At 57.7% G+C, this 57,671-nt stretch carries 48 protein-coding genes, 5 tRNA genes and 3 rRNA genes (2 of these 56 only partly in view); 22 read left to right on the top strand and 34 right to left on the bottom strand.

What is annotated here, in order from left to right; translation table 11 throughout:
• The 13 genes from tuf to tyrS all read right to left on the bottom strand — a co-directional run.
• Window positions 1-787 carry the 5' portion of an elongation factor Tu gene (gene tuf / locus ACI514_RS28485; RefSeq protein ID WP_053124324.1) on the bottom strand. Its footprint begins 407 nt before the window's first position, so only the first 787 of its 1,194 coding nucleotides appear in the window; its start codon is at window positions 785-787; the stop codon falls past the left edge of the window.
• Between the two features lie 85 nt (window positions 788-872).
• Window positions 873-948: transfer RNA gene (locus ACI514_RS28480), tRNA-Thr, on the bottom strand.
• Window positions 949-974: 26 nt separating this feature from the next.
• Window positions 975-1,048 (bottom strand) — tRNA-Gly (locus ACI514_RS28475).
• 25 nt (window positions 1,049-1,073) lie between these two features.
• Window positions 1,074-1,158 (bottom strand) — tRNA-Tyr (locus tag ACI514_RS28470).
• A gap of 143 nt (window positions 1,159-1,301) precedes the next feature.
• Window positions 1,302-1,733, bottom strand: coding sequence for a hypothetical protein (locus tag ACI514_RS28465; RefSeq protein WP_160059621.1), 432 nt, complete (start codon window positions 1,731-1,733; stop codon window positions 1,302-1,304).
• 7 nt (window positions 1,734-1,740) lie between these two features.
• Window positions 1,741-2,493, bottom strand: coding sequence for a pantothenate kinase (locus ACI514_RS28460; RefSeq protein WP_160059622.1), 753 nt, complete (start codon window positions 2,491-2,493; stop codon window positions 1,741-1,743).
• A complete protein-coding gene (gene birA / locus ACI514_RS28455; RefSeq protein ID WP_160059623.1) occupies window positions 2,483-3,436 on the bottom strand; it encodes a bifunctional biotin--[acetyl-CoA-carboxylase] ligase/biotin operon repressor BirA in 954 nt (317 codons plus the stop codon). The genes ACI514_RS28460 and birA overlap by 11 nt, the downstream gene beginning before the upstream one ends.
• Window positions 3,437-3,568: 132 nt before the next feature.
• Window positions 3,569-3,684: ribosomal RNA gene (rrf, locus tag ACI514_RS28450) — 5S ribosomal RNA — on the bottom strand.
• A 156-nt stretch (window positions 3,685-3,840) separates the two neighbouring features.
• Window positions 3,841-6,734 (bottom strand): 23S ribosomal RNA (locus ACI514_RS28445).
• 247 nt (window positions 6,735-6,981) lie between these two features.
• A tRNA-Ala gene (locus ACI514_RS28440) sits at window positions 6,982-7,057 on the bottom strand.
• A 30-nt stretch (window positions 7,058-7,087) separates the two neighbouring features.
• Window positions 7,088-7,164 (bottom strand) — tRNA-Ile (locus ACI514_RS28435).
• Window positions 7,165-7,245: 81 nt separating this feature from the next.
• Window positions 7,246-8,782 (bottom strand): 16S ribosomal RNA (locus ACI514_RS28430).
• Together the 16S, 23S and 5S rRNA genes with 2 tRNA genes alongside form the textbook arrangement of a ribosomal RNA operon.
• 496 nt (window positions 8,783-9,278) lie before the next feature.
• On the bottom strand, window positions 9,279-10,478 hold the full coding sequence (tyrS, locus tag ACI514_RS28425; RefSeq protein ID WP_129395737.1) for a tyrosine--tRNA ligase: 1,200 nt from the start codon (window positions 10,476-10,478) through the stop codon (window positions 9,279-9,281).
• Between the two features lie 212 nt (window positions 10,479-10,690).
• On the opposite strand from tyrS, the gene ACI514_RS28420 reads away from it, so the two are divergent.
• Window positions 10,691-12,115, top strand: coding sequence for a peptidoglycan DD-metalloendopeptidase family protein (locus tag ACI514_RS28420; RefSeq protein ID WP_160059624.1), 1,425 nt, complete (start codon window positions 10,691-10,693; stop codon window positions 12,113-12,115).
• A 3-nt stretch (window positions 12,116-12,118) separates the two neighbouring features.
• A complete protein-coding gene (locus tag ACI514_RS28415; protein ID WP_160059625.1) occupies window positions 12,119-13,210 on the top strand; it encodes an anhydro-N-acetylmuramic acid kinase in 1,092 nt (363 codons plus the stop codon).
• Window positions 13,211-13,283: 73 nt separating this feature from the next.
• On the opposite strand, the gene erpA is transcribed toward ACI514_RS28415, so the two are convergent.
• Window positions 13,284-13,634: an iron-sulfur cluster insertion protein ErpA gene (gene erpA, locus ACI514_RS28410; protein WP_008077999.1), complete on the bottom strand. Its 351-nt coding sequence runs from the start codon at window positions 13,632-13,634 to the stop codon at window positions 13,284-13,286.
• A gap of 168 nt (window positions 13,635-13,802) precedes the next feature.
• On the bottom strand, window positions 13,803-14,837 hold the full coding sequence (gene argC / locus ACI514_RS28405) for an N-acetyl-gamma-glutamyl-phosphate reductase (RefSeq protein WP_405122780.1): 1,035 nt from the start codon (window positions 14,835-14,837) through the stop codon (window positions 13,803-13,805).
• A 133-nt stretch (window positions 14,838-14,970) separates the two neighbouring features.
• Here argC and hemJ point away from each other — a divergent pair, with 133 nt between their 5' ends.
• The 6 genes from hemJ (at window position 14,971) to coq7 (ending at window position 19,546) form a co-directional block, all read left to right on the top strand.
• Window positions 14,971-15,399 (top strand): protoporphyrinogen oxidase HemJ, encoded by a 429-nt coding sequence (gene hemJ, locus ACI514_RS28400; protein WP_160059627.1) that lies wholly within the window; start codon window positions 14,971-14,973, stop codon window positions 15,397-15,399.
• Between the two features lie 33 nt (window positions 15,400-15,432).
• Entirely contained in the window at window positions 15,433-16,401 is a 969-nt protein-coding gene (locus tag ACI514_RS28395) for an NAD(P)H-dependent flavin oxidoreductase (protein ID WP_405122779.1), read from the top strand.
• A 78-nt stretch (window positions 16,402-16,479) separates the two neighbouring features.
• Window positions 16,480-17,430 carry a DUF805 domain-containing protein gene (locus ACI514_RS28390; RefSeq protein WP_405122778.1) on the top strand — a complete coding sequence of 317 codons (951 nt, stop codon included), beginning with the start codon at window positions 16,480-16,482 and terminating at the stop codon, window positions 17,428-17,430.
• 61 nt (window positions 17,431-17,491) lie between these two features.
• Entirely contained in the window at window positions 17,492-18,280 is a 789-nt protein-coding gene (locus ACI514_RS28385) for an SDR family oxidoreductase (RefSeq protein ID WP_160059630.1), read from the top strand.
• An 81-nt stretch (window positions 18,281-18,361) separates the two neighbouring features.
• Window positions 18,362-18,700: a histidine triad nucleotide-binding protein gene (locus tag ACI514_RS28380; protein WP_160059631.1), complete on the top strand. Its 339-nt coding sequence runs from the start codon at window positions 18,362-18,364 to the stop codon at window positions 18,698-18,700.
• A gap of 198 nt (window positions 18,701-18,898) precedes the next feature.
• On the top strand, window positions 18,899-19,546 hold the full coding sequence (gene coq7 / locus ACI514_RS28375; protein WP_008077993.1) for a 2-polyprenyl-3-methyl-6-methoxy-1,4-benzoquinone monooxygenase: 648 nt from the start codon (window positions 18,899-18,901) through the stop codon (window positions 19,544-19,546).
• Between the two features lie 111 nt (window positions 19,547-19,657).
• Here the strand turns inward: coq7 and speD are convergent, their stop codons facing one another.
• Both speD and ACI514_RS28365 read right to left on the bottom strand, forming a co-directional pair.
• The gene (gene speD / locus ACI514_RS28370; RefSeq protein WP_016983471.1) at window positions 19,658-20,452 is read right to left on the bottom strand and encodes an adenosylmethionine decarboxylase; all 795 of its coding nucleotides are present in this window, start codon (window positions 20,450-20,452) and stop codon (window positions 19,658-19,660) included.
• Window positions 20,453-20,688: 236 nt separating this feature from the next.
• Complete coding sequence (locus ACI514_RS28365) at window positions 20,689-21,111, bottom strand: OsmC family protein (RefSeq protein WP_003228794.1); 423 nt, start codon at window positions 21,109-21,111, stop codon at window positions 20,689-20,691.
• Window positions 21,112-21,348: 237 nt separating this feature from the next.
• Between ACI514_RS28365 and crp the strand changes: the two genes are divergently transcribed.
• Window positions 21,349-21,993, top strand: coding sequence for a cAMP-activated global transcriptional regulator CRP (gene crp / locus ACI514_RS28360; RefSeq protein WP_008088598.1), 645 nt, complete (start codon window positions 21,349-21,351; stop codon window positions 21,991-21,993).
• Between the two features lie 9 nt (window positions 21,994-22,002).
• Here the strand turns inward: crp and ACI514_RS28355 are convergent, their stop codons facing one another.
• From ACI514_RS28355 to ACI514_RS28340, 4 genes are all read right to left on the bottom strand, one after another.
• Window positions 22,003-22,704: a biotin/lipoate A/B protein ligase family protein gene (locus ACI514_RS28355; protein ID WP_405122777.1), complete on the bottom strand. Its 702-nt coding sequence runs from the start codon at window positions 22,702-22,704 to the stop codon at window positions 22,003-22,005.
• Between the two features lie 135 nt (window positions 22,705-22,839).
• Window positions 22,840-23,676 (bottom strand): indole-3-glycerol phosphate synthase TrpC, encoded by an 837-nt coding sequence (trpC, locus tag ACI514_RS28350; protein ID WP_160059633.1) that lies wholly within the window; start codon window positions 23,674-23,676, stop codon window positions 22,840-22,842.
• Window positions 23,673-24,722: an anthranilate phosphoribosyltransferase gene (gene trpD / locus ACI514_RS28345; protein WP_405122776.1), complete on the bottom strand. Its 1,050-nt coding sequence runs from the start codon at window positions 24,720-24,722 to the stop codon at window positions 23,673-23,675. The genes trpC and trpD overlap by 4 nt, the downstream gene beginning before the upstream one ends.
• A gap of 9 nt (window positions 24,723-24,731) precedes the next feature.
• Window positions 24,732-25,325: an aminodeoxychorismate/anthranilate synthase component II gene (locus ACI514_RS28340; RefSeq protein ID WP_405122775.1), complete on the bottom strand. Its 594-nt coding sequence runs from the start codon at window positions 25,323-25,325 to the stop codon at window positions 24,732-24,734.
• 408 nt (window positions 25,326-25,733) lie between these two features.
• Here ACI514_RS28340 and estP point away from each other — a divergent pair, with 408 nt between their 5' ends.
• Window positions 25,734-27,641 (top strand): esterase EstP, encoded by a 1,908-nt coding sequence (gene estP, locus ACI514_RS28335; protein ID WP_405122774.1) that lies wholly within the window; start codon window positions 25,734-25,736, stop codon window positions 27,639-27,641.
• A 174-nt stretch (window positions 27,642-27,815) separates the two neighbouring features.
• On the opposite strand, the gene trpE is transcribed toward estP, so the two are convergent.
• The 10 genes from trpE to ACI514_RS28285 all read right to left on the bottom strand — a co-directional run bounded on the left by trpE (window position 27,816) and on the right by ACI514_RS28285 (window position 40,323).
• Complete coding sequence (trpE, locus tag ACI514_RS28330; RefSeq protein ID WP_405122773.1) at window positions 27,816-29,297, bottom strand: anthranilate synthase component I; 1,482 nt, start codon at window positions 29,295-29,297, stop codon at window positions 27,816-27,818.
• A 71-nt stretch (window positions 29,298-29,368) separates the two neighbouring features.
• On the bottom strand, window positions 29,369-30,187 hold the full coding sequence (locus tag ACI514_RS28325) for a phosphoglycolate phosphatase (RefSeq protein ID WP_160059638.1): 819 nt from the start codon (window positions 30,185-30,187) through the stop codon (window positions 29,369-29,371).
• Window positions 30,184-30,858, bottom strand: coding sequence for a ribulose-phosphate 3-epimerase (gene rpe, locus ACI514_RS28320; RefSeq protein WP_007918813.1), 675 nt, complete (start codon window positions 30,856-30,858; stop codon window positions 30,184-30,186). The genes ACI514_RS28325 and rpe overlap by 4 nt, the downstream gene beginning before the upstream one ends.
• 114 nt (window positions 30,859-30,972) lie before the next feature.
• The gene (locus ACI514_RS28315; RefSeq protein WP_405122772.1) at window positions 30,973-32,121 is read right to left on the bottom strand and encodes an iron-containing alcohol dehydrogenase; all 1,149 of its coding nucleotides are present in this window, start codon (window positions 32,119-32,121) and stop codon (window positions 30,973-30,975) included.
• 274 nt (window positions 32,122-32,395) lie between these two features.
• On the bottom strand, window positions 32,396-33,220 hold the full coding sequence (locus ACI514_RS28310) for an ABC transporter permease (RefSeq protein WP_160059640.1): 825 nt from the start codon (window positions 33,218-33,220) through the stop codon (window positions 32,396-32,398).
• Window positions 33,221-33,232: 12 nt separating this feature from the next.
• Window positions 33,233-34,480 (bottom strand): ABC transporter permease, encoded by a 1,248-nt coding sequence (locus ACI514_RS28305; RefSeq protein WP_160059641.1) that lies wholly within the window; start codon window positions 34,478-34,480, stop codon window positions 33,233-33,235.
• Between the two features lie 181 nt (window positions 34,481-34,661).
• Window positions 34,662-35,705, bottom strand: a complete 1,044-nt coding sequence (locus ACI514_RS28300; protein WP_008085222.1) for an ABC transporter substrate-binding protein — start codon at window positions 35,703-35,705, stop codon at window positions 34,662-34,664.
• Between the two features lie 48 nt (window positions 35,706-35,753).
• Window positions 35,754-36,878 (bottom strand): ABC transporter ATP-binding protein, encoded by a 1,125-nt coding sequence (locus ACI514_RS28295; RefSeq protein ID WP_405122771.1) that lies wholly within the window; start codon window positions 36,876-36,878, stop codon window positions 35,754-35,756.
• 318 nt (window positions 36,879-37,196) lie between these two features.
• Window positions 37,197-37,826, bottom strand: a complete 630-nt coding sequence (locus ACI514_RS28290) for a response regulator transcription factor (RefSeq protein WP_116028308.1) — start codon at window positions 37,824-37,826, stop codon at window positions 37,197-37,199.
• A gap of 103 nt (window positions 37,827-37,929) precedes the next feature.
• Window positions 37,930-40,323: a PAS domain S-box protein gene (locus ACI514_RS28285; RefSeq protein ID WP_405122770.1), complete on the bottom strand. Its 2,394-nt coding sequence runs from the start codon at window positions 40,321-40,323 to the stop codon at window positions 37,930-37,932.
• A gap of 73 nt (window positions 40,324-40,396) precedes the next feature.
• On the opposite strand from ACI514_RS28285, the gene ACI514_RS28280 reads away from it, so the two are divergent.
• Window positions 40,397-41,380: an alpha/beta hydrolase family protein gene (locus tag ACI514_RS28280; protein ID WP_405122769.1), complete on the top strand. Its 984-nt coding sequence runs from the start codon at window positions 40,397-40,399 to the stop codon at window positions 41,378-41,380.
• A gap of 100 nt (window positions 41,381-41,480) precedes the next feature.
• Here ACI514_RS28280 and ACI514_RS28275 read toward each other — a convergent pair whose 3' ends face one another.
• The 3 genes from ACI514_RS28275 to ACI514_RS28265 are packed head-to-tail and all read right to left on the bottom strand — an operon-like array spanning window position 41,481 to window position 43,937.
• Window positions 41,481-42,248: a TerB family tellurite resistance protein gene (locus ACI514_RS28275; RefSeq protein WP_160059644.1), complete on the bottom strand. Its 768-nt coding sequence runs from the start codon at window positions 42,246-42,248 to the stop codon at window positions 41,481-41,483.
• Between the two features lies 1 nt (window position 42,249).
• Entirely contained in the window at window positions 42,250-42,921 is a 672-nt protein-coding gene (gene murU / locus ACI514_RS28270) for an N-acetylmuramate alpha-1-phosphate uridylyltransferase MurU (RefSeq protein WP_405122768.1), read from the bottom strand.
• The gene (locus tag ACI514_RS28265; protein WP_160059646.1) at window positions 42,918-43,937 is read right to left on the bottom strand and encodes an aminoglycoside phosphotransferase family protein; all 1,020 of its coding nucleotides are present in this window, start codon (window positions 43,935-43,937) and stop codon (window positions 42,918-42,920) included. Before ACI514_RS28265 ends, murU begins: the two co-directional genes overlap by 4 nt.
• A gap of 130 nt (window positions 43,938-44,067) precedes the next feature.
• Here ACI514_RS28265 and ACI514_RS28260 point away from each other — a divergent pair, with 130 nt between their 5' ends.
• From ACI514_RS28260 to ACI514_RS28210, 11 genes are all read left to right on the top strand, one after another.
• Window positions 44,068-46,881: an LPS-assembly protein LptD gene (locus ACI514_RS28260; protein ID WP_405122767.1), complete on the top strand. Its 2,814-nt coding sequence runs from the start codon at window positions 44,068-44,070 to the stop codon at window positions 46,879-46,881.
• Window positions 46,862-48,178 (top strand): peptidylprolyl isomerase SurA, encoded by a 1,317-nt coding sequence (gene surA, locus ACI514_RS28255; protein WP_405122766.1) that lies wholly within the window; start codon window positions 46,862-46,864, stop codon window positions 48,176-48,178. Before ACI514_RS28260 ends, surA begins: the two co-directional genes overlap by 20 nt.
• Window positions 48,175-49,164 (top strand): 4-hydroxythreonine-4-phosphate dehydrogenase PdxA, encoded by a 990-nt coding sequence (gene pdxA / locus ACI514_RS28250; protein ID WP_405122765.1) that lies wholly within the window; start codon window positions 48,175-48,177, stop codon window positions 49,162-49,164. The genes surA and pdxA overlap by 4 nt, the downstream gene beginning before the upstream one ends.
• Window positions 49,161-49,979 (top strand): 16S rRNA (adenine(1518)-N(6)/adenine(1519)-N(6))-dimethyltransferase RsmA, encoded by an 819-nt coding sequence (gene rsmA, locus ACI514_RS28245; RefSeq protein ID WP_102900136.1) that lies wholly within the window; start codon window positions 49,161-49,163, stop codon window positions 49,977-49,979. Before pdxA ends, rsmA begins: the two co-directional genes overlap by 4 nt.
• 113 nt (window positions 49,980-50,092) lie before the next feature.
• A complete protein-coding gene (gene apaG / locus ACI514_RS28240; protein WP_160059650.1) occupies window positions 50,093-50,473 on the top strand; it encodes a Co2+/Mg2+ efflux protein ApaG in 381 nt (126 codons plus the stop codon).
• Window positions 50,473-51,354: a symmetrical bis(5'-nucleosyl)-tetraphosphatase gene (locus tag ACI514_RS28235; protein ID WP_405122764.1), complete on the top strand. Its 882-nt coding sequence runs from the start codon at window positions 50,473-50,475 to the stop codon at window positions 51,352-51,354. Before apaG ends, ACI514_RS28235 begins: the two co-directional genes overlap by 1 nt.
• Window positions 51,355-51,387: 33 nt before the next feature.
• Entirely contained in the window at window positions 51,388-51,717 is a 330-nt protein-coding gene (glpE, locus tag ACI514_RS28230; protein WP_016983139.1) for a thiosulfate sulfurtransferase GlpE, read from the top strand.
• 297 nt (window positions 51,718-52,014) lie between these two features.
• Window positions 52,015-53,937, top strand: a complete 1,923-nt coding sequence (locus ACI514_RS28225) for a PrkA family serine protein kinase (RefSeq protein WP_007910115.1) — start codon at window positions 52,015-52,017, stop codon at window positions 53,935-53,937.
• A 120-nt stretch (window positions 53,938-54,057) separates the two neighbouring features.
• Window positions 54,058-55,329 carry a YeaH/YhbH family protein gene (locus ACI514_RS28220; protein ID WP_160059652.1) on the top strand — a complete coding sequence of 424 codons (1,272 nt, stop codon included), beginning with the start codon at window positions 54,058-54,060 and terminating at the stop codon, window positions 55,327-55,329.
• Window positions 55,326-56,888 (top strand): SpoVR family protein, encoded by a 1,563-nt coding sequence (locus ACI514_RS28215; RefSeq protein ID WP_160059653.1) that lies wholly within the window; start codon window positions 55,326-55,328, stop codon window positions 56,886-56,888. Before ACI514_RS28220 ends, ACI514_RS28215 begins: the two co-directional genes overlap by 4 nt.
• A 63-nt stretch (window positions 56,889-56,951) precedes the next feature.
• On the top strand, window positions 56,952-57,671 hold the 5' portion of the coding sequence (locus ACI514_RS28210; protein ID WP_160059654.1) for a multifunctional CCA addition/repair protein. Its footprint extends 510 nt past the window's final position; 720 of the gene's 1,230 nt are visible here — the first part of the coding sequence; the start codon lies at window positions 56,952-56,954; its stop codon lies beyond the right edge, outside the window.

The raw sequence follows: 57,671 nt of genomic DNA, 5'->3' as shown, positions 1-57,671 counted from the left end.
CAACACCGGTGCAAGTAGTAACGGTGGTGTCACGCAGACCAACGATTTCCAGCGGATCTTGAACGCGAACGATACCGCGCTCGATACGACCAGTCACAACAGTACCGCGACCAGAGATCGAGAATACGTCTTCGATTGGCATCAGGAACGGCTTGTCAGTCACGCGAACTGGTTCTGGGATGTAGCTGTCCAGAGTTTCAACCAGCTTCTTGACGGCAGTGGTGCCCATCTCGTTGTCGTCTTTGCCTTCCAGAGCCATACGAGCCGAACCGATGATGATTGGAGTGTCATCGCCCGGGAAGTCGTAGGTGGACAGCAGGTCGCGAACTTCCATCTCAACCAGTTCCAGCAGCTCAGCGTCGTCTACCAGATCAGCCTTGTTCAGGAAAACCACGATATACGGAACGCCAACCTGACGGGACAGCAGGATGTGCTCACGGGTTTGCGGCATCGGACCATCAGCGGCCGAGCAAACCAGAATAGCGCCGTCCATTTGAGCAGCACCGGTGATCATGTTCTTCACATAGTCAGCGTGACCTGGGCAGTCGACGTGAGCGTAGTGACGGATCTTCGAGTTGTACTCAACGTGTGCGGTGTTGATGGTGATACCGCGAGCTTTTTCTTCTGGCGCGCTGTCGATCTTGTCGAAGTCAACGATTGCGGAACCGAAGACCTCGGAGCAAACGCGAGTCAGAGCAGCAGTCAGAGTGGTTTTACCGTGGTCAACGTGACCAATGGTCCCAACGTTGACGTGGGGCAGGGAACGATCAAATTTTTCCTTAGCCATCGATATCACCCTCAACAGAAGAAATTAGACAAACAATATCAACCATTAAAACAAAGGCAGATATTTTCATATCTGCCTTGTTATATGGAGCTCTTGAGCGGATTTGAACCGCTGACCTCACCCTTACCAAGGGTGTGCTCTACCAACTGAGCTACAAGAGCGAAACACTTTGCACAACCTGCAAACTTGGAGCGGGTAGCGGGAATCGAACCCGCATCATCAGCTTGGAAGGCTGAGGTTCTACCACTAAACTATACCCGCGGAGCCTGCAGCTCACGCTCAAATCTGGTGGAGGGAGAAGGATTCGAACCTTCGAAGTCGTAGACGTCAGATTTACAGTCTGATCCCTTTGGCCGCTCGGGAACCCCTCCTAATCAGGCCGGCATTCTATACTATGCCAAACCCCTGTCAAGCATTTTCTCATTTAAAAACCTGAGCTTAGCTGCGTTGACACCGCCTCACATTGAAATCCTGTTTGGGTCTTCGCTGTGGAGCGGGCGCCATTCTATGCAAACTATTCAGCAGGTGCAACCCCCTCACACAGCATTATTTTATGTTTTAACTCATTGAATTCCTTGGAAAGGTTCAGCAGTTGCGCATCCCCCAACAAATGCTGGCTCTCAGGCGCAACAGACAGCCAATAACCAGTCCCAGGAGCATCCTTCGACGAAGGCTGCACATTAACGCCCATATCAGCCAAACGCTGCTGCAGCGCTGAAATCGACTCCTGTCGAGAGAAGCCACCCAGAAAGTGACACTCTTGGCGCCGCATGCCTTGCTTCTCTCGAATGTCACCAGTTGTCTCGCTCAGCAAACGAATATCCTGCTGCGCCCCCCGATACAAGCTAAGAGGCGTCACGTCCTTTGCCCGCAACGGCGCCTCCTGCTGATGCCAGACATAATAGAAAACATTGAGAACCAGAAGCAGGAGGAACAACCAACGCATACAAACCTCAGGACAAAGGACACGCCATAGCCAACCCCACAAACACCAGGTCGGGAACGATTCTGGCCTCGGGAGCAACACCTGCAACCAAATCGGCATCACCACCGGTTATAAAAACAGCGAAGTCAGCCCCCCAATAGGAGCGCGCCATTTCCAGCTGCGCCAATACGAACCCTCGCAACATCAATGAACACCCACGCTCTACCGCCTCAACGGTAGTCCGACCCGGCGCGTTACTGGACAGCGCCTGCTCGGCAGCCAAATCCCCATAACGAATCTTCCGGGTATGAGTACGCAACTGGTTACGCATCAGCGGCATTCCAGGACAAATAAAGCCGCCCAGATGCTCGCCATCAGCCGCGATAAAATCTGCGGTTACCGCTGTGCCAAAATCCAGCACCAGGCAAGCACCTCCTGAAGCGAGGTGAAACCCGCCCAGCATCGCCAGCCATCGATCCAGTCCAAGGCGCTCGTAGTCTACGTAACCATTTCTAACACCAGACATCTCGCGAGCAGACTCCGCGCGCATCACCGAAATACCGAACTCCCGCTCGATAATGTCGATCAGCGCGCCGGTTTCTTCGCCAGTCCTTACACTGACCAGTCGGCATTTACGCAGGGAAAGCCGATCAATCGCTCGCAAACTCTCAAGCAGCGCCAAATCAGAGTCGACCACCCCCTCGGAGATCAGGCCGCCGACCGTGGCATTCAGCACGCGCCATTTTATAAAGCTGTTTCCGCAGTCGAGCTCAAGAATCATCACGCAACCTCAGGCTGAGCTCACCACCACTGAATACTTTTTCCACGCCATTCACCCTCAAGCGCAGAGCACCTTGATTGTCGATTCCGAGCACCACGCCATCTATATGGTTGGAGCCTGCAATCAATGAAACCGATCGCTCCTGCCACAAGTGATTTGCCTCCCATTCCGCCCGGAGAACCGAAAAACCACCCATCTGATGACTCTGGATGTAGGCGTCCAGCTGATTACTCAGCTCAACCACCAAGGCATTACGATCGCAGCTATTGCCGGATTCAAGTCGAATCGAGGTCCATTGCTGATCGACTTCATCAGCAACCTGCATATTCACATTGATACCAATTCCCAGCACCACATGACAGACATCCGCCGGATCGCCAATCAGCTCTAGCAGTATGCCGGCGATTTTTTTGTTACTCACCAGCACATCATTGGGCCACTTCAAACCGGCATTAACCACGCCAAAGCTTCGCAAAGCCTGCATCACAGCCAAACCAACAACAAGGCTCAGGCCTTCGAGCTGGCGCATTCCACCATCGATTCGAAGAACAAGGCTGTAATACAGATTTTCAGCGAACGGGCTGACCCATTTACGACCTCTGCGGCCGCGGCCGGAAACCTGCCGCTCAGCAAGAACCAAAAACGGCGCTGAATTGCCCCGGCCAATAGAGCGCAATGCTTCGGCATTAGTCGAGTCGACCGAATCCAGAACGGTCACCGGCCAATTTGGTGCCACTGTCGATATCTTTAGAGAGTCGAGTAGCGTCAATGGCGATGCCAGCTGATATCCCCTCCCCCTGACTTTATGGATAGACAAGCCGAGCTCAGCCTCAAGATGCTGAAGCTGCTTCCATACTGCACTTCGACTTATTCCCAGGGCCTCGCCCAGATCCTGACCAGAATGGAAACGCCCATCCTTCAGAAGGTTCAACAACGTCAGCATGCAGGTCTCGCCTCACAATGAGGCCCGAATAATAGCCATGCCCCGGGCCGTTGCATAGAAATCAAGCAGATACATTTCCTGCGGGCAAAACAAAACCCCAACTGCTTTCGCAATTGGGGTTTTGGAATTTAATCTTGACGATGACCTACTCTCACATGGGGAAACCCCACACTACCATCGGCGATGCATCGTTTCACTGCTGAGTTCGGGATGGGATCAGGTGGTTCCAACGCTCTATGGTCGTCAAGAAATTCGGGTACTGAGTCGTGGCCTTGTGGCCTCGCTTCAGCAAATTGGGTATGTGACAGCTTTCGGTGTTTTGTGAACATCGAACTTTCGGTTCGTTTCGTCTTCACACACCGCAATCTGGTCTCTCTCGAGTTCGCAAATTGCTTGGGTGTTATATGGTCAAGCCTCACGGGCAATTAGTATTGGTTAGCTCAACGCCTCACAGCGCTTACACACCCAACCTATCAACGTCGTAGTCTTCGACGGCCCTTCAGGGAACTCAAGGTTCCAGTGAGATCTCATCTTGAGGCAAGTTTCCCGCTTAGATGCTTTCAGCGGTTATCTTTCCCGAACATAGCTACCCGGCAATGCCACTGGCGTGACAACCGGAACACCAGAGGTTCGTCCACTCCGGTCCTCTCGTACTAGGAGCAGCCCCTCTCAAATCTCAAACGTCCACGGCAGATAGGGACCGAACTGTCTCACGACGTTCTAAACCCAGCTCGCGTACCACTTTAAATGGCGAACAGCCATACCCTTGGGACCGGCTTCAGCCCCAGGATGTGATGAGCCGACATCGAGGTGCCAAACACCGCCGTCGATATGAACTCTTGGGCGGTATCAGCCTGTTATCCCCGGAGTACCTTTTATCCGTTGAGCGATGGCCCTTCCATACAGAACCACCGGATCACTAAGACCTACTTTCGTACCTGCTCGACGTGTCTGTCTCGCAGTCAAGCGCGCTTTTGCCTTTATACTCTACGACCGATTTCCGACCGGTCTGAGCGCACCTTCGTACTCCTCCGTTACTCTTTAGGAGGAGACCGCCCCAGTCAAACTACCCACCATACACTGTCCTCGATCCGGATAACGGACCTGAGTTAGAACCTCAAAGTTGCCAGGGTGGTATTTCAAGGATGGCTCCACGCGAACTGGCGTCCACGCTTCAAAGCCTCCCACCTATCCTACACAAGCAAATTCAAAGTCCAGTGCAAAGCTATAGTAAAGGTTCACGGGGTCTTTCCGTCTAGCCGCGGATACACTGCATCTTCACAGCGATTTCAATTTCACTGAGTCTCGGGTGGAGACAGCGCCGCCATCGTTACGCCATTCGTGCAGGTCGGAACTTACCCGACAAGGAATTTCGCTACCTTAGGACCGTTATAGTTACGGCCGCCGTTTACCGGGGCTTCGATCAAGAGCTTCGCGTTAGCTAACCCCATCAATTAACCTTCCGGCACCGGGCAGGCGTCACACCCTATACGTCCACTTTCGTGTTTGCAGAGTGCTGTGTTTTTAATAAACAGTCGCAGCGGCCTGGTATCTTCGACCGGCATGAGCTTACGGAGCAAGTCCTTCACCCTCACCGGCGCACCTTCTCCCGAAGTTACGGTGCCATTTTGCCTAGTTCCTTCACCCGAGTTCTCTCAAGCGCCTTGGTATTCTCTACCCAACCACCTGTGTCGGTTTGGGGTACGGTTCCTGGTTACCTGAAGCTTAGAAGCTTTTCTTGGAAGCATGGCATCAACCACTTCGTGTTCTAAAAGAACACTCGTCATCAGCTCTCGGCCTTAAGATCCCGGATTTACCTAAGATCTCAGCCTACCACCTTAAACTTGGACAACCAACGCCAAGCTGGCCTAGCCTTCTCCGTCCCTCCATCGCAATAACCAGAAGTACAGGAATATTAACCTGTTTTCCATCGACTACGCTTTTCAGCCTCGCCTTAGGGACCGACTAACCCTGCGTCGATTAACGTTGCGCAGGAAACCTTGGTCTTTCGGCGTGGGTGTTTTTCACACCCATTGTCGTTACTCATGTCAGCATTCGCACTTCTGATACCTCCAGCAAGCTTCTCAACTCACCTTCACAGGCTTACAGAACGCTCCTCTACCGCATCATCCGAAGATGATACCCGTAGCTTCGGTGTATGGTTTGAGCCCCGTTACATCTTCCGCGCAGGCCGACTCGACTAGTGAGCTATTACGCTTTCTTTAAAGGGTGGCTGCTTCTAAGCCAACCTCCTAGCTGTCTAAGCCTTCCCACATCGTTTCCCACTTAACCATAACTTTGGGACCTTAGCTGACGGTCTGGGTTGTTTCCCTTTTCACGACGGACGTTAGCACCCGCCGTGTGTCTCCCATGCTCGGCACTTGTAGGTATTCGGAGTTTGCATCGGTTTGGTAAGTCGGGATGACCCCCTAGCCGAAACAGTGCTCTACCCCCTACAGTGATACATGAGGCGCTACCTAAATAGCTTTCGAGGAGAACCAGCTATCTCCGAGCTTGATTAGCCTTTCACTCCGATCCACAGGTCATCCGCTAACTTTTCAACGGTAGTCGGTTCGGTCCTCCAGTTAGTGTTACCCAACCTTCAACCTGCCCATGGATAGATCGCCCGGTTTCGGGTCTATTCCCAGCGACTAGACGCCCTATTAAGACTCGCTTTCGCTACGCCTCCCCTATTCGGTTAAGCTCGCCACTGAAAATAAGTCGCTGACCCATTATACAAAAGGTACGCAGTCACCCAACAAAGTGGGCTCCCACTGCTTGTACGCATACGGTTTCAGGATCTATTTCACTCCCCTCTCCGGGGTTCTTTTCGCCTTTCCCTCACGGTACTAGTTCACTATCGGTCAGTCAGTAGTATTTAGCCTTGGAGGATGGTCCCCCCATATTCAGACAAAGTTTCTCGTGCTCCGTCCTACTCGATTTCATGACCAAGAGATTTTCGCGTACAGGGCTATCACCCACTATGGCCGCACTTTCCAGAGCGTTCCGCTAATCTCAAAGCCACTTAAGGGCTAGTCCCCGTTCGCTCGCCACTACTAAGGGAATCTCGGTTGATTTCTTTTCCTCAGGGTACTTAGATGTTTCAGTTCCCCTGGTTCGCCTCTTGCACCTATGTATTCAGTACAAGATAACCATCTTATGATGGCTGGGTTCCCCCATTCAGACATCTCCGGATCAAAGTCTGTTTGCCGACTCCCCGAAGCTTTTCGCAGGCTACCACGTCTTTCATCGCCTCTGACTGCCAAGGCATCCACCGTATGCGCTTCTTCACTTGACCATATAACCCCAAGCAATCTGGTTATACTGTGAAGACGACATTCGCCGAAAATTCGAATTTCTCAACTAAGAGAACTCACAAATTTTACCTTAGCCTGATCCGTTACCAGTGAAAGTAACGTTCAGTCTATCTTTCTATCACATACCCAAATTTTTAAAGAACGAACTAGTCAAAGACTAGAAATCAACATTCATCATCACAACGATGGAATGCTCATTTCTAAGCTTTCAAACTTTAGAAGCAGTAGTGGTGGAGCCAAACGGGATCGAACCGTTGACCTCCTGCGTGCAAGGCAGGCGCTCTCCCAGCTGAGCTATGGCCCCGTATTTCTACAGGCGTTTCCCACACAAAATTGGTGGGTCTGGGCAGATTCGAACTGCCGACCTCACCCTTATCAGGGGTGCGCTCTAACCAACTGAGCTACAGACCCAATTTCGGGCTGCTTCTTTCGTCTTCTTCAATGAATCAAGCAATTCGTGTGGGAACTTATGGAGCAGCTGATGTCGTCGATTAAGGAGGTGATCCAGCCGCAGGTTCCCCTACGGCTACCTTGTTACGACTTCACCCCAGTCATGAATCACACCGTGGTAACCGTCCTCCCGAAGGTTAGACTAGCTACTTCTGGTGCAACCCACTCCCATGGTGTGACGGGCGGTGTGTACAAGGCCCGGGAACGTATTCACCGTGACATTCTGATTCACGATTACTAGCGATTCCGACTTCACGCAGTCGAGTTGCAGACTGCGATCCGGACTACGATCGGTTTTATGGGATTAGCTCCACCTCGCGGCTTGGCAACCCTTTGTACCGACCATTGTAGCACGTGTGTAGCCCAGGCCGTAAGGGCCATGATGACTTGACGTCATCCCCACCTTCCTCCGGTTTGTCACCGGCAGTCTCCTTAGAGTGCCCACCATAACGTGCTGGTAACTAAGGACAAGGGTTGCGCTCGTTACGGGACTTAACCCAACATCTCACGACACGAGCTGACGACAGCCATGCAGCACCTGTCTCAATGTTCCCGAAGGCACCAATCCATCTCTGGAAAGTTCATTGGATGTCAAGGCCTGGTAAGGTTCTTCGCGTTGCTTCGAATTAAACCACATGCTCCACCGCTTGTGCGGGCCCCCGTCAATTCATTTGAGTTTTAACCTTGCGGCCGTACTCCCCAGGCGGTCAACTTAATGCGTTAGCTGCGCCACTAAGAGCTCAAGGCTCCCAACGGCTAGTTGACATCGTTTACGGCGTGGACTACCAGGGTATCTAATCCTGTTTGCTCCCCACGCTTTCGCACCTCAGTGTCAGTATCAGTCCAGGTGGTCGCCTTCGCCACTGGTGTTCCTTCCTATATCTACGCATTTCACCGCTACACAGGAAATTCCACCACCCTCTACCATACTCTAGCTCGACAGTTTTGAATGCAGTTCCCAGGTTGAGCCCGGGGATTTCACATCCAACTTAACGAACCACCTACGCGCGCTTTACGCCCAGTAATTCCGATTAACGCTTGCACCCTCTGTATTACCGCGGCTGCTGGCACAGAGTTAGCCGGTGCTTATTCTGTCGGTAACGTCAAAATTGCAGAGTATTAATCTACAACCCTTCCTCCCAACTTAAAGTGCTTTACAATCCGAAGACCTTCTTCACACACGCGGCATGGCTGGATCAGGCTTTCGCCCATTGTCCAATATTCCCCACTGCTGCCTCCCGTAGGAGTCTGGACCGTGTCTCAGTTCCAGTGTGACTGATCATCCTCTCAGACCAGTTACGGATCGTCGCCTTGGTGAGCCATTACCTCACCAACTAGCTAATCCGACCTAGGCTCATCTGATAGCGCAAGGCCCGAAGGTCCCCTGCTTTCTCCCGTAGGACGTATGCGGTATTAGCGTCCCTTTCGAAACGTTGTCCCCCACTACCAGGCAGATTCCTAGGCATTACTCACCCGTCCGCCGCTGAATCCAGGAGCAAGCTCCTCTCATCCGCTCGACTTGCATGTGTTAGGCCTGCCGCCAGCGTTCAATCTGAGCCATGATCAAACTCTTCAGTTCAAACATCTTTGGGTTTTTAAGAAACCCTAAACTTGGCTCAGCAATCGTTGGTTACATCTTTGATTTCTCGCGGAGTAACTTGTGATGCTGATAATCTTGTTGACTATCAGTCTGACTCCACAAGCACCCACACGAATTGCTTGATTCAGTTGTTAAAGAGCGGTTGGTTAAGATCTTTCGTCTCAACCGAGGCGCGCATTCTACAGCAGCCTCATTTGCTGTCAAGTGATTATTTTCAGAAGTTTTCGAAGATTTCTTCAACAACTTCAACCACTTGCGCTTCCGATCTCTCGTCAGCGGGAGGCGAATTCTACAGCGTTACACGCTGCTGTCAACACCTCTTTTTCAACTTCCTTTTGGCTTCGATGAACTGAAGCAACCTGCTGCCGAAACCTGCATAACTCATTGAATCTCAAGGAGTTTTCCGTTTCGACTGCGCCGGAAGTGGGGCGAATTATAGACTTCTAAAATTCGCCGTCAAGACCTATTTTCAACTTTACTCGGATTTCAGCGTGATACGTGCAAACGCCTTCTTGCCTGCCTGGCAAACGTGGGTTGCGCCCAGTACATATATAAAGGAGCGATCAACCACCTCACCATCAACGCGCACACCGCCGGACGCCAACAGGTCGCGCGCCGCTGCCGAGTTCTTCACCAGACCTGCTTTATTAAGGACAGCCGCGATCGGCATATCTTCAGCAGAAGCCAGCTCGATCTCCGGCAGATCATCCGGCAGCTCGCCATCCTTCATGCGGTTACCCGCCGCGCGATGAGCATTGGCCGCAGCTTCTTCACCATGGAAACGCGCAACGATCTCTTCCGCCAGTTTGATTTTGACATCACGCGGATTGGCGCCCGCTTCTACATCGGCACGCAGCGCATTGATCTCATCCATCGAACGGAAGCTCAGCAGCTCAAAGTAACGCCACATCAGCGCGTCCGGAATAGAAACCAGCTTGCTGTACATAACGCCCGGCGCTTCCTGAATACCGACATAGTTGCCCAACGACTTGGACATCTTCTTCACGCCATCCAGACCTTCAAGCAGCGGCATGGTCAGAATGCACTGAGCCTCTTGACCATAACCACGCTGCAGCTCACGCCCCATCAGCAAGTTGAACTTCTGATCGGTACCGCCCAATTCAACGTCTGCACGCAAAGCCACCGAGTCGTAACCCTGAACCAGCGGATAGAGGAACTCGTGAATAGCGATCGGCTGATTGGTGGTGTAACGCTTGTCGAAGTCATCACGCTCAAGCATGCGCGCGACGGTGTATTGCGAAGTCAGGCGAATGAAGTCCGCCGGCCCCATCTGATCCATCCAGGTGGAATTGAACGCGACTTCGGTTTTCGCCGGATCGAGAATCTTGAACACCTGAGTCTTGTAGGTCTCGGCGTTTTCCAGAACCTGCTCGCGAGTCAGCGGCGGACGCGTGGCGCTCTTGCCGCTCGGATCACCGATCATCCCGGTGAAATCACCTATAAGGAAGATCACTTGATGCCCCAGTTCCTGGAACTGACGCAGCTTATTAATAAGCACCGTGTGACCCAAGTGCAGATCCGGAGCGGTTGGATCAAAACCAGCCTTGATACGCAGCGGCTGGCCGCGCTTGAGCTTCTCGATCAGCTCGGACTCGACCAATAGTTCTTCCGCACCACGTTTAATCAGCGCTAGCTGCTCTTCAACCGACTTCATAACAGACCCGCAAGGCTCAGATTCAAAGGGAACCAACCATACAAGATCGCGCACCAATTACAAGTTTTGCCCGGCGCACGGACACCAATCCACAGACACGCTGTCTGTAGACTTGCTTCAGAGATGATTTGGTTATATTTTATACAGTTATTTCATCTTCATCATGTCATTCATCTTTTCCAATTCATCATTTTTCAAAGTCAAAATTACCTATGACCACAGAACCGTCTAAAGCGCCGCCGCTTTACCCGAAGACCCACCTGCTCGCCGCAAGTGGAATCGCCGCCCTTCTTAGCCTGGCTCTCCTGGTATTCCCTTCCAGTGATGTTGAAGCCAAAAAGACGACCCTGAGCCTTGAACTGGAAAGTCCTGCTGAACAACTGACACAAGATCAAGACGCTGCTGACGCGACTCAAGCCACAAACGAGCCAGTAGCTTCGCCATTTGCTCAAATCGAAAACAGCGACGAAAACTCCCCACAAACCGCAGAAGCAGCACCAGCACCAGCACCAGCCGCTGAAAAACCAAAAGCACCTGGTCATCGTGAAGTCATCGTTGCCAAGGGCGATACACTGTCGACTTTGTTCGAAAAGGTCGGCCTGCCTGCCGCTTCCGTTCATGAAGTTCTGGCCAGCGACAAACAGGCCAAACAGTTCAGCCAGTTAAAGCACGGCCAGAAACTCGAATTCGAATTGGATCCTGAAGGCCAACTGACCAGCCTGCACAGCAAGGTCAGCGATGTCGAAACCATTACCCTGACCAAGAATGACAAGGGTTATGCCTTCAACCGGGTTACCGCAAAACCCACCGTTCGCACCGCTTACGTACACGGTGTGATCAACAGCTCGCTTTCACAATCCGCGGCCCGTGCCGGCCTTTCGCACAGCCTGACCATGGATATGGCCAGCGTCTTTGGCTACGACGTCGACTTTGCTCAGGACATCCGCCAGGGCGACGAATTCGATGTGATCTACGAGCAGAAAGTGGTCAACGGCAAGTCCGTGGGCAATGGCCCGATCCTGTCAGCACGCTTCACCAACCGCGGCAAAACCTACACCGCCGTGCGATACACCAACAAGCAAGGCAACAGCAGCTACTACACGGCTGATGGCAATAGCATGCGCAAGGCGTTCATCCGTACACCGGTGGACTTCGCCCGCATCAGCTCCAAGTTCTCCATGGGCCGCAAGCACCCTATCCTCAACAAGATCCGCGCCCACAAAGGCGTCGATTACGCTGCGCCACGCGGTACGCCGATCAAGGCTGCCGGCGATGGCAAAGTACTGCTGGCCGGGCGCCGCGGTGGCTACGGCAACACGGTGATCATCCAGCACGGCAACACTTACCGCACGCTGTACGGCCACATGCAAGGCTTCGCCAAAGGCGTGAAGACTGGCGGCTCCGTGAAGCAGGGCCAAGTTATCGGCTACATCGGCACCACTGGCCTCTCGACCGGCCCGCACTTGCACTATGAGTTCCAGGTCAACGGTGTTCACGTCGATCCGCTGGGACAGAAGCTGCCAATGGCTGATCCGATTGCCAAAGCAGAACGTGCTCGCTTCCTCGCACAGAGCCAACCGCTGATGGCGCGCATGGATCAAGAAAAGGCCACCATGCTGGCCTCGAGCAAGCGCTAAGTCATGGCCCTGTATATCGGCGTAATGTCCGGAACCAGCCTCGACGGTCTGGACATTGCCCTGATCGAACAGACCTCGGCGATCAAACTGATCGCCACGCACTACATTCCCATGCCTGAAACCCTGCGCACCGAGCTGCTTGGCTTGTGCGCCAGCGGTCCTGACGAAATCGCCCGCTCGGCGATTGCCCAGCAGAACTGGGTGAAGGTCGCTGCGCAGGGCATTCATACCCTCCTCGGTGAGCAGCAACTCAAACCCCAAGAGATTCGTGCGATCGGCAGCCACGGCCAGACTATCCGCCATGAACCGGCGCGCGGTTTCACCGTGCAGATCGGCAATCCTGCCCTGCTGACCGAACTCACAGGTATTACCGTAGTCAGCGACTTCCGCAGCCGCGATGTCGCAGCCGGAGGCCAAGGTGCTCCGCTGGTTCCCGCATTCCATGAAGCTTTGTTCGAAGAGCGTACCGGCAACCAGGCTGTCTTGAATGTCGGCGGTTTCAGCAATCTCAGTCTGATTGAGCCGACCAAGCCTGTAGCCGGTTTCGACTGTGGCCCTGGGAATGTGCTGATGGACGCCTGGATTCAGCAGCAGCGCGGCGAAAACTATGATCGCAATGGCGACTGGGCAAAATCGGGCTCTGTTGAGCCGACCCTGTTGAAAGCACTGCTCAGCGATCCATTCTTCATCACCAAAGGCCCGAAAAGTACCGGCCGTGAAGTGTTCAACCTGCCTTGGCTGGAGCAACATCTCTCGCACCTGCCAGCCTTTGCTGCCGAGAACGTGCAAGCCACACTGCTTGAACTGACCGCACTGACCATTATTGATTCGCTGCAAAGCGCTCAGCCCGACACTGAAGAGCTGCTGGTCTGCGGCGGCGGCGCGCACAACGCCACACTGATGGAGCGTCTGGCAGACCTGCTGCCAAACGCAACGGTCGCCAGCACCGCGACACATGGCGTTGATCCGGACTGGGTTGAAGCCATGGCCTTCGCCTGGCTGGCCCATTGCTGTCTTGAAGGTATCGCCGCCAACCGCCCAAGCGTCACCGGCGCACGCGGCCTTCGGGTACTCGGCGCCATCTACCCGGCCTGATTACATCGCACACAGCAAAACGCCGCAGAACCGTAAGGCTCTGCGGCGTTTTGTTATCTGAAGCGCGGCGCGATCAGATCGAGAACGAAGACCCGCAACCACACGTCGTGGTGGCGTTCGGGTTCTTGATCACGAAGCGCGAGCCTTCCAGACCTTCCTGGTAATCCACTTCAGCACCGGCCAGGTACTGGAAGCTCATCGGATCCACTACCAGACTCACGCCTTCGCGCTCGACGATAGTGTCGTCCTCGGCCACATCTTCATCGAAGGTGAAACCGTACTGAAACCCTGAACAACCGCCGCCCGTAACGAATACGCGCAGCTTCAAGCGATCATTCCCCTCTTCATCGACCAGGCTCTTCACCTTGTGCGCGGCACCGTGGGTGAATTGCAAAGCCGTGGGGGTGAAGGATTCGACGCTCATGCTGACTATCTCCCGGCGTTACGCCGCCATAATGCGTGATGACGCGCATTATCCGCTTGTCCGAGAAAATCGGTCAACTATTGTTACGGTATATCAATAAACCCGATCAACTGTTCAGAATGCAAAAAGGCCCGTTTGACGGGCCTTTTTGCTGTGCGGCTTAAAGTGTTACGGCAGCATACCGGCGTGGGACAATCCGAAGCGCTCGTCCAGACCGAACAGGATGTTCATGTTCTGCACCGCTTGGCCCGACGCGCCTTTGACCAGATTGTCGATCACCGACAACACCACCACCAGATCGCCATCCTGAGGACGGTGAACGGCAATGCGGCAAACGTTGGCGCCGCGCACGCTACGGGTTTCCGGGTGGCTACCGGCAGGCATCACGTCGACGAACGGTTCATTGGCATAACGCTTTTCAAACAGCGCCTGCAGATCCACCGAACGATCAACCACGGTCGCGTAGAGCGTGGAGTGAATACCACGGATCATCGGGGTCAGGTGCGGAACGAAGGTCAGACCGACATCCTTACCCGCTGCACGACGCAGACCCTGGCGAATTTCCGGCAGGTGACGGTGACCTTTTACCGCGTACGCCTTCATGCTTTCCGACGTTTCGGAGTACAAGGAGCCTACAGCCGCACCACGACCGGCACCGCTGACGCCGGACTTGCAGTCGGCGATCAGACGCGAAGTATCAGCCAGACCCGCCTCCAGCAATGGCAGGAAACCCAGCTGCGTTGCGGTCGGATAGCAACCTGGCACCGCGATCAGACGGGCGTTCTTGATCTGCTCGCGATTGACTTCCGGCAGACCGTAAACCGCTTCGTCCAGCAACTCAGGCGCGCCGTGCGGCTGACCGTACCACTTGGCCCACTCTTCAGCGTCTTGCAGACGGAAATCGGCCGACAGGTCGATGACCTTGGTGCCCGCTGCCAGCAATTCGCCCGCCAGCGCGTGCGCAACACCGTGCGGTGTGGCGAAGAACACTACGTCACAAGCGCCGAGGGTCTTGATGTCCGGCACGCTGAAGGCGAGGCCATCGTAGTGGCCGCGCAGGTTCGGGTACATGTCAGCCACGGCCAGACCGGCCTCGGATCGGGAAGTGATGACAACCACTTCTGCCTGCGGATGCTGCGCCAACAGACGCAGCAGTTCGACACCGGTGTAACCCGTGCCGCCGACGATACCGACCTTGACCATAACCTGCCCTCAAAGAACCCACTGGAAAGCCGTCGATAATAGGGGCCGCGCGCGCCTGCGACAACCGTCAAGGTGACGTGCGGATGCTCAAGCCTCTACTATCCGGCTTACCGTGAACCTGGAATAACTAAAAATGCTCTATCTATGGATCAAAGCTTTTCACATTGTCAGCATCGTTTGCTGGTTTGCCGGGCTGTTCTACTTGCCGCGTCTGTTCGTGTATCACGCGCAAAGCGAAGACACGCTCAGCAAAGAACGCTTCAGCCTCATGGAGCGCAAGCTGTATCGCGGCATAATGGGCCCGGCGATGATCGCCACGCTGATCTTTGGCGGCTGGCTGATCTATCTCAATCCGAGCATCTTCAGCATGGGTGGCTGGATTCACGCCAAACTGACCCTCGTCGTCTTGCTGATCGGCTACCACCACATGTGCGGCGCGCAGGTAAAACGTTTTGCCCGTGGCGAAAACACCCGCAGCCATGTCTTTTATCGCTGGTTCAATGAAGTGCCGGTTCTGATATTGCTGGCTATCGTAATTCTGGTCGTGGTCAAGCCGTTCTAACTTCAGCAACTACCGATCTTTGGGGTTTCCATAATGTCGCTGCCCGCTTTGCTCGAACAACGTCTGCGCCTGCCTGTAGTAGCGGCACCGATGTTTCTGATTTCCAACCCTGAGCTGGTGCTCGCCTGCTGCCGCAATGGCGTGGTCGGCAGTTTTCCAGCCTTGAACCAGCGCGAAAGCAGCGGATTCAAAGCCTGGCTGGAACAGATCGAAGCGGGCTTGGCGACACTGGACAGCCCGGCGCCGTATGCGGTGAACCTGATCGTGCATAACAGCAACCCGCGCCTGCAGGCCGACCTGAACATCTGCGTCGAACACAAAGTGCCGATCGTCATCACCAGTCTCGGCGCGGTGAAGGAACTGGTCGACGCGGTGCACAGCTATGGCGGCCTGGTGTTCCATGACGTCACCACTCGCCGACATGCCGAGAAAGCGGCCGAGGCGGGTGTCGACGGTTTGATCGCCGTGGCGGCCGGCGCCGGGGGACATGCCGGGACCTGGAGTCCGTTTGCATTGATCGCCGAGATCCGCCAGTTCTTCGATAAAACCCTGCTGCTTGCAGGATGTCTTAACCACGGTCATGAGATTCTTGCCGCACAGCTGCTCGGCGCGGATTTGGCCTACTTCGGTACGCGATTTATCGGTACCACAGAAAGTCACGCGCCCGACGCCTACAAGGAGATGCTGCTGACAGCCAAGGCATCCGACATCATCCATACTCCAGCGGTGTCGGGCGTGCCGGCGAGTTTTATGCGTCAGAGCCTGGAGGCGGCCGGTTTCGATATGGCTGCTCTGCAAGGCAAAGGCGAAGTGAATTTCGGTGACAAGTTGAAGCCGATCAGCGATGAGGCCAAAGCCTGGAAAACCGTGTGGTCGGCCGGTCAAGGCGTAGGGCAGATCGATGACCTGCCGAGTGTGGATCAATTGATCGCACGGCTGGACGCCGAGTATCGCCAGGCACAGGAACGCGCAGCCCAGCTACCGCAACGCTGGCCGCGCTAAGAAAAATCGGGTCAGCCCCGCTGGGCTGGCCTTACACTGCTGACCTTTCAATTTATTCGCGACAAGGATGCCTCGGCCATGAGCGAACCCCGTTACAAGATCGTGTTCGACGGTGCTCTACAGCCCGGTGTCGATATCACCACTGCCAAACTCAATTTGGCGGATCTGTTCAAAAGCGATGTGACCGCGATCGAACGCCTGTTCAGTGGCCGCAGCATCGCGCTCAAGCGTGATTTGTCCCACAGCGATGCGCAAACCTATCTGCAAGCGCTGAGCAAAACCGGGATCGACGCACGCATTGAAGCTGAAACGGCAATCGAGCTGAACCTGGCGGATGTCCATGAGCACACCGCCGCTGTGGCCGAACCGGACTCGCCGTATGCACCGCCTCGCGCAAGCGTTGGCGAAAGCCAGGCGGAGTTCGCCACGCCTAAGCCGTTCAGCGTCGAAGGCCGAATCGGACGCCTGCGCTTTCTGGCGTGGACAATGGTCCTGAGTCTGGTGACCTTACCCATTGTTGGCGTGTTCGCCCTGCTGGCTCTGGGGCTGGTCGCGGGGGACTCCACCACTGGCCTGATCATTGGCGGGATCTTCGCGTTCTTACTGTTTATCGCTTTCCTGATTGTCAGCATCCTGTTCAGCATTCAGCGTCTGCACGACATCGGTTGGTCGGGCTGGCTCTGGCTACTGAATCTGGTGCCATTCGTGGGCAGTTTCTTTCCGCTGGTGATCATGGTCGTGCCTGGCAACACCGGCGCCAACCGCTACGGCCCACCGCCGCCGCCCAACAGCACCGCAGTAAAAGTCTTGTGCTCACTGTGGATCGTGTTTTTCGCGTTGATCTTTGCCGGTGGAATGCTCGGCGGGATCTCGGCCATTCAGCAAGAATACGAAAGCAATCTGGAGAGCAGCTACGAAAGTGGCTCGGTGACCACTGATGAAGTCGAAGTAGAGGTCGAAACGCCTGCGGATTCCGCCGACGAGGCAGCCGAAGCGGCGCAGGCCCCTGTAGACTCTGCGAAAGAATGAACAGCGCTCCCCGCCGTGACACCCGCGTCGCCGGCGCGGAGCTGTTGCGATGGAGAATTGCATGACCCGTTACGCACTGATCACCGGCGCCTCCAGCGGCATCGGCCTGGCGATGGCCGAAGCACTGGCCCGGCGTGGCCGCAGCCTGATTCTGGTGGCAAGACAGCGTGATCAGCTGGAAAGCATTGCGATCGAATTGACCCAGCGTTTTGGCGTCGAGGTACTGTTCCGCGCCTGCGATCTGGGCGAGCCATTGCGTCTGTCCGGCTTCCTGCTGGAGCTCGAAGAAGGTGATCGGCAGATCGACTTGCTGGTCAATTGCGCCGGTATCGGCACCTGCGGCCCGTTCCTTGCGCAAGACTGGATGACCGAGCAGGATCTGATCGAAGTAAACATTCTCGCCCTCACCCGCCTTTGCCACGCCATCGGCAATAGCATGGCGTTGCAGGGTGGCGGGCAGATTCTCAATGTCGCCTCGGTGGCCGCGTTCAATCCCGGCCCATGGATGAGTACTTACTACGCCAGCAAGGCCTATGTGCTGCACTTCTCCGAAGCCTTGCGAGTTGAGCTAAAACAGAGTGCTGTGAAGGTTTCGGTGCTCTGTCCAGGCCCGACGCGCACGGCATTTTTCCGTACGGCACAACTCGACAGCGACAAACTCAAAGACAGCAAATTGCTGATGAGCCCTGAGGAAGTCGCGCTGTACACCGTGCGCGCCCTCGACAAGAACCGGGCGATCATCATTCCGGGACGACGCAATCGATGCTTCGCCTTCCTGCCGAGATTGGGTTCGCGCTGGCTCAACCGCACCATTGTCGGCATGGTCAACAAGGCTTACTGCCCGCGCTGAAATGCCCTACAGGTAAAACACTGGGCGGGATAAGCCGCTCTGCGTACACTCAGACCAGCCCAAACAACGGAGAAAACAGCAGTGGATACTCTGTTCACCAAGATCATCAACCGGGAAATCCCGGCCAAGATCATTTACGAGGACGACCAGGTTCTGGCGTTCCACGACATCGCCCCTCAGGCACCGGTGCATTTCCTGGTGATCCCGAAAAAACCAGTGCGCACCCTCAATGACCTGACCGAAGACGACAAGGCACTGGCCGGGCATATCCTCTTCACTGCACAGCGCCTGGCGCTGGAGCTGGGCTGCGAAGACGGTTTCCGCGTGGTGATGAACTGCAAGGAGAAGGGTGGGCAAACTGTCTACCACATTCATATGCACGTACTCGGGCAGCGCCAGATGAACTGGCCACCGGGCTGATCCACACCCCATCTCCCTGTGGGAGCGAGCCTGCTCACGAAGACTTCGGCACATTCAATGTATTAGTGCCTGATACTCCGCCTTCGCGAGCAGGCTCGCTCCCACAAAAAAGCATGACCGCGCAGCAAATGACCCAGCGCAAACCTTCCCCGGCCGATTCGGTTAAACTGGCCGTCGAGATTCTTCCCGGAGGTCAGCATGACTACCCAACGTCACTACTCGCCAATTGACCGTCTTCTGCTGCAAGCCGATGCCGCGATGCGTACCCTGCTGCCGTTCAGTGGCCAGCCGTACCGTCCATCGCCGGCGATTTTGCAACCGGATACGCAAATGAGCGACGAAGACACCCGCCACGTCGCCGGCCTGATGCGCATCAACCATACCGGTGAAGTCTGCGCCCAGGCGCTGTATCAGGGGCAGGCGTTGACTGCCAAGCTCCCGCAGGTACGCGAGGCCATGGAGCACGCTGCCGAAGAAGAGATTGATCATCTGGTCTGGTGCGAACAGCGTATTCATCAGTTGGGCAGCCACACCAGTGTGCTCAACCCGCTGTTTTACGGGATGTCGTTCGGGATTGGCGCGGTGGCTGGGTTGATCAGCGACAAGGTCAGCCTCGGGTTTGTTGCGGCGACCGAGCATCAGGTGTGCAAGCATCTGAACGAGCATCTGGAACAATTACCGGCCGAGGACGAAAAGTCCCGGGCGATTCTGGAGCAGATGCGCATTGATGAAGAACATCATGCCGAAAGTGCTTTGGAGGCTGGAGGTTTCCGTTTTCCGGCGCCGGTGAAGTTCGGGATGAGTATTCTGGCCAAGGTGATGACCAAAAGTACTTATCGGATCTGAGAACGGTATTGCTGCAAAGGGCCCCTCGCGAGCAGGCTCGCTCCCACAGGGAGGAATTGGCAGAAATGAAAAAGGCGACCGAAAGGTCGCCTTTTTTTGTGCCCGGGAATCTTAGGTCGGCATGTTGCGCGCGTAGAAGATTTCGAGCATTTCGTGTTTCACCCGATCGGTCACCTGAGCGCGTTGCTCGGGGGACAGGTTGCTGGTGGCGTCGCCAAACAGGTAGTTATCCAGTTCGAAGTTCTTCAGCAGCATTTTGGTGTGGAACAGGTTTTCCTGGTACACGTTCACGTCGGTCATCTGGTACGCGTCGCGAGTGTCTTCGGAAAGGTAGTTCTGGATCGAGTTGATCTCGTGGTCGATGAAGTGCTTGTTGCCTTCAACGTCACGGGTGAAGCCGCGCACACGATAGTCCACAGTCACGATGTCCGAATCGAACTGGTGAATGAGGAAATTGAGCGCTTTCAGCGGTGAGATGACACCACAAGTCGACACGTCGATGTCCACACGGAACGTTGCAATACCGTCGTCCGGATGGATTTCCGGGTAGGTGTGCACCGTGATGTGGCTCTTGTCGAGGTGGGCCAGGATAATTTCGGGCAATGGGCCCGGCGACTCTTCAATCTGGCTTTCAGTCGGGGTTACCGGCTCTTCAGAAATCAGAATCGTGACGCTGGCGCCCTGAGGTTCATAGTCCTGACTGGCAATGTTCAGGATGTTGGCACCAATGATCTCAACAACCTCTGTGAGAATCTGCGTCAGGCGTTTCGCGTTGTACTCTTGATTGATGTACTCAACGTAAGCCTGCTGGTCTTGCGGGGTTTCCGCGTAGCAGATGTCATAGATGTTGAAGCTCAAGGTCTTTGTCAGGTTATTGAACCCGTGGAGCTTGAGTTTGCTTTTCACCGTTAAAAACTCTCTATGTATGCGGCCCGGCCGCGTGATCAAGCATGCCCGTCAAGTGCGAACAACGCACCTGCGTAGGACGGTTAACACCTCTTCGCGATGGCGATTTTGGTTATCTGTTCAGGCGGCTGACCATCGATTGACCGATCACTGCCCTGAAAAAAGTGGCGCATTATGCAGACGTCAGCGGGGGATCGCCAGAGTCTGCACTGCTTTTATGATAGTTGAATGTCGCTTCAACCGAGTTCGACGATTTCGTAATCGTGAGTGATCGCCACGCCAGCCGCGCCAAGCATGATCGAGGCCGAGCAATACTTCTCTGCAGACAACTCGATCGCACGTTTGACCTGGGCTTCTTTCAAGCCACGGCCCTTGACCACAAAGTGCATATGAATCTTGGTGAACACCTTCGGATCTTCGGTCGCGCGCTCGGCTTCGAGGAACGCTTCGCAGCTTTCAACAGCCTGGCGGGACTTCTTCAGGATGCTGACCACGTCGAAATTGCTGCAACCGCCCACACCGAGCAGGAGCATTTCCATCGGGCGAACACCCAGATTACGACCACCGGCGTCCGGTGGACCGTCCATGACCACGACATGACCGCTGCCGGATTCGCCGAGGAACATGGCTTCGCCAGCCCATTGGATGCGTGCCTTCATCGCCCAGACTCCACTGTAAAAAAAGGGTCGCCAGCTTAGCACAGGGCTTTGCCCGGACAGCGAGCAACGTTCCTAGGACCAGATGCCTCTGCGCTGTAGGTAATTTCTCGAATTTGCGACGAAGTGTCTGTTAAGCTGGCGCCAATTCGCTGGCGCCCATGTCAGCTGTGTAGCGACCGCCTTCAGCGCCTCATAAAAAAACCAAACATCACCGTGCAGTCTTTTCGGGATACAACCATGGTTGCTATTACCCCCACACCCAAAATCAAGAATCTCGACAAGCTGTTGATGCATTGCCAGCGCCGTCGCCATGCGGCCAAGAGCAACATCATCTGTGCGGGCGATCGCTCGGACACGCTGTATTTCATCATCAAGGGTTCGGTAACGATCCTGATCGAGGATGACGACGGCCGCGAGATGATCATCGCTTACCTCAACGCCGGGGATTTCTTTGGCGAACTGGGCCTGTTCGAACAAGCGGGTCAAGAACAGGAACGCAGCGCCTGGGTGCGGGCCAAGGTTGAATGCGAAACAGCAGAAATCAGCTACGCCAAGTTCCGCGAATTGTCGCAGCAAGATCCAGACATTCTTTACGTGCTCAGCGGACAAATCGCACAACGCCTGCGTAACACCACGCGCAAGGTCGGCGATCTGGCGTTTTTCGACGTCACTGGTCGAGTGGCGCGTTGCCTGCTGGAACTGTGCAAGCAGCCAGACGCGATGACGCATCCGGACGGCATGCAGATCAAGGTGACCCGTCAGGAAATCGGCCGGATTGTCGGTTGTTCGCGGGAGATGGTCGGTCGCGTGCTCAAGGATCTTGAGGAGCGCAACCTGGTCGATGTGAAAGGCAAGACCATGGTGGTCTTCGGTACGCGCTAAGCCCGAATATCAGGCGCTGTACATCTGCGCCAGCATCAGACGAAACAGCTCATCGAGACGCGCCAAGGCCTGTGGCGCGCTGAATTTCTCGTGCAGGGCGATGTGGCTTTGCGCCCGCACCCGCTGTTCCAGGCCACACGCTTCGTTGAAGCGATTGACCGCTGCGACCATCGATTCCCGTTCGTTATCCATCAGCATCGCACCGTGCACCAGACCGACCGGACGCTGTCCGCCCTGACTCTGGCGCCAGCGCTGCGCGGTGCCAACCATTTTGCGGCCGTCGAGGTTGACGTTGAAACGTCCGTCGCAGAACGCGCCGTCGATTTCGCCCAACGATGATGTGCCGCCCAACTCGTTGAGCAACTGGCAGATCGGATCGCACAGACGGCGGTAGCCGGTTTCGATACGGTTCAGATCGCCTTCGCTGCGCGGTGGTGCGTAGACCAGAGCGATATTGATAGTGGCGGCAGATTGCGGCACCGGTTCGCCGCCGGTTTCGCGCAGCAGGACGGGCCAGCCGGCGGCGGCGGAGACTTCACAGGCGTGGTCGAAACCGGGGAGGCGATTGAGGCGACGAGGCATGACCAGGGCCCGATCGCTGGGTTGCCAGAACAGCAGGCCGAATTCTGTATCGCCGGCGCAGACCGAGGCCAGCAAGTCTTGCTCGGCCTGGAGGCCGGCTTCGATGGTCAGGGGGGTTGGCAGCGACATGGAGGGCTCCGGCAGATCTGGAATCTTTGGGGATTTCTAGTACCTCATCGCGAGCAGGCTCACTCCTACAATTGGAACGCGTTCCCCTGTAGGAGTGAGCCTGCTCGCGATGGCGTCGACTCGGTCTGAAGCGAATCAGTCGAGAGTCGAACCACTGATCGAAGTGCCACGCTCCGGGAAGAACAGTCGCTGCAGTTCAGTGCCCGGATTTTCCGCGCGCATGAACGCTTCACCGACCAGGAACGAGTACACGTCGCTGATTTCCATCAACTCGACATCGGCACGGTTGAGGATGCCGCTCTCGGTAATCACCAGACGATCGCGCGGAATACGCGGCAGCAGGTCGAGGGTGGTTTCCAGGCTGACGTCGAAGGTATGCAGATTGCGGTTGTTGACCCCGACCAACGGCGTGTCGAGGGTTTTCAACGCACGTTCCAGTTCATCACCGTCGTGCACTTCGACCAACACATCGAGACCGACGCCTTTGGCGACAGCGGCCAGCTCGGCCATTTTTACGTCATCCAGTGCGGAGACGATCAACAGCACGCAGTCGGCGCCCAGCGCACGGGCTTCGACGATCTGGTACGGATCGATCATGAAGTCCTTGCGGATCACCGGCAGTTTGCACGCGGCCCGGGCCTGTTGCAGGTACGCATCGGCGCCCTGGAAATAATCGATGTCGGTCAGTACGGACAGGCAAGTCGCCCCGCCCTTTTCGTAGCTTTTGGCGATGTCGGCGGGAACGAAGTTCTCGCGGATCACGCCTTTGCTCGGCGAGGCCTTTTTGATTTCGGCGATCACCGCCGGCTGCTTCTTCTTGGCTTGCGCCAGCAATGCCTGGGCAAAACCACGGGGTGCATCGGCCGCCTTGGCCAGACTTTCCAGCTCGCTCAGGCTGACGCGAGCACTACGCTCGGCGACTTCCTGAACTTTGCGCGCCAGAATGTTTTCCAGAACCGTCGGTACACTCATCCCTCATTCTCCACTCTGAATACCGCGGTAAAGGCACCCAGCTCCTCGAGTTTTTCCCGAGCAAGACCGGTGTGCAAGGCGTCGTGCGCAAGCTCCACGCCCTGTTTCAAACTACTCGCCACGTCGGCGGCGTACAGCGCGGCACCGGCGTTGAGGACAATCATTTCGGCAGCTTTCTGGCCGTTTTCGGTTTTGCGCTTGCCGAGAGCATCACGGATCAGTGCCAGCGAGGCTTCCGGGCCTTCGACCGACAGACCGTGCAGGCTCTGGCTCTTCATGCCGAGGTCTTCCGGCTCGACCCAATATTCGCTGATTTCGTTGTTCTTCAGCTCGGCGACAAAAGTCGGCGCGGCAAGACTGAACTCGTCCAGGCCGTCCTTCGAGTGCACCACCAGCACATGCTTGCTGCCCAAACGCTGCAAGACTTCGGCCAATGGCCGGCACAGCGCCTTGTTGAATACGCCCACTACCTGATGTTTCACACCGGCCGGATTCGTAAGCGGGCCGAGCATGTTGAACAGCGTACGCAGGCCGAGATCGCGGCGCGGGCCGGCGGCGTATTTCATGGCTTTGTGGTGGGTCTGGGCGAACATGAAACCGATGCCGACGTTGTCGATGCAACGGGCGACCTGAACCGGCGTCAGGTTCAGATAGATGCCAGCCGCTTCCAGCAAGTCGGCGCTGCCGCTCTTGCCCGACACCGCGCGGTTGCCGTGCTTGGCGACGGTGCACCCGGCAGCGGCGACAACAAAGGAAGAAGCGGTCGACACGTTGAAGATGTTTGCGCCATCACCACCGGTGCCGACGACATCGACCACGCTGTCGAGGGTTTTCAGGTCAACCTGATCGGCCAGCTCACGCATCACCGAGACGGCGCCGACGATTTCGTCGATGCTCTCGCTCTTCATGCGCATGGCCATCATGAACGCGCCGATCTGCGCATCGCTGCATTGGCCAGTCATGATTTCGCGCATCACATCGCGCATTTCCTCGGTGCTGAGGTCGAGGTGTTCGACGATACGGCTCAGGGCTGTCTTGATATTCATGGGAAGTCCTTAGCGCGTTCCGCCGGTTTGTTTGAGGAAGTTGGCAAACAGTTCATGACCCTGCTCGGTCAGGATCGACTCGGGGTGGAACTGTACGCCCTCAATGTTCAGGGTCTTGTGACGCAGGCCCATGATTTCGTCGACCGAACCGTCGTCGCGCTGGGTCCACGCCGTCAGTTCCAGGCAATCAGGCAAGGTATCGTGTTTAACGATCAGCGAATGGTAGCGAGTAACGGTCAACGGATGATTCAGACCTTGGAAGACGCCCTTGTCCTCGTGGAATACCGGACTAGTCTTACCGTGCATCACCTGCCGCGCACGCACTACGTCGCCGCCAAAGGCCTGACCGATGGACTGGTGGCCGAGGCAAACGCCGAGGATTGGCAGCTTGCCGGCAAAGTGCTTGATGGCTTCGATGGAGATGCCGGCTTCGGTTGGCGTGCACGGGCCTGGCGATACCACGATGCGCTCTGGCTTGAGTGCTTCGATCTCGGCGACGGTCAATTCGTCGTTGCGCACGACTTTGACGTCGGCACCCAGCTCGCCGAGGTATTGCACAACGTTGTAAGTAAAGGAGTCGTAGTTGTCGATCATCAGCAACATGGCGTGTCGAACCTCTTGAATTCTGATTTGAAAACAGCCTTCAGATCACTTGCCCGCAGGGCGCTGCACGATGTCGGACGCAGGAAGACGCGTCGGCACAGCGGCATTTCAAACGGGCAAGGAAGGCAAAGCGATACAGATCCGGCGGGGCCGGCAGAAAAGATTCAGGCGCGCCAACGCCAGCGGGCGTGTGCCTTGATGACTTGATCCAGAAGTTTGCTGGTGATCAACACGGGGAAGGTCTCGTTCATACGTTCCGGCACAGTAACTTAGCTGGGCGGAGCGTGCAATATGGCCGGGGCTGCGGGTGATAAAACCGGGGGAGGATTCGCGACCGATGGCAAAACGCCGGGAGTTTTTGGTACTGTCGTTTCGTTCACCTACAACAATAAATAAACGGACTTGCTCATGATCAAACAGACGTTGTTTGTACCGCTGGCTGGCTGCCTGCTCGCACTGGCCTGCGCCCAGGCCAATGCAGCGCCCAATCCTTATTCCAGTTTCATTGTGTTTGGCGACAGCCTCAATGATGCCGGGACCTTCACCGACACTGGCGGACCGGCCGGCTCCACCGAGCGTTACACCAACCGGACCGGGCCGGTGTATCAGGACGGCAGCGGTGAGCTGTATTCATTGAATTCCACGCAGTTGCTCGGCGGACGCCTTGGCTTTTCGCCAGACCAGACAGCCTCTTCCAGCTCCGCCGTGCGCGCCGAAAACGGCCAGCCGGACGGCAACAACTGGGCGGTGGGGGGGTATCGCACCGACCAGATCCTCGACTCGATCACCACGCAATCCGCTACCGGCGAACGCACCCGCGCCGGTTACCTGCCCTCCAACGGCTTCCGCGCCGACCCGAATGCGCTGTATTACATTTCCGGCGGCGGCAACGACTTCCTGCAAGGTCGCATTCTCAGCCTGCCGCAAGCCAACGCCGCTGCGGATCGACTGGCCGACAGCGTGCAAACCCTGCAAACCGCCGGCGCCAAGTACGTAATGGTCTGGCTGTTGCCTGACGTTGGCCTGACCCCGGCCATCAACGGTACGCCGCTGCAAGCCTTCAGCAGCCAACTCGCCACGCAGTTCAACAGCCAGTTGGTTACACGCCTGCAAGGCATCAACGCCGAGGTCATTCCGCTGAACATTCCGGTACTGTTGTCGGAAGTGTTTGCCGATCCAGGACGTTTTGGCCTCGCAACCGATCAGAACCTCACGGCGACCTGTTTCAGTGGCAATAGCTGCACCGAGAATGCACGTTACGGCATCAACAGCGCGACACCCGACCCGAGCAAGCTGATCTACAACGACGGCGTGCACCCGACCGAAGCCGGGCAAAAACTGATCTCCGACTACGCCTATTCCCTGCTCGCCGCGCCGTGGGAACTGACGCTGTTGCCGGAAATGGCCCACGCCACCGTGCGTGCGCATCAGGATGAACTGCGCAACCAATGGCAAGCGGACTGGGAAAACTGGCAAGCGGTCGGCCAATGGCGCGCGATTGTTTCCGCCGGTGGCCAGCATCTGGATGTCGACAGCCAAAGCAGCGGCGTCAGTGCCGATGGCAGCGGTTACAACCTCAACATCGGTGGCAGCTATCGCTTGAATGAAGCCTGGCGCGTCGGTGTGGCGGGCGGTTTCTATCGGCAGAATCTGGAGGCCGGTCATAACGATTCGGACTACAAACTCAACAGCTACATGGCTACGGCATTTGCCCAGTACCAGCAAAACCGCTGGTGGGCTGACGCTGCTTTGACTGGCGGCAAACTCGACTATGACAACCTCAAGCGCAAGTTCGATCTGGGCGTCAGCGAAGGGGCTGAAAAAGGCGACACCGATGGCAGCCTCTGGGCTTTCAGTGCCCGTGTCGGTTATGACATTGCCCAACCGGGCAGCGAGTGGCACCTTTCGCCCTTCGTCAGCGCTGACTACGCCAGCGTCGATGTTGATGGCTACTCCGAAAAGAGCAACCGCGCCACGGCGCTGACCTTCGATGATCAAACCCGCGACTCGAAACGCCTGGGGCTGGGCTTGCAGGGCAAGTACAACATCACCCCGCAAACTCAGGTATTTGGCGAATACGCTCACGAGCGTGAGTACGAAGATGATGTGCAAAAGGTCCGCATCGCGCTCAATACCTTGCCGGCCAACGACTTCAAACTTGAAGGCTATACGCCGCAGAGTCATTTGAATCGCTTGAGTCTGGGCGTGAGTCACAAGCTCACGGCGGATCTGGCGCTACGTGGTGGTTACTCGTTGCGCAAGGATGATGATTTTACCCAACAGGGTGTGAATGTTGGGGTCGTTCTGGACTTCTAAACCGCAGGCACAAAAAAGCGGCGCCCTCACAGGCGCCGCTTTTTTATGGCTGAACATATGACCCCCTGTGGGAGCGAGCCTGCTCGCGAAAGCGCTGGGTCAGCCAACATTAATGGTGGCTGACACGGCCTCTTCGCGAGCAGGCTCGCTCCCACAGGTTTTTGCGCAAGCTGCTCAGGCTTCCGGGGTTTGTTCGGCCAGGGCCACGGCACGGAACATCGCGCGGCGTTTGTTCAGGGTTTCTTCCCATTCCAGCGCCGGCACCGAGTCGGCAACGATGCCGCCGCCGGCCTGCACGTGCAACTCGCCGTTCTTGATCACTGCCGTGCGAATGGCAATCGCGGTGTCCATGTTGCCGTTCCAGGCGAAATAACCGACCGCGCCGCCGTAAACACCACGCTTGACCGGCTCCAGTTCGTCGATGATTTCCATCGCACGAATCTTCGGCGCGCCCGACAAGGTGCCCGCCGGCAGAATCGCCCGCAGTGCATCCATCGCCGTCAGCCCTTGTTTCAACTGGCCGGTGACGTTGGAGACGATGTGCATCACGTTGGAATAACGCTCGATGACCATTTTCTCGGTGAGCTTCACCGAGCCGATTTCCGACACGCGACCGGTGTCGTTACGACCGAGGTCGATCAGCATCAAGTGCTCGGCGATCTCTTTGTCATCCGACAGCAGATCTTCTTCCAGCGCTACGTCCGCTTCTTCGGTCGCGCCACGTGGGCGAGTACCAGCGATCGGGCGCACGGTGATCAGGTTGTCTTCAACGCGCACCAGCACTTCCGGCGAACTGCCAACAACATGGAAGTCGCCGAAGTTGAAGAAGTACATGTACGGCGTCGGGTTGAAGCAACGCAGCGCCCGATACAGATCGATCGGTGCAGCCTTGAAGTCAATCGACATGCGCTGCGACGGCACAACCTGCATGCAGTCACCGGCGAGGATGTATTCCTTGATAGTGTCGACGGCTTTTTCGTAATCGTCTTGGGTGAAACTGGAACGGAACACTGGATCAGCGGATTGCTGCTTGCTGAAATCCAGGCCACGACGCGGGGTGATCGGCTGGCGCAGTTGCTCCAGCAGTTCCTGCAAACGTGCCTGACCTTGTTCGAAGGCATCGGCCTCGGAAGGATCGGCGAGCACGATCGCGTGCATCTTGCCAGCGAGGTTATCGAACACCACAACAGCGTCGGAGACCATCAGCAGAATATCCGGCACGCCCAGCGGATCCGGGTTCGGGCATTTGCCCAAGCGCTTCTCGACATAGCGCACGCAGTCGTAACCGAAGTAACCGACCAGGCCACCGTTGAAGCGCGGCAGGCCAGCGATGGTTGGTACGTTGTAGCGCGCCTTGAAGGTTTCGACGAAGGCCAACGGATCTTCAACGTCGTGGCTTTCGGTCTCGACGCCATCAACGGTGATGCTGACGTGATGGTCGTGAACGCGCATGACCGTGCGGCACGGCAGGCCGATGATCGAGTAACGGCCCCACTTCTCGCCGCCCTGCACCGATTCGAGCAGGTAGGAGTTGGGCTGGTCGGCCAGTTTCAGGTAGATCGACAGCGGCGTGTCGAAGTCGGCCAGGGTTTCGCAGGCCAACGGAATGCGGTTGTAGCCGTCAGCGGCCAAGCGCAGGAATTCTTCGCGGATCATAAGGTGCCTCGTGGTGTGAGGGGCAAATCAGTCAGGTATGCAAACGCGCCGGCAGGCCGGCCAGGAACAAGTCAGGCGCGCCAACGCCAGCGGGCCAGGGCCTTGATGACTTTCATCCAGAGTTTGCGAGTGACCACCACGATGGCGTTTCCAGAATGGGATTGAGATGCGTCGGGCAACGTTATCCCAGCGGCCGTACCGAGGCAACCGGGAATTAGCTTGCGCAGATCGTCGATGACCAGCGCCGGGGATTCCTCGGCAATCGGCCGGCCGTGGTTGTAGCCATAACTCAGCGCCACGCACTTCACCCCAGCTGCTTTCGCCGCCAGTACGTCGCTGCGCGAGTCGCCGACGAACAACGATTGCGAGGCCGGGATGTTGGCCATTTTCATCACGAAGAACAGCGCCGCCGGATCCGGTTTTTTCTGCGGCAAGGTATCGCCGCCGATGATCCACTTGAAGTAGCGGCCGATCTTCATCTGATCCAGCAACGGCGCGACGAAACGCTCCGGCTTGTTGGTGATCAGCGCCATGGCCACGCCCTGCTTTTGCAGCCATTTGAGAGTGTCGCGCACGCCGGGATAGACCACGGTCAGCTCATGGCTGGCACCATAAGCCTCCATGAACACTTCCAGCGCATGCTCGGCCTCGATGTCATCCACCACTGCATGATCAATGCCACCGGCCAACGCCCGACGCACCAAGACAGGCGCGCCGTTGCCCACCCACTCGCGCACCGAGTCGATGCCCGCAGGCTGGCGGCCGAGGGAGAGCAGCATGGTGTCCACCGCCGCTGCCAGGTCTGGAACCGAGTCGATCAGCGTGCCATCCAGATCGAACATCACCAGCCGTGGCAGTTTGCCCGGAAACAGCTGCTCAAAACCGCTCATGGCCGCGCCAGTGCCAGTTCGGAACGCATCTTGTCGATGACTTCCTGATAGTTCGGCGCATTGAAGATCGCCGAGCCGGCAACAAAAGTGTCAGCACCAGCGGCAGCGATTTCGCGGATATTGTTGACGTTGACGCCGCCGTCGATTTCCAGACGGATGTCACGGCCCGAAGCATCGATGATCGCCCGCGCTTCGCGCAGTTTGTCGAGGGTGCCGGGAATGAATTTCTGCCCGCCGAAGCCTGGATTGACGCTCATCAGCAAGACCATGTCGACCTTGTCGATCACGTACTTGAGTACGTCCAGCGGAGTCGCCGGGTTGAACACCAGACCGGATTTGCAGCCGCCTTCACGGATCAGTTGCAGCGAGCGATCAACGTGCAGCGTGGCTTCCGGGTGGAAGGTGATGTAGGTCGCGCCGGCTTCGATGAAGTCGCCGACGATGCGGTCCACCGGACTGACCATCAAGTGTGCGTCGATTGGCGCGGTGACGCCGTATTTGCGCAATGCCGCGCAGACCATCGGACCGATGGTCAGGTTCGGCACATAGTGGTTGTCCATGACGTCGAAGTGGACAAAGTCGGCGCCAGCGGCGAGAACGTTGTCGACTTCCTCGCCGAGGCGGGCGAAGTCGGCGGAGAGAATCGACGGAGCAATTACGAAGGGCTGCATGACGCACCTTTTCTGAGCTAAATCACGATGGCGCGCATTGTATACCTCAAGTTTCCAAGCGCGCACCGTGACCGCGATGATTGGGTTGTGCCATGACGGATGAGCGGCGCTGACTCAATACGCCGCGCGGTAGATCTTCTCGATGTCGACAGCGCTGAGCTTGCGCGGGTTGTTGCGCATCAGCCGCTCAATGCCCGCGGCTTCCACGGCCATCGCCGGGATCGCCTCTTCCGGGACACCGAAACTGCGCAGGCCGGCCGGGATTTCCACGTCCGCGCATAAATCGGTCATCGCCTGCACGGCTTTGTCCGCCGCTTCGGCTGCGCTCAGATGAGCAGTCTTCACCCCCATGGCTTCGGCAATATCCTGCATGCGTTCGACGCAGGCCATCTTGTTCCAGGTCATGACATACGGCAGCAGCAAGGCATTGCTGACGCCATGGGCAATATTGAAACGCCCGCCCAGCGGATACGCCAACGCATGCACCGCGCCAACCCCGGCATTGCCGAACGCCATACCGGCCATCAGGCTGGCGGTGGCCATGTCTTCGCGGGCTTGCAGGTTGCCGCCGTTGGCATAAGCCTTGGGCAGGGACCTGGCAATCAGCTTGATGGCACCGATGGCCAGCGAGTCGGTGATCGGCGAGGCATTCACCGACAGGTAGGATTCGATGGCGTGCACCAGTGCGTCGACGCCACTGGCGGCGGTGACGCTGCGTGGGCAGGTCAGGGTCATCTGCGGGCTGACCAACGCCACGTCCGGTAATAGATAGTCGCTGACGATGCCTTTCTTTAGCTGCGCGACTTTGTCCGAAAGGATTGCGACGTTAGTGACTTCTGAACCGGTGCCGGCGGTGGTCGGGATGGCGATCAGCGGCGGGCCCTTGCGCGGCACTTGATCGACGCCGAACAGATCTTCCAGCGCGCCGTGGTAGCCCGCGTAGGCGGCAACACTCTTGGCGATGTCGATGGCACTGCCGCCACCGAGGCCGATCAAGCCGTCATGCCCGCCCTCGCGGTAAACGCGCATGCAGTCTTCGACGATGGCGATTTCCGGGTCGGGCAGCACGCGGTCGAAAATCTCGTAGTCGCGTCCGCCCAATTGGCACAGCGCCAGCTCGACAGTGCCGGATTTGACCAGCGCGGCGTCGGTGACGATCAGGGGGTTGTCGATGTCGAGGCGTGTGAGTTCGGCGGCCAGTTGTTCGATGGCGGCGGCGCCGGTGATCAGTTTGTGAGCGATTTTGAACTGGGACAGACTCATAGTGCGCAGCCTCTTATAGATGTGGGAGCTGGGCACAAGATTAGCTGGGGATTTGGGGTTGTCTGCTATTCAGGTGGTGAATGCCCCATCGAGGGCAAGAGCAAGAGCCCCTCTCCCGGAGGGAGAGGGGACTGACCGCGCTGTACTTTCGAAGTACACCGACCTGAAATACCGAGTCGAACTAAGGTTTTGATAACCATGAAGATCTGCTCCCTTCCCCCTCGCCCCTTTGGGGGAGAGGGCTGGGGTGAGGGGGTAGCTTTTGATCTGGCCCTTAAACCTGAGCAGTCCGCAGTTTTTCGCTGCGACCACGTAGCCATTCCAGCGTCAGCAACAGGATGACGGAGAAGGCAATCAGCAAAGTAGCGGCAGCGGCAATCGTCGGGCTGAGGTTCTCACGAATCCCGCTAAACATTTGCCGAGGCAACGTCGCCTGCTCGGGCCCTGCCAGAAACAACGTCACCACCACCTCATCAAACGAAGTCGCAAACGCAAACAGCGCCCCGGAAATCACCCCCGGCGCAATCAGCGGCAAGGTCACCCGGCGGAACGCGGTCAGCGGCGATGCCCCCAGACTCGCCGCCGCACGCACCAGATTGTGATTAAACCCCTGCAACGTCGCCGACACCGTGATGATCACAAACGGCACACCCAGCACCGCATGCACGACGATCAGCGAGAAGAAACTGTTGCCCAGCCCCAACGGGGCGAAGAACAGATAACTCGCCACACCAATGATCACCACCGGCACCACCATCGGCGAAATCACCAGCGCCATCACCAAAGACTTACCGGGAAAGTCACCGCGAGTCAGGCCAATCGCCGCCAGCGTGCCAAAGACCATCGCCAGTACCGTCGCCGCCGGGGCGACGATGATGCTGTTCTTCAGTGCGCGCATCCATTCAGCTGAAGCGAAGAAGTCGTGATACCACTGCAGCGAAAAGCCCTGCAGCGGATACACCAGAAAGCTTCCCGAGTTGAACGACAGCGGAATGATCACCAGCACCGGCAGAATCAGGAACAACAGAATCAGGCCGCAGAGAATCCGCAGGCTGTAGAACCACGCCCGTTCAATGGGCGACATGTAAGGACTCAGCATCTCGAACTCCCCTTAGCTCAGGCGCAGGCGACTGGCGCCCACCAGCCAGCTGTAAATCAGATAAAGCACCACGGTCGCCAGCAGCAACAACCCGCCCAGTGCGGTGGCCATGCCCCAGTTGATGCTGGTGTTGGTGTAGAAGGCGACGAAGTAGCTGACCATTTGATCGTTCGGGCTGCCGAGCAGCGCCGGGGTGATGTAGTAGCCAATCGCGAGTATGAACACCAACAGGCAGCCAGCGCCGACACCGGCATAGGTCTGCGGGAAGTACACCCGCCAGAAACTGGCGAACGGATGGCAGCCGAGGGAAATTGCAGCGCGCATGTAGGTCGGCGAGATGCCTTTCATCACGCTGTAGATCGGCAGAATCATGAACGGCAGCAGGATGTGCACCATCGAGATGTACACACCGGTGCGGTTGAACACCAGTTCCAGCGGTTTATCGATAATGCCCATGGCCATCAGACCGCTGTTGATCAGGCCGCCCGATTGCAGCAGCACGATCCACGCGGCGACGCGCACCAGGATCGAGGTCCAGAACGGCAGCAGCACCAGAATCATCAGCAGGTTGCTTTGCCGCGATGGCAGGTTCGCCAGCAAATAAGCCAGTGGATAAGCCAGCAGCAGACAGATCACGGTGATGACCAGACCCATCCAGAAGGTGCGGGCGAAGATGTCGAGGTAGATCGCCTGGTCCGGGGTGGCCGGGGCGATTTCGCCAAGATCGTCGATGCGGTGGTCGACGGACGCCAGCAGGTAATAAGGCGTGATGCTGCTGGTGTTGCGTTTCACCGCCTGCCAGTAGGCCGGGTCGCCCCAGCGTTCGTCGAGTGCTTCGAGGGCTTCTTTATAAGAGGCCGGTTCGCTGGCGAACGGCAGCGCCCGGGCGGTTTTGGTCAACAGGCTGCGATAGCCGGCCAACTCCATGTTCAAGCGCTTGGACAGATCGCCCAGCGTCTGGTTTTTGCGCGCTTCGGCGAGGTCTTCGCCGGCAGCTTTGTAGACCGGTTCAGCGGGCAGGCCACGGCCGTCCCAACTGGCGATGGCCGCCACGGTGCGCGGCATGCCGCCGACTACTTCGGGGTTGCCGACGCTTTTGTAGAGCAGCGCCACGATCGGCACCAGAAACACCAGCAACAGAAACAGCACCAGCGGCGCAATCAGCGCTTGAGCCTTCCAGCGGTTGACCCGCTCGGCGCGCTTGAGCTTCTGCTTCAAGGTGGGGCTGTTGCCCTCGGTCAGAGGAACGGCGATGGCCATGACGTACTCCGCAAATCTTTGATCGTTACAGAGGTGGCGAACCACCTCGATCGATTAATGCACACAGATCCAAATGTGGGAGCGAGCTTGCTCGCGAAGGCGGCGCATCAGTCGACATCAATGTTGAATGTACTGGCGCTTTCGCGAGCAAGCTCGCTCCCACAGGAGAGCGAGCCCTCGGTTATTTCGCAGCCCAGGAGTTGAAGCGCTGCTCCAGTTGCTCGCCGTTGTCAGCCCAGAAGCTGACGTCGATCTGCACCTGGTTGGCGATGTTTTCCGGGGTGGTCGGCATGTCTTTCAGGACATCCTTGGCCAGCAGCGGTACGGCCTGGGTGTTGGCCGGGCCGTAGGCGATGTTTTCCGAGTAGGTCTTCTGCTGTTGCGGCTGCACCGAGTAAGCGATGAATTTTTTCGCCGCTTCCGCACGCTTGGCGTCCAGACCTTTCGGGATGGCCCAGGCGTCGAAGTCGTAGATGCCGCCGTTCCACACCACTTTCAGGTTGGATTCTTTCTGCACGGCAGCGATGCGACCGTTGTAGGCCGAGCTCATCACCACGTCACCGGAAGCGAGGTATTGCGGCGGTTGCGCGCCGGCTTCCCACCACTGGATGCTCGGCTTCAGCTCATCAAGTTTCTTGAAAGCGCGATCCTGGCCACCCTTGCTCGCCAGCTCTTTGTAGACGTCTTTCGGCGCCACACCATCGGCCATCAGAGCGAATTCGAGGGTGTACTTGGCACCTTTACGCAGGCCACGTTTGCCCGGGAATTTCTTGGTGTCCCAGAAATCCGCCCAACTGGTCGGTGCGGTTTTCAGCTTGTCGGCGTTGTAAGCGAGTACGGTCGACCAAACGAAGAAGCCCACGCCGCACGGCTGAATTGCGCCTTTGACGTAATCTTCAGTCTTGCCGAACAGTGCCGGGTCGAGCTGTTCGAACATGTCTTCGTCGCAACCACGGGACAGCTCTGGCGATTCAACTTCGACCAGATCCCACGACACGCTCTTGGTGTCGACCATGGCTTTGACCTTGGCCATTTCGCCGTTGTATTCGCCGGCGACGATCTTGCCGTTGCCCGCCGCTTCCCACGGTGCATAGAAGGCTTTGACTTGCGCCGCCTTGTTCGCCCCGCCAAACGACACCACGGTCAAATCCGGGCCAGCGGCCATCGCGCTGGCCGCACCCATCAGGCCCAGGGTCAGGGCGGTGAACTTCAGGGATCTCAACATTTATTGTTCTCTCCACGTGCAGGGTTGGTGTTGGTATTGCCGGGGCGATTAATGCGCCTCTAGAAGTGGGTCGAGCGCGCGAACGTGCTCGACCTGCCAGCCAAGCGGAACCACGTCACCGACGGCGAGCGCAGGATCGAGCTCGGCAATCGGCTGTTTCACGAAGAAGTCGGTCTTGCCGCAGACTTCCAGGCGCACCCGGACGTGGTCGCCCAGATAGATGAATTCCGCCACCCTCCCTGAGAAGCGGTTAACGCATTGATCGCTCGAACCGTTGAGGCTGACGCGCTCCGGACGGATCGACAAAGTCACCGGTTCGCCGGTCTGGCCGACATTAACCGCCAGCGCCTCGACCTTTTCGCCACGACCCAACTCGACCACGCAACGCTCGCCGCTCTGGCTGAGCAGGCGACCGTTGAGGCGGTTGTTCTCGCCGATGAAGTTGGCGACAAAGGTGTTTTTCGGTTCTTCATAAAGGGTTCGCGGTGGGGCGATCTGCTGGATTTCGCCTTGATGGAACACCGCGACGCGGTCGGACATGGTCAGCGCTTCACCCTGATCGTGGGTCACGTAGACCACGGTCACGCCGAGGCGCTGGTGCAGGTGTTTGATTTCCATCTGCATGTGTTCACGCAGTTGTTTGTCGAGGGCGCCGAGCGGTTCATCCATCAGCACCAGTTGCGGTTCGAACACCAGCGCACGGGCCAAGGCCACGCGTTGCTGTTGACCGCCGGACAGTTGCGCCGGATAGCGCGAAGCGAACGCATCGAGCTGAACCATGCTGAGGACTTTCTTCACCCGGTCACTCACATCGCTTTTGTTCAGGCCACGCACGGTCAGCGGGAACGCGAGGTTTTCCGCCACGGTCATGTGCGGAAACAGTGCGTAGTTCTGGAACACCATGCCGATGTCGCGCTTGTGCGGCGGCACATTGTTGATCGAGCGCCCGGCCAGCAAAATCTCGCCGGCGGTCGGTGTTTCGAAACCGGCGAGCATCATCAGGCTGGTGGTCTTGCCGGAACCGGACGGCCCGAGCAGGGTGAGGAATTCGCCTTTGCGGATGTCGAGGTTGAGGTCTTTGACGATCAGGTTCTCGCCGTCGTAGCTCTTTTGCACTCCACGAAAGCTGACCAGCACATCACTGGCCTCTGCGTTTGTATCGACCTGGCTCATACCCACACCTTTGTTGTTGATGACTGCTTGTGGATTAAGCCTAGTGGTTGCTGACAGCCACGCAAATCGGGGCGCAGGAGAGAATCGCCTCAGCCGGATGGAAGGTTGGGGGTAGGGATTGCCCTACAAGGATGGCGCTAATGGATACGGCAACTGCGACGCCGAGCTGCAAGCCGCAAGAACAAGCAAAAGCCCCTGTCGCTCACAGATATGCCCACGCGGTCTACTGTAGGAGCTGCCGAAGGCTGCGATCTTTTGACTTTATAAACAGCAGGATCAAAAGATCGCAGCCTTCGGAAACTCCTACAGGGGGCGGGTTTAGAGGAGTTTGTGTTCCATCGCGTATTTGACCAGTTCGGCCAGCGAGGTGATGTTGAGCTTCTGCATCAGCCGCGCCTTGTGGGTGCTGATGGTTTTGCTGCTCAGCGCCAGTTGCTGGGCGATGTCGTTGACGTTGGCGCCTTGAGCCAGGCGCTCGAACACCGAGAATTCGCGTTCGGACAGCAGCGAGTGCAGCGGCCGCGCATCGGTCAGGCCGACTTCGAAGACCATACGATCGGCCAGATCCGGATCGATATAGCGCCCACCCGCCGCGACTTTGCGAATGGCGGTGAGCAACAGCGCCGGATCACTGTCCTTGGTCGCATACCCGGCCGCGCCGACTTTTAATGCTCGCGCAGCCATCTGCGCTTCGTCGTGCATCGACAGCACCAGAATCGCCGGCGGATTGTTCAACGCGCGAATCCGCGGGATCGCTTCAAGTCCGTTGACGCCGGGCATAGAGATATCGAGCAGCACCACCTCGCACGGTACGCTGCGCAGGGTTTCGAGCAGTTGCTCGCCATTGCTCGCCTCGCCCACCACTTGCAGATCCTTGGCCAGGCCGATCAATTGTTTGATGCCTTCACGGACGATGGTGTGGTCTTCAGCTACCAGTACACGGATCACTTGCCTCTCCTCGATATTTGGATTGACGCTAAAAGATCGCAGCCTGCGGCAGCTCCTACATTGAACGCATTCCCCTGTAGGAACTGCCGAAGGCTGCGATCTTTTAGCGATCCAGCGGCACCCACACTTTAAGACTGGTGCCCTCCCCCGGTTCACTCTCCAGCACCAGCCGCCCGCCCATGATCAGCACCCGCTCACGCATGCCCACCAGCCCAAACGAAGTCGGCCGACCGGCAGCGGCGACAAATCCTACGCCATCATCACTGACAGTCAGACATAACTCGTCGCCTTCCAGCACCAGCGTCAGTTCCACAGTATGCGCCTGGGCATGACGCATCACATTGGTCAGCGCCTCCTGCAAAATCCGAAACAACCCTATCGCCTTGGCATCGCTCAGCGCCGGCAGATTGTCCGGCACCTGCACCAGACACGGAATCTGCGTACGCGCTTCAAATCGCCGTGCCTGCCATTCGATCGCCGAGGCAATCCCGGCATCGAGAATTGGCGGTCGCAGCGCCGTCGCCACATCGCGAACCAGCTGAAACAACTGAGCGATCAGGCGTTTCATACTGTTCAGCCGTTCGTTCAGACCGGGATCAAGTTGCGCGTAGGCCAGTTCGCACATCGATGTTTCCAGTTTCAGCACCGTCAACATCTGCCCCAGTTCATCGTGAACCTCACGAGCAATGCGCGCCTTCTCTTCTTCGCGCACGCTCTCAAGGTGCGCCGACAGTTCGCGCAGTTGCTCGCGCGATGCCGCCAGCTCCAGTTCGATACGCTTGCTTTCGGTGATGTCCCAGACGATGCCGTCCCACACGTAGGCGCCATCCTCCAGTTGCCGGGTGATCGCCTTGATCTCGGCCCAGCGCTGCTCGCCCTGACGCGTGAGGATTCGGCCCTGCCATGACCAGTCGCTGTCGGTGTCAAGCGCCTGATCCTGAGTGCGGTGGTAACTGGCTTTGTCATCCGGATGCACCAGACTGCGCAGGCCCATGTTGCGATGAGCGATAACGGCCGGTGCGTAGCCGACCAGACTTTCACTGCCCTCACTGATGTAGGCAAAGTCGATCTGCCCAGTCACTGGCGCCCGCTCCAGACGGAACACCAGCCCCGGCACGTTGGCGGCGATACCTTGCAGACGCGCCTCGCTTTCCTGCAAAGCCGCCAAAGCGCGACGGCGGTCGGTGACGTCGGTGAGGTACACCACCAGATATTCACTGTCGCGAAAACGCAGGAAACTCAGCGACACGTCCGCAGGCAAAACACTGCCGTCGGCGCGCACGCAACTGGTTTCGAAACTCAGCGGCCCTTCTTCGCTGGCCCGCGCGCGCTTCCACAGGTTGAGCCAGCGATCCATGTGCAGTCCCGGCTCGAAGTCGATCAGCGGTCGCTCGATCAATCCGCCTGAGGGATAACCGAGCATGACTTCCGCCGCGCGATTGGCGTAGCGCACATGGCTGTCCCAGTTTACCCAGAGTATGCCGACGGTGCTTTGATCGATGGAGAACTGCGTCAACCGCAGCGCCTCTTCACTGGCCGCGCGCAAGGCAATATCTTCCCGGGCGGCCAGCAGTCGCTGTTCGAGGCTGTGCTGTTGGCGGCGCTGCCAGAACACGATCGCGACACAACTGAGCAGCACCACCGCGAACAACAGGCTAAGGTTCTGCCAGAACCCCGACGACTCCGACAGTCGTGGATATTTCGGTTGCAGCCATTGATTGTGCAGTTGCTCGAGATCCTTGGCCGGGATCGCGCGCAGTGCACTTTGCACGATGCCGGCCAACTCTGGCCAATCGCGTCGCGAGCCGATTCGCAGCAGTTGCGGCAGGCCTATATCGCCTACTACCACCAGGTCCGAGAACTCCGGCTCTACCGACAAGCGTCCGAGTTGCGCCTCATCGACCACGGCGTAGGCGGCCTGCTGACTCAACAGCAACTGCAAGGCCTGACGCTCTAGCGGCACGCCTTGCAGGTTCAGATGCGGATAGTTGCCGCGCAGATAGTCGGCGGTGGTACTGGGCATGCGCACAGCGACACGGACGTGGCTATCGAGTTTCTCCAGATCGACTACGCCACTGGACTTCTGATCGCTGACCACCAATTGCGGCACGCGCATATAGGGATCGGAAAATTGCCACAGACGCAGGGCACTCGGAGTTTGGCTCAGGCCCGGAGCGATATCGATCTCGCCCTCGCGCACGGCGGTTTCCAGTTGCGCGAGATCCTGAAAATTGCGCCAGCTCAGTTCGACATTGAGCGCCTTGGCCAACAGCTTCATCAGTTCGACGTTGGCCCCGGACAGTCGCTGCAAGCGCCGGTCATATTGCGCATAAGGGGCTTGCAACACCAGACCGACGCGCAATTCATTGTGCTGTGCCAGCCACTGCTGCTGGCCCGCCGACAATTGCGCAACGTGGGCCGGGGGCGCAGGCGCCGCCCAGCCCATCAAGGGAAAGCACAAACAGCCGATAACCCACAGGCAGCAAAATCGCTTCATTGAAGTCTCATACACTGACAAATTCTGACCAACCCATTAGGCTGCCGGGATACTTTCTGGCCTGGAATAACCGATGCCCTCTGTCTACCGCCTGGCAATGCCAGCATTGTGCCTGTCGCTGATCCTGCCTTGTGCGTTTTCCGTCAACGCCGCCGACCCTGCCCCTGCGGCGGAAAAACCGGCAGAAGAAAAACCGGCCGAACGCCAGCCACTGCTTGAGCGTAGTCAGGAAGAGGCCGCCGCACTGGAACGTAAAGTCCCGGCGCAAGAACAACAACAGTTGCAGGCTGGCAGCGACACCTTTCTCGCCCTGTGGAAACCGGCCAACACCGCCGAGCCCAAAGGCGCGGTGATCATCATCCCTGGCGCCGGCGAAACCGCCGACTGGCCGCAGGCAATCGGCCCATTGCGGCGCAAACTGCCGGATGCAAAATGGAGCAGCCTGAGTATCACTCTGCCCGACCTGCAAAGCGACGCCATCGCACCGCGCGTGGTTGAAGCGCCGGTTGCGCCGAAAGCACCGGAGTCGGGTAGCAAGGACTCCACCACCGCGCAGCCAATTGAACAAGCCGCTGGCGGTGAAGCCGAAGTGGCGGATCAAGTGGTCGCCGAAACCACAGAAGAGCAATCCAAGGCTGACGCCGAACGCATCTTCGCGCGCATCGACGCCGCGATTGCCTATGCCGAACAGCAGAGTGCGCGCAGCATTGTCGTGCTCGGACACGGCACCGGTGCCTATTGGGCCGCGCGCTACTTGAGCGAAAAACAAACTTCGCAGGTCGAAAAGTTCATCATGGTTGATGTGCAGACACCAACCAAAGCCAAACCGGTGCTGGTAGAGCTGACGCCGACGCTGAAATTGCCGACGGTGGATATTTTCTACATGGACAAGCCGCTGGAGCGCAATGCGGCGCTGGAGCGTATGCAGGCGAGCAAGCGCTTGAAGACCTCGGCGTTCAGCCAGGTGGCTTTGCAGGCGTTGCCGGACAAGAAGGCTGAGCAGGAACAGTTGGTTCGTCGGGTGCGCGGCTGGTTGAATCCACAGAACACCGACTGATAACAGCAAAAGCAAAAGATCGCAGCCTGCGGCAGCTCCTACAGGAAACGCATTCCAAGGTAGGAGCTGCCGAAGGCTGCGATCTTTTGATCTTCAACGGTTAGCGAAAATCCCGCCGCTCACGAATCAACGTGTAGGCATTGTGCAGCTCGCGGGTTTTATCGGTCGCTTCACGCACCTGCGCTGGGGTCGCCCCCGTCCCGGCAATCTTGTCCGGATGATGACGACTGAGCAGACGCCGATAGGCTCGCTTGATCTGCGCCGGTTCGCTGGACGCCGACACGCCCAATAAACGCATCGCCTCCTGATAACTTACCGCAGCGCTGACGATCGGTCGTTTGCCCGGCTCGTAATCATTGGCCAGCGCCTGAACCTGATGCGTCGTCCAGCCCAGCCATTTGCCCCACTGCGCCAACAATTCACGCTCGCTGACGCCCGCGCGACCATCGGCCCAGACCATCCGCCAACACGCCCGCAACACACCTTCGGCCGCGTGGGGTTGTCCGCTCAGGCGCCGCAAATAGCCGCGTAGATTGTCATTTTCCGACTTGCCACGGTTGAACGCAGCAATCGCCCGACGCGTCGCCGGCTCGCTCATTTCCAGCGCACGCATTTCATTGCGCGCCTGCTGGATATGCCCGTCCGTGACCCGACCGTCACTCTTGGCCAGACGCCCGAGCAACACAAACAACAGTTCGTCGTTGCGCAGCATCGGCCGACCGCCGAGCTTTTCCCGCAAGTGTCCCCAGCTCTGCAAGTGCAAGCGCCGATCCAGCGCTTGCCCCAACAATGCCCCAAGCATGGCCCCCGGAATGCTGGCAATTGCAAAACCCGCTCCGGCTCCAATCAGAGTCCCTGGCCACAACATGTCAGCGACTCGCTTCTATCAATGCTTCAGCTTCGGCCAGACGCTCGTGCGTGCCGACATCCACCCAGTGACCTTTCAGGCGTTCGCCGGTGACTTCGCCTTTCGCCATGGCTTTGCGCAACAACGGCGCCAGTTTGAAAGCGCCGTCCGCACAGCCGTCGAACAGCTGCGGATGGAGTACGGCGATGCCGCTGTAAGTCAGGGTCGCGGCGTCGGCTTGGCCATCGATTACCCGACCATCGACCAGGGAAAAGTCGCCAGTCGGGTGATGCGCCGGATTGTCCGCCAGCACCAGATGTGCGAGTCCGTTGATCGGCTGATGCAACACGCTGAAGTCGTAATCGGTCCAGATATCACCGTTCACCACCAGGAAGGCGTCATCGCCGAGCAACGGCAGTGCACGGAAAATCCCGCCGCCGGTTTCCAGCGGCTCGCCTTCCGGCGAATACTGAATGCTCACGCCAAATTGCGAACCGTCGCCCAGGTAATCTTCGATCTGCTGACCGAGCCAGGCGTGATTGATCACAATCTCGTTGAACCCAGCAGCCGCGAGCGCGCGCAGGTGATATTCGATCAGGGGAACACCGCCGGCACGCACCAGTGGTTTCGGCGTGGTCAGGGTCAGCGGGCGCATACGCTCGCCTTTGCCTGCAGCCAGAATCATTGCCTTCATGCTGATGCTCCACCCCGCAGGCTGGTGAACAGCGCTTGCAGCTCCGCCAATTCAGGACGACGCGCAATCACCGCCTCTATATAAGAGAAGAAACGCGGTACGTCGGCCAGATAACGCGGTTTGCCATCACGATGACAAATACGCGCGAAGATGCCGATGACTTTCAGGTGGCGTTGCACGCCCATCAGGTCGCTGGCACGCAGGAAGTCTTCGAAGTCCGGCTGCACCGGGATGTTCAGCGCCGAGGCTTGTTGCCAGTAGCTTTGCAGCCAGCCGCGCACACGCTCTTCAGGCCAACTGAGGAAGGCATCCTTGAACAGGCAAGTCACGTCGTAGGTCACCGGGCCGTAGACCGCATCCTGGAAATCCAGTACGCCGGGGTTCGGCTCGCTGAGCATCAGGTTGCGTGGCATGTAGTCGCGGTGCACCAGTACTTTGGGCTGCGCGAGTGCGCTGTCGATCAGCAGATCGCTGACCTGTTGCCATTGTTGTTGCTGGGTCGAATCGAATTCGACGCCGAGCTCATGCTTGACGTACCACTCAGGGAACAGTTCCAGCTCCCGACGCAGCAAGGCAACGTCGTAACTTGGCAACGGCGCGACCATCGGCAATTGCTGAAAAGCCAAAAGCGCTTGCAGGGCATCACTGAATAATGCGTCGGCATTTTCGCCGTCGATCACGTCGAGATAGGTCTTGTTGCCCAGGTCATTGAGCAAAAGAAATCCGCGCTCGAGGTCCTCGGCATAAATTTTCGGCACATTTATTCCGGATTTCGCCAGCAAAAAAGCGATATCCACGAACGGTTTGCAGTTTTCCTGGGGTGGCGGCGCGTCCATCACGACGAAGCTGCGCCCCTCGCCTTCCCAGCGGAAGTAACGGCGGAAACTCGCGTCGCTGCTGGCCGCAGTCAACGTGGCCGGGGGCACGGAGCCCCAGCCCTGATCTGCAAACAGGATTGCCAACTGCTCATCGAGCCAAACTTTCAGGTGTTGCAAGCGTACATCTTGGTCAGGCATTGCAAGGGTCTCCGACGGCGCTAGCCGTCAAGCGGGTCATGCTTTATTATCCAGCATCTTTTTCAGACCATCGAGAGGCGTGCGGCCCACACCGCGGGCAGATGGCACGCAGGAAGCCCGGACTAATAAGATGGCATTGAAATCCCCCGCGTTTCGTAAAAAATTTCCGTTGTTGGTAACCGGCAGTCTGCTGGCTATGCAACCTCTGGCCAGTCAATTCGTTGTTGCCGCCGAGCAGTATGACTGCTCCGTCTCGGCTTCGGGTGGTTGGGCCTGTGCGCCCAAATCAACCGCTGCTGCGTTGCCGCCGCGCCCGGTGCATGACGGCAGTGCCGTCAGCGCTACCGGCGAAGCGGCGACCGAGAACGGTTCGGCTGCCGACACAGCGCCTAAAACGGCGCTGGTCACCGAAGCCAAGGGCCGCGGTCTGAAATCCCGTAGCGAAGACTTCAGTCACCTCGACTGGGTTCCGCGCGAGAAGCTCACCGCCGCCCAATTGGCCGAGACCGGACCTTACTGCTCTGGTGCCTATATCGAACCGATTCGTCCTGGCATGAATGACAAGACGAATAAAAGCGATGCTCCGACCTTTATCGGCGCAAAAGCCTCGCGCTATAACACCGATGACCAAGTCGGTACGCTGGCCGGCGATGTCGTCCTGCGTCAGGGCAGCATGCAGGTCGAATCCGACGAGGCCAGCCTGTATCAGGCCGAGAGCCGCGCCGAACTCAATGGCGATGTGCGTATCCGCGACAACGGCGCGCTGATCGTTGGCGACCACGCCGACGTGCAGCTCGACACCGGTGAAGCCAAAGTCGACAACGCCGAATACGTGATGCACAAATCGCGCATCCGCGGTAACGCGCTGTACGCCAAGCGTGCCGAGAACGCGATCATCCGTCTGAAGGACGGCACGTACACCACGTGCGAACCGAACAGCAACGCCTGGCAGCTCAAGGGCAACAACATCACCTTGAACCCGGCCACCGGTTTCGGTACCGCGACCAACGTGACGCTGCGCGTAAAAGACATTCCGATTCTGTACACGCCGTACATCTACTTCCCGATCGACGACCGTCGTCAGTCGGGTTTCCTGCCGCCGACCATTGGCAGCGGCAGCGACACCGGCTTCATGCTGGTTACACCGTACTACTTCAACCTGGCACCGAACTACGACGCCACGTTGTACCCGCGTTACATGAGCAAGCGTGGCATGTTGGTGGAGGGTGAGTTCCGTTACCTGACCAAGTCGAGTGAAGGTCAGTTTGGTGCGGCGTACCTCAATGACGAGGACGATGATCGCAAAGGCCAAACCGACTACGATAAAACCCGCTACATGTATAACTGGCAGCACAAGGGCGGTCTCGACTCTCGCGTGTTCACCGAGGTTGATTACACCAAGATCAGCGATCCGTATTACTTCCAGGATCTGCAAACCGATCAGATTGGTGTGAAAAGCAGCGACTACGTGAACCAGCAGGGCGCGATCACCTACCGTGGTGACAGCTATACCGCGCGCCTGAATGCTCAGCAGTACCAGCTGGCGACTGTTTCCAACATCACCCCGTATGGTCGCCTGCCGCAGATCACCTTCAATGGTCAGCTGCCGCACCACCCGGAAGGTTTGAACTTCGATTACGAGACCGAGCTTGTTCGGTTTGATCGTGATTTGAAAACCGGCAACTTTGTTAACGAAGATGGCACTGTTGATCGCCGTCTCGACAACAATGTCCAAGGACTCGACCGCGCGAACGGCGATCGGTTGAACCTTAAGCCGGGTGTCAGCCTGCCGATGAACTGGACTTATGGCTTCCTGAAGCCATCGCTGAAGTATCAGTACACTCAGTATCAGTTGGACCTGGACGGTACTGGTAAATCGCAGATTGTCACGCAGCAAAACGCAGCAGCTGCAGCCGGCACTGATTACGTCGGCGGCAAGTTCGACAGCAACCAGAACCGTGGTGTACCGATTGCCAGCATCGACAGCGGTTTGTACTTCGACCGCAACACACAGTTCTTCGGCAAAAACTATCGTCAAACCCTAGAACCACGCCTGTTCTACCTTTATGTTCCCGAGGTGGATCAAGAAGACATTCCAGTATTTGACACCAGCGAATACACCTTCAACTACGCCTCGCTGTTCCGCGACAACCGCTTCTCTGGCTCCGACCGTGTCGGCGACGAGAACAAACTGTCGCTGGGCGTAACCAGCCGCTGGATCGAAGATGATGGCTTCGAACGTCAACGCATCAGTGTTGGTCAGGCTCTGTACTTCAAGGACCGTGAAGTTCAACTGCCTGGCATCGCATTCAAGGATCGTGATGACGCGAAATCCAACGTCTCGCCTTATGCACTGGAATACGAATACCGCTGGAACCGCGATTGGCGTACCACGGCCGACTACAACTGGGATCCAGACAGCCGCAGCCCGCGTTCCGGCAGTGCGATGTTCCACTACCAGCCTGAAGACAACCCGAACAAGGTCATCAACGCCGGCTATCGCTATCGCAATGACCAGGTCCGCTACGACCAGAACACCGGTAAGTGGTCGGTGGGTGGTGGTGACTACGGCACCCCTGGCCAGCCTGGCTACGTGAAGGACTACTACAAGATCGAGCAGCATGACTTCTCGGTCATCTGGCCGATCGTTCCGCAGTGGAACGCGATCAGCCGCTGGCAGTACGACTACAACCGTAACCGTACCCTGGAAGCGTTCGGTGGTTTCGAGTACGACAACTGCTGCTGGAAACTGCGCCTGATCAACCGTTACTGGGTTTCCTATGACGAGTTCAGTCAGAACGCCCCGGAAAACGAAAAAGGCGACCATGGCATCTTCCTCCAAATTGTTCTGAAGGGACTCGGCGGCCTCACCGGCGCCAAGGTAGAGAGCTTCCTCGACAAAGGCATTCAAGGTTATCGTGAACGTGAAGACCAAGCTTTCTGATTGTCTGCGCCCGCTGATGCTGGGCGCGCTGTTCCTGGGTACTGCGGCTAACGCCGCAGTCCAATCCATCGATAAAGTGGTAGCGATTGTCGACAACGACGTGGTCATGCAGAGCCAACTGGACCAGCGCGTCCACGAAGTGCAGCAGACCATCGCCAAGCGTGGTGGCGGCTTGCCGCCTCCCGGTGTACTGGATCAACAGGTGCTTGAGCGCCTGATCGTCGAAAACCTGCAACTGCAGATCGGCGAACGCTCCGGCATCCGCATCACCGACGAAGAGCTGAACCAGGCAGTCGGCACCATTGCCCAGCGCAACAATATGTCGGTTGAGCAGTTCCGTGCTGCTCTGGCTCGCGACGGCCTGAACTATGACGACGCCCGTGATCAGATCAAGCGCGAAATGATCATCAGCCGTGTACGTCAGCGTCGTGTGGCAGAACGCATTCAGGTCTCCGAGCAGGAAGTGAAGAACTTCCTCGCCTCCGACCTGGGCAAAATGCAACTGTCCGAAGAACTGCACTTGGCCAACATCCTGATCCCGACGCCGGAAAGCGCTAACTCTGATGCAATTCAGAGTGCTGCCCGTCAGGCCATGGAGGTTTACCAGCAACTCAAGCAAGGCGCCGACTTCGGTCAGATGGCCGTTGCCAAGTCCGGCAGCGACAACGCTCTGGAAGGCGGCGACATGGGCTGGCGTAAAGCCGCGCAACTGCCACCGCCGTTCGACCGCGAGTTGAGCAGCATGGCCGTCGGCGACATCACGCAACCTGCCCGCACGCCGGGTGGTTTCATCATCCTCAAGCTGCTGGCAAAACGTGGTGGCGAAGCGCAGATGCGCGACGAAGTGCATGTTCGTCACATTCTGGTGAAGCCAAGCCCGATTCGTGATGAAGCGAAGACCAAGGCGCTGGTTCAATCTTTGTATGAACGCATCGTCGCCGGTGAAGACTTCGCCACTCTGGCGAAAAGCTACTCCGAAGACCCGGGCTCGGCACTTAACGGCGGCGACCTGAACTGGATCGACCCGAACGCATTGGTACCGGAATTCCGCGAAGTGATGGCCAAGACCCCACAAGGTCAGCTGTCCAAGCCGTTCCAGACCCAATACGGCTGGCACGTTCTGGAAGTCCTTGGCCGCCGCGCTACCGACAGCACCGAACAAGCCCGCGAGCAGCAAGCCATGACCGTACTGCGTAACCGCAAATACGACGAAGAGCTGCAAACCTGGCTGCGTCAGATCCGTGACGAAGCGTACGTAGAGATCAAACTCCCTGGTGCAGACCAGGCAGCGCAGTGAAACCCCAGCGTTTCGCGCTGACACCCGGCGAACCAGCCGGCATCGGTCCCGACCTGTGCCTGCTGCTCGCCTCGCAAGCCCAGCCACATCCCCTGATTGCCATCACCAGCCGCGACCTGCTCAAAGAGCGGGCCGCGCAGTTGGGGCTGGCCGTCACTTTGCTGGATGTTGCGCCTGGCGTCTGGCCGGATGCTCCTGCACCCGCAGGCAGCCTGTATGTCTGGGACACACCACTCAGCGCTCCCGTGGTTGCCGGGCAACTGGACAAAGCCAACGCCGCATTCGTCCTCGAGACCTTGACCCGCGCCGGCAATGGCTGCCTGAAGGGTGATTTCGCCGGAATGATCACCGCACCTGTGCACAAAGGCGTGATCAACGAGTCCGGCATCGCCTTTTCCGGGCACACGGAATTTCTCGCTGACCTGACCCACACCGCCCAAGTGGTGATGATGCTCGCCACCCGCGGTTTGCGCGTGGCACTGGTCACCACTCACCTGCCCCTGCGCGAGATTGCCGACGCAATCACACCCGAACGGCTGGAGCGCGTGACACGGATCCTGCACAGCGACCTGCAAAATAAATTCGGCATCGCCCGCCCGCGCATCCTGGTTTGCGGACTCAACCCGCACGCCGGTGAAGGCGGACACCTGGGCCATGAAGAAATCGACATCATTGAACCGACATTAGAGCGCCTGCGCGGCGAGGGCATGGACCTTCGTGGCCCGCTGCCTGCCGACACTCTGTTTACCCCCAAATATCTGGAGCACTGCGACGCAGTGCTGGCGATGTACCACGACCAGGGTTTGCCTGTGCTTAAGTACAAAGGCTTCGGCGCTGCCGTCAACGTGACCCTTGGTCTGCCGATCATCCGCACGTCGGTCGATCACGGCACCGCCCTGGATCTGGCCGGCAGCGGCAAGATCGATACCGGCAGCCTGCAAGTCGCCCTGGAAACCGCCTACCAGATGGCCGAGACCCGTTTATGACCGAGCAATACCAACACAAGGCGCGCAAACGCTTTGGCCAGAACTTCCTGCACGATGCCGGCGTCATCGACCGCATCCTGCGCTCCATCAGCGCCAAGTCCGAAGATCGCCTGCTGGAAATCGGCCCGGGCCAGGGCGCACTGACCGCCGGCCTGCTCAACTCCGGCGCACAACTCGACGTAGTGGAACTGGACAAGGATCTGATCCCGATCCTCAACCAGCAGTTTGCCGGCAAGAGCAACTTCAACCTGCATCAGGGCGATGCATTGAAGTTCGACTTCAACACGCTCAACGCTGCGCCAAACAGCCTGCGTGTGGTTGGCAACCTGCCGTACAACATCTCCACGCCGCTGATTTTTCACCTGCTGAACAATGCCGGCATCATTCGCGACATGCACTTCATGCTGCAGAAAGAAGTGGTCGAGCGTCTGGCTGCAGGCCCGGGTGGTGGTGACTGGGGTCGTCTGTCGATCATGGTTCAGTACCACTGCCGTGTAGAACATCTGTTCAACGTGGGTCCCGGCGCGTTCAACCCGCCGCCGAAGGTCGACTCGGCCATCGTCCGCTTGGTGCCGCACGCCGTACTGCCGCACCCGGCCAAGGATCACAAGCTGCTGGAGCGCGTGGTGCGCGAAGCGTTCAACCAACGCCGCAAGACCTTGCGCAACACCCTCAAGCAATTGCTCAGCAATGCCGAGATCGAAGCCGCCGGCGTCGATGGCAGCTTGCGTCCGGAGCAACTGGATCTGGCCGCGTTCGTACGTCTGGCCGACCAGCTCGCCATACAAGTCCCGGCCTCCCCCGCCGCCGACTGACAAACGATGAACGCTATCGGGCAGGACGCCACTCTGGTTTACTGCCCGATACTTGCCTAGACTGATTCCCCATCAGCTACGCCCCGCGTTCCGCTTCGTTTAAGGCCTCTTGCATGTCCGATTCCCGTTACCAGGTCGATGTCAGCGTCGTTACCCACTATCTGGCAGACCAATCGCAACCCGAGCACGACCGCTTCGCCTTCGCCTACACCATCACCGTGCAGAACAATGGCGACCTACCGGCTCGACTGATGTCGCGACACTGGGTGATCACTGACGGTGACGGGCATGAAGAGCAAGTCCGTGGCGCCGGCGTCGTTGGCCAGCAACCGTTGATCGATGCCGGCCAGAGCCACACCTACAGCAGCGGCACAGTGATGACCACCAAGGTTGGCACCATGCAGGGCACCTATGAAATGGTCGCCACTGACGGCAAACATTTCGACGCCATCATCAAGCCTTTCCGCCTGGCGGTGCCCGGAGCCCTGCACTAATGGCAACGTATGCCGTTGGCGACCTGCAAGGCTGCCTCGAACCGCTCAAGTGCCTGCTCAAGCAAGTAGCGTTCGACACGAAACTCGATCGGCTATGGCTGGTGGGTGATCTGGTCAACCGTGGCCCGCAATCACTGGAAACCCTGCGCTTTTTGTATGGCATGCGTGAATCGCTGGTCTGCGTGCTCGGTAACCACGACCTGCATCTGCTGGCTGCGGCTAAAAACATCGAGCGCTTAAAGAAGTCCGACACCCTGCGCGAGATTCTCGAAGCGCCGGACAGTGCCGAACTGCTGGAATGGGTGCGCCAACAAAAGTTAATGCACTACGACGAGCAGCGCGATGTCGCCATGGTCCACGCCGGCATTCCACCGCAATGGTCACTGCGCCGCGCCTTGAAGTGTGCTGACGAAGTCGAAACCGCGCTGCGTGACGACAATCTGTTTCCGGCCTACCTCGACGGCATGTATGGCAATGAGCCAGCGAAATGGGACAACGACCTCAAGGGCGTAGCCCGCCTGCGCGTCATCACCAACTACTTCACGCGCATGCGGTTCTGTACCGCCGAGGGCAAGCTCGACCTCAAGAGCAAAGAAGGCCTTGATACTGCCCCACCCGGCTACAAACCGTGGTTCCAGCACAAGGAGCGCAAGACCAAAGGCTTGCGGATCATCTTCGGCCACTGGGCGGCACTCGAAGGTAATATCCATGAGCCAGGCATCTCGGCGCTGGACACCGGGTGTGTCTGGGGCGGCAGCCTGACCCTGATGAACGTCGACAGCGGCGAACGCCTGTCGTGCAAATGCGATGAACACGGTGGTCTCGCCCCGACCGTCGCACCACTTATCCCCCAAACTTCGCCAGTCAGCGCACCGCGTTAGACTGCGCTTTCAGCCGAGCAACAGGAACCCGCCATGAGCGAATTCAAACGAATCCCCCCGGAACAGGCCCAGGCCCTGCGTGAACAAGGCGCCGTTGTCGTCGATGTCCGCGATCCGGCAACTTTTGCCGCCCTGCACATCAGCGGCTCGAAGCATCTGGACAATCATTCCCTGCACGCTTTCATTCAAGGCGCCGACCTTGATGCACCGACCGTCGTGGTCTGCTATCACGGAAACTCCAGCCAGGGCGCCGCGGCTTACCTGATCAGCCAAGGCTTCTCCGACGTCTACAGCATGGACGGCGGCTTCGAGTTGTGGCGTACGACTTATCCTGCGGAAACCGCCCAAGGCACCGCCGAATAATTTTTTTGTCACGCGCAGGCCCCGGCTGCCGTGGGCCTGCGCGGGCAGACGAACGGTCTTGCCACAACTAATTACGTATCTCGCCTTTACCTCCTGAATTCCCAACTATCCTTAAGCCCAGGCCATCCAAAACAGGGGAGAGCCGGTACACCGGCGCACGGGTCATCGGGAGTGACTTTCACGATTGTCGATCGTGAAAGTGTTCTGGGGGGTAAACAATCGGCTGCTACTGCAGCTGCTTGCCAGCATCGACTGAGTGATCCGGCGTCGGCTCCACGTATCGAGCGAGGTGACGTCATGAGTATCTTTAGCCACTTCCAACAACGCTTCGAGTCCACACGCCAGGAAGAACTCTCGCTGCAAGAGTACCTGGAGCTGTGCAAGAAAGACCGTAGCGCTTACGTTTCCGCCGCCGAGCGTCTATTGCTGGCCATCGGCGAACCGGAACTGCTCGACACCTCGACCAACTCGAGGCTGTCACGCATCTTCTCCAACAAGGTGATCCGTCGCTATCCGGCCTTTGAAGACTTCCACGGGATGGAAGAATGCATCGACCAGATCGTCTCGTATTTCCGCCATGCCGCCCAAGGCTTGGAAGAGAAGAAACAAATCCTCTATCTGCTCGGCCCCGTCGGCGGCGGTAAATCGTCGCTGGCCGAGAAGCTGAAGCAGCTGATCGAGAAAGTACCCTTCTACGCAATCAAGGGCTCGCCGGTATTCGAATCGCCGCTGGGTCTGTTCAACGCCACCGAAGATGGCGCGATCCTCGAAGAAGACTTCGGTATACCACGGCGCTACCTGAACACCATCATGTCGCCATGGGCGACCAAACGCCTGGCCGAATTTGGCGGCGACATCAGCCAGTTCCGCGTGGTCAAACTGTATCCGTCGATTCTCAATCAGATCGCCGTGGCCAAGACCGAACCGGGCGACGAGAACAACCAGGACATTTCCGCGCTGGTCGGTAAGGTCGACATCCGTAAACTTGAGGAATACCCACAGAACGACGCCGACGCTTACAGCTACTCCGGTGCGCTGTGCCGGGCCAACCAGGGCCTGATGGAATTTGTCGAAATGTTCAAAGCACCGATCAAGGTGCTGCACCCACTGCTGACCGCGACTCAGGAAGGCAACTACAACAGTACCGAAGGCCTCGGCGCGATTCCGTTCACCGGGATCCTGCTCGCCCACTCCAACGAATCGGAGTGGCACACCTTCCGCAACAACAAGAACAACGAAGCGTTCATCGACCGGATCTACATCGTCAAAGTGCCTTACTGCCTGCGCGTCAGCGATGAAGTGAAGATCTACGACAAACTGCTGTTCAACAGTTCCCTGGCCAAGGCGCATTGCGCCCCGGACACCTTGAAGATGCTGGCGCAGTTCACTGTGTTATCGCGCCTCAAGGAGCCGGAAAACTCCAATATCTATTCGAAAATGCGCGTCTACGACGGCGAAAACCTCAAGGACACCGATCCGAAGGCCAAGTCGATTCAGGAATATCGCGACTCGGCAGGTGTTGACGAAGGCATGAACGGTCTGTCGACCCGCTTTGCGTTCAAGATCCTGTCCAAGGTCTTCAACTTCGACCCGCATGAAATCGCCGCCAACCCGGTGCACCTGCTTTATGTGCTGGAACAGCAGATCGAACAGGAACAGTTCCAGGCTGAAACCCGCGAGCGCTACCTGCGCTACCTGAAGGAATACCTGGCGCCGCGTTATATCGAATTCATCGGCAAGGAAATTCAGACCGCGTACCTCGAGTCTTACAGCGAGTATGGCCAGAACATTTTCGACCGTTACGTGCTGTACGCAGACTTCTGGATTCAGGATCAGGAGTACCGCGATCCGGAAACCGGCGAGATCCTCAACCGCGTGGCGCTGAACGAAGAACTGGAAAAAATCGAGAAACCGGCCGGCATCAGCAATCCGAAGGATTTCCGCAACGAGATCGTCAACTTCGTATTGCGCGCCCGCGCCAACAACAACGGCAAGAACCCGACCTGGCTCAGCTACGAAAAACTGCGGGTGGTCATCGAGAAGAAAATGTTCTCCAACACCGAAGACCTGCTGCCAGTCATCAGCTTCAACGCCAAAGCCAGCAAGGAGGATCAGCAAAAGCACAACGACTTCGTCACTCGAATGGTCGAACGCGGCTACACCGACAAACAGGTACGTCTGCTGTCCGAATGGTACCTACGGGTCCGGAAATCGCAGTAAAACAGCTACAAGCTTCAAGCTACGGGCTGCACGAAAAAAGCAGATGAACCCTGACCCATGGGCAACCGCTTCTTTTTGCAGCCCGCAGCTCACAACTTGAAGCTGCCCGGAGGGCCACGTATGAGCTATGTGATCGACCGACGTCTGAATGGCAAGAACAAGAGCACGGTGAACCGCCAGCGTTTTCTGCGGCGTTACCGTGACCACATCAAGAAGGCCGTCGAAGAGGCGGTCAGCCGGCGCTCCATTACCGATATGGAGCACGGCGAACAGATCAGCATTCCCGGTCGCGACATCGACGAACCGGTGCTTCATCACGGCCGCGGCGGCAAGCAGACCGTGGTTCACCCCGGCAACAAGGAATTCACTGCCGGCGAACACATTGCTCGGCCACCCGGCGGTGGCGGCGGACGCGGTCCGGGCAAGGCCGGTAATTCCGGCGAGGGCATGGACGAGTTTGTCTTCCAGATCACCCAGGAAGAATTCCTCGAGTTCATGTTCGAAGACCTCGAGCTGCCGAATCTGGTCAAGCGCAACCTCAGCGGTACCGACACCTTCAAAACCGTGCGGGCCGGGATCAGCAACGAAGGCAACCCATCACGCATCAACATCATCCGCACGTTGCGTTCGGCGCATGCACGGCGTATTGCCCTGTCTGGCAGCAGTCGGGCGAAACTGCGCGAAGCCAAAGAAGAACTTGAGCGTCTGAAACGTGAAGAGCCGGACAACTTTGGCGATATTCAGGAACTCGAGGCCGAAATCGAAAAACTCAGCGCGCGCATCCATCGTGTGCCGTTCCTCGACACCTTCGACTTGAAATACAACCTGCTGATCAAACAGCCCAACCCCAGTTCGAAAGCCGTGATGTTCTGCCTGATGGACGTCTCCGGCTCCATGACCCAGGCGACCAAGGACATCGCCAAACGCTTTTTCATCCTGTTGTATCTGTTCCTGAAACGAAACTACGACAAGATTGACGTGGTATTCATCCGCCACCACACCAGCGCTCGGGAAGTCGACGAAGAGGAGTTTTTCTATTCGCGGGAAACCGGCGGCACCATCGTCTCCAGCGCCTTGAAACTGATGCAGGAGATCATGGCCGAGCGTTATCCAAGCAACGAGTGGAACATCTACGCGGCCCAGGCTTCCGACGGCGACAACTGGAACGATGACTCGCCGATCTGCCGTGACATCCTGATCAACCAGATCATGCCTTTTGTGCAGTACTACACTTACGTGGAGATCACCCCGCGCGAACATCAGGCCTTGTGGTACGAGTACGAACGTATCGCCGAAGCCTTTTCTGACACTTTTGCCCAGCAGCAACTGGTCTCGGCCGGGGATATCTATCCGGTCTTCCGTGAACTCTTCCAGCGCAGGTTAGTGACATGACCGCCAAAGAGCAGAAGCGCCAACCCATTTCCACCGGCTCCGAATGGACGTTCGAGCTGATCCAGACCTACGACCGCGAAATCGCCCGGATCGCGGCCCGCTATGCCCTGGATACCTATCCCAACCAGATCGAAGTGATCACCGCCGAGCAAATGATGGATGCGTACGCCTCGGTGGGCATGCCACTGGGTTATCACCACTGGTCCTACGGCAAACACTTCCTCAGCACCGAAAAATCCTACAGCCGTGGGCAGATGGGCCTGGCCTACGAAATCGTGATCAACTCCGATCCGTGCATTGCCTATCTGATGGAGGAGAACACCATCTGCATGCAGGCGCTGGTCGTGGCGCACGCATGCTATGGCCACAACAGTTTCTTCAAGGGCAACTACCTGTTCCGCACCTGGACCGATGCCAGCTCGATCATCGATTACCTGGTGTTCGCCAAGCAGTACATCATGCAGTGCGAGGAGCGCCACGGCATCGACGCGGTGGAAGACCTGCTCGACTCCTGCCATGCGCTGATGAACTACGGCGTCGATCGTTACAAGCGTCCGTATCCGATTTCTGCCGAAGAGGAGCGGCGCCGGCAGAAAGATCGCGAAGAGCACCTGCAGAAGCAGATCAACGATCTGTGGCGCACCATTCCTAAAGGCGCGGACAAATACAGCGACAGGGACAACGCGCGCTTCCCGGCCGAGCCGCAGGAAAACATCCTCTACTTCATCGAGAAACATGCGCCGCTGTTGGAGCCGTGGCAGCGCGAAATCGTGCGTATCGTGCGCAAGATCGCCCAGTATTTTTATCCACAACGCCAGACCCAGGTGATGAACGAAGGCTGGGCGACGTTCTGGCACTACACGCTGATGAACGACCTGTACGACGAGGGGCTGGTCACCGACGGCTTCATGATGGAGTTCCTGACGTCGCACACCAGTGTGGTGTTCCAGCCAGGTTTCGATAGCCCTTACTACAGCGGCATCAATCCTTATGCACTGGGCTTCGCCATGTACCGCGACATTCGGCGCATGTGTGAAGAACCTACCGAAGAAGATCGTCACTGGTTCCCGGAAATTGCCGGTACGGACTGGCTATCGACCATCAAGTTCGCCATGAGCAGCTTCAAGGATGAGAGTTTCATCCTGCAATACCTGTCACCGAAAGTGATCCGTGATCTGAAGCTATTCAGCATCATGGATGACGATCAGAAGGACGACTTGTTGGTGCCTGCAATTCATGACGAACCCGGTTACCGGATCATTCGCGAAACCCTCGCTGCGCAGTACAACCTCGGCAATCGTGAGCCGAATGTGCAGATCTACAGCATCGATCGGCGCGGCGATCGCTCGCTGACCTTGCGTCACCAGCAGCACGATCGCAAACCGCTGGGAGACTCCACTGACGAAGTGCTTAAACATCTGCATCGCCTGTGGGGCTTCGATATCCATCTGGAAACCCTGCAAGGCGACCAGATCATGAAAACCCATCACGTTCCGCCACGCAGCGAACACAGCGAAGGGGATTACGGTCGACTCGACCTCGCCGTGATTCATCTTTGATCCGCTTCCAGCCTCCGAAAGTTCGACGCAAGGGTTATCCTGTCGGGCTAACGGAGGTTTTTTATGCAGATTTTCAAGGTTGGCGGTGCCGTACGTGATCGCTTGCTGGGCAAACCGGTCACGGACATCGATTGGGTGGTGGTCGGTGCCACCACCGAAGAAATGCTCGCCCAGGGTTATCGCCCGGTCGGTGCGGATTTCCCGGTTTTTCTTCATCCAAAAAGCGGCGAGGAATACGCCCTCGCCCGCACCGAGCGCAAAAGCGGGCGCGGTTATGGCGGCTTCACTTTTCACGCCAGCCCCGAGGTGACACTTGAAGAAGACCTGATCCGCCGCGACCTGACCATCAACGCCATGGCCGAGGACAATCAGCAGAATCTGACTGATCCATACCAGGGTCAGCGCGATCTTGAAGCGAGAATCCTGCGTCACGTATCCCCGGCGTTCGCCGAAGATCCCCTGCGTGTCCTGCGTGTAGCCCGCTTCGCGGCGCGTTATGCCGGGCTCGGTTTTAGCGTTGCGCCGGAGACGCTAGAGCTGATGCGTCAACTCAGCGAATCCGGTGAACTGGAGGCACTGACCGCTGAGCGCAGTTGGAAAGAAATTTCCCGCGCACTGATGGAAGATCAACCGCAGGTGTTCGTTCAGGTGTTGCGCGACTGCGGCGCGCTGAAAGTGCTGATGCCAGAAGTCGACGCGCTTTTTGGAGTGCCGCAACCGGAAGCGCATCATCCGGAAATCGACACCGGCCTGCACACGCTCAGCGTGCTGGAGCAGTCGGCG

Source organism: Pseudomonas sp. M20 (genome assembly GCF_045037865.1).
Lineage (GTDB): Bacteria > Pseudomonadota > Gammaproteobacteria > Pseudomonadales > Pseudomonadaceae > Aquipseudomonas.
This window is presented reverse-complemented; position numbering and strand designations above follow the sequence as displayed.

Bases quoted from the DNA above. Each gene is read 5' to 3' on its own strand.
- ACI514_RS28340 (WP_405122775.1), bottom strand. From the start codon at position 25,325: ATGTTGCTGATGATCGACAACTACGACTCCTTTACTTACAACGTTGTG.
- ACI514_RS28215 (WP_160059653.1), top strand. From the start codon at position 55,326: ATGACCGCCAAAGAGCAGAAGCGCCAACCCATTTCCACCGGCTCCGAA.
- ACI514_RS28220 (WP_160059652.1), top strand. From the start codon at position 54,058: ATGAGCTATGTGATCGACCGACGTCTGAATGGCAAGAACAAGAGCACG.
- ACI514_RS28310 (WP_160059640.1), bottom strand. From the start codon at position 33,220: ATGCTGAGTCCTTACATGTCGCCCATTGAACGGGCGTGGTTCTACAGC.
- rsmA (WP_102900136.1), top strand. From the start codon at position 49,161: ATGACCGAGCAATACCAACACAAGGCGCGCAAACGCTTTGGCCAGAAC.
- ACI514_RS28265 (WP_160059646.1), bottom strand. From the start codon at position 43,937: ATGCCTGACCAAGATGTACGCTTGCAACACCTGAAAGTTTGGCTCGAT.
- ACI514_RS28385 (WP_160059630.1), top strand. From the start codon at position 17,492: ATGACCCGTTACGCACTGATCACCGGCGCCTCCAGCGGCATCGGCCTG.
- ACI514_RS28325 (WP_160059638.1), bottom strand. From the start codon at position 30,187: ATGAGCGGTTTTGAGCAGCTGTTTCCGGGCAAACTGCCACGGCTGGTG.
- ACI514_RS28275 (WP_160059644.1), bottom strand. From the start codon at position 42,248: ATGTTGTGGCCAGGGACTCTGATTGGAGCCGGAGCGGGTTTTGCAATT.
- ACI514_RS28285 (WP_405122770.1), bottom strand. From the start codon at position 40,323: ATGAAGCGATTTTGCTGCCTGTGGGTTATCGGCTGTTTGTGCTTTCCC.
- ACI514_RS28300 (WP_008085222.1), bottom strand. From the start codon at position 35,705: ATGTTGAGATCCCTGAAGTTCACCGCCCTGACCCTGGGCCTGATGGGT.
- ACI514_RS28460 (WP_160059622.1), bottom strand. From the start codon at position 2,493: ATGATTCTTGAGCTCGACTGCGGAAACAGCTTTATAAAATGGCGCGTG.
- ACI514_RS28295 (WP_405122771.1), bottom strand. From the start codon at position 36,878: ATGAGCCAGGTCGATACAAACGCAGAGGCCAGTGATGTGCTGGTCAGC.
- ACI514_RS28225 (WP_007910115.1), top strand. From the start codon at position 52,015: ATGAGTATCTTTAGCCACTTCCAACAACGCTTCGAGTCCACACGCCAG.
- trpC (WP_160059633.1), bottom strand. From the start codon at position 23,676: ATGAGTGTACCGACGGTTCTGGAAAACATTCTGGCGCGCAAAGTTCAG.
- ACI514_RS28395 (WP_405122779.1), top strand. From the start codon at position 15,433: ATGTCGCTGCCCGCTTTGCTCGAACAACGTCTGCGCCTGCCTGTAGTA.
- ACI514_RS28415 (WP_160059625.1), top strand. From the start codon at position 12,119: ATGGCCCTGTATATCGGCGTAATGTCCGGAACCAGCCTCGACGGTCTG.
- estP (WP_405122774.1), top strand. From the start codon at position 25,734: ATGATCAAACAGACGTTGTTTGTACCGCTGGCTGGCTGCCTGCTCGCA.
- hemJ (WP_160059627.1), top strand. From the start codon at position 14,971: ATGCTCTATCTATGGATCAAAGCTTTTCACATTGTCAGCATCGTTTGC.
- trpD (WP_405122776.1), bottom strand. From the start codon at position 24,722: ATGAATATCAAGACAGCCCTGAGCCGTATCGTCGAACACCTCGACCTC.
- ACI514_RS28305 (WP_160059641.1), bottom strand. From the start codon at position 34,480: ATGGCCATCGCCGTTCCTCTGACCGAGGGCAACAGCCCCACCTTGAAG.
- trpE (WP_405122773.1), bottom strand. From the start codon at position 29,297: ATGATCCGCGAAGAATTCCTGCGCTTGGCCGCTGACGGCTACAACCGC.
- argC (WP_405122780.1), bottom strand. From the start codon at position 14,837: ATGGTCAAGGTCGGTATCGTCGGCGGCACGGGTTACACCGGTGTCGAA.
- glpE (WP_016983139.1), top strand. From the start codon at position 51,388: ATGAGCGAATTCAAACGAATCCCCCCGGAACAGGCCCAGGCCCTGCGT.
- ACI514_RS28315 (WP_405122772.1), bottom strand. From the start codon at position 32,121: ATGAGTCTGTCCCAGTTCAAAATCGCTCACAAACTGATCACCGGCGCC.
- ACI514_RS28235 (WP_405122764.1), top strand. From the start codon at position 50,473: ATGGCAACGTATGCCGTTGGCGACCTGCAAGGCTGCCTCGAACCGCTC.
- apaG (WP_160059650.1), top strand. From the start codon at position 50,093: ATGTCCGATTCCCGTTACCAGGTCGATGTCAGCGTCGTTACCCACTAT.
- ACI514_RS28355 (WP_405122777.1), bottom strand. From the start codon at position 22,704: ATGTCGCTGCCAACCCCCCTGACCATCGAAGCCGGCCTCCAGGCCGAG.
- crp (WP_008088598.1), top strand. From the start codon at position 21,349: ATGGTTGCTATTACCCCCACACCCAAAATCAAGAATCTCGACAAGCTG.
- ACI514_RS28280 (WP_405122769.1), top strand. From the start codon at position 40,397: ATGCCCTCTGTCTACCGCCTGGCAATGCCAGCATTGTGCCTGTCGCTG.
- birA (WP_160059623.1), bottom strand. From the start codon at position 3,436: ATGCTGACGTTGTTGAACCTTCTGAAGGATGGGCGTTTCCATTCTGGT.
- ACI514_RS28420 (WP_160059624.1), top strand. From the start codon at position 10,691: ATGACCACAGAACCGTCTAAAGCGCCGCCGCTTTACCCGAAGACCCAC.
- ACI514_RS28260 (WP_405122767.1), top strand. From the start codon at position 44,068: ATGGCATTGAAATCCCCCGCGTTTCGTAAAAAATTTCCGTTGTTGGTA.
- murU (WP_405122768.1), bottom strand. From the start codon at position 42,921: ATGAAGGCAATGATTCTGGCTGCAGGCAAAGGCGAGCGTATGCGCCCG.
- rpe (WP_007918813.1), bottom strand. From the start codon at position 30,858: ATGCAGCCCTTCGTAATTGCTCCGTCGATTCTCTCCGCCGACTTCGCC.
- ACI514_RS28365 (WP_003228794.1), bottom strand. From the start codon at position 21,111: ATGAAGGCACGCATCCAATGGGCTGGCGAAGCCATGTTCCTCGGCGAA.
- erpA (WP_008077999.1), bottom strand. From the start codon at position 13,634: ATGAGCGTCGAATCCTTCACCCCCACGGCTTTGCAATTCACCCACGGT.
- ACI514_RS28390 (WP_405122778.1), top strand. From the start codon at position 16,480: ATGAGCGAACCCCGTTACAAGATCGTGTTCGACGGTGCTCTACAGCCC.
- coq7 (WP_008077993.1), top strand. From the start codon at position 18,899: ATGACTACCCAACGTCACTACTCGCCAATTGACCGTCTTCTGCTGCAA.
- ACI514_RS28465 (WP_160059621.1), bottom strand. From the start codon at position 1,733: ATGCGTTGGTTGTTCCTCCTGCTTCTGGTTCTCAATGTTTTCTATTAT.
- tyrS (WP_129395737.1), bottom strand. From the start codon at position 10,478: ATGAAGTCGGTTGAAGAGCAGCTAGCGCTGATTAAACGTGGTGCGGAA.